This is a genomic window from Confluentibacter flavum (genome assembly GCF_002843175.1).
Taxonomy (GTDB): domain Bacteria; phylum Bacteroidota; class Bacteroidia; order Flavobacteriales; family Flavobacteriaceae; genus Confluentibacter; species Confluentibacter flavum.
In genome coordinates this window covers 1-57,671 of the sequence record NZ_PJEO01000003.1, presented here as the reverse complement: position 1 = coordinate 57,671, position 57,671 = coordinate 1, and the positions used below count along the sequence as shown (strand labels likewise).

Annotated in this window: 53 protein-coding genes; 36 read left to right on the top strand and 17 right to left on the bottom strand. The window is 34.4% G+C overall.

Annotation, left to right across the window (positions count from 1 at the left end):
- Window positions 1–117: 117 nt before the first annotated feature.
- Together CSW08_RS00385 and CSW08_RS00380 are read right to left on the bottom strand one after the other, a co-directional pair.
- Window positions 118–501 (bottom strand): PUR family DNA/RNA-binding protein, encoded by a 384-nt coding sequence (locus CSW08_RS00385; RefSeq protein ID WP_106657929.1) that lies wholly within the window; start codon window positions 499–501, stop codon window positions 118–120.
- Between the two features lie 237 nt (window positions 502–738).
- A complete protein-coding gene (locus tag CSW08_RS00380) occupies window positions 739–2,496 on the bottom strand; it encodes an ABC transporter ATP-binding protein (protein ID WP_106657928.1) in 1,758 nt (585 codons plus the stop codon).
- Window positions 2,497–2,700: 204 nt separating this feature from the next.
- Between CSW08_RS00380 and nusB the strand changes: the two genes are divergently transcribed.
- From nusB to CSW08_RS00340, 8 genes are all read left to right on the top strand, one after another.
- Window positions 2,701–3,645 carry a transcription antitermination factor NusB gene (gene nusB, locus CSW08_RS00375; protein WP_238987170.1) on the top strand — a complete coding sequence of 315 codons (945 nt, stop codon included), beginning with the start codon at window positions 2,701–2,703 and terminating at the stop codon, window positions 3,643–3,645.
- A gap of 86 nt (window positions 3,646–3,731) precedes the next feature.
- Complete coding sequence (locus CSW08_RS00370; protein WP_106657927.1) at window positions 3,732–4,295, top strand: DUF1573 domain-containing protein; 564 nt, start codon at window positions 3,732–3,734, stop codon at window positions 4,293–4,295.
- 14 nt (window positions 4,296–4,309) lie between these two features.
- The gene (gene yajC / locus CSW08_RS00365) at window positions 4,310–4,594 is read left to right on the top strand and encodes a preprotein translocase subunit YajC (protein ID WP_106657926.1); all 285 of its coding nucleotides are present in this window, start codon (window positions 4,310–4,312) and stop codon (window positions 4,592–4,594) included.
- Between the two features lie 385 nt (window positions 4,595–4,979).
- Window positions 4,980–5,417: a GNAT family N-acetyltransferase gene (locus CSW08_RS00360; protein WP_106657925.1), complete on the top strand. Its 438-nt coding sequence runs from the start codon at window positions 4,980–4,982 to the stop codon at window positions 5,415–5,417.
- Window positions 5,418–5,438: 21 nt separating this feature from the next.
- Entirely contained in the window at window positions 5,439–5,630 is a 192-nt protein-coding gene (locus CSW08_RS18470) for a hypothetical protein (protein ID WP_106657924.1), read from the top strand.
- A 34-nt stretch (window positions 5,631–5,664) separates the two neighbouring features.
- The gene (gene proC / locus CSW08_RS00350; protein ID WP_106657923.1) at window positions 5,665–6,471 is read left to right on the top strand and encodes a pyrroline-5-carboxylate reductase; all 807 of its coding nucleotides are present in this window, start codon (window positions 5,665–5,667) and stop codon (window positions 6,469–6,471) included.
- Window position 6,472: 1 nt separating this feature from the next.
- Entirely contained in the window at window positions 6,473–7,243 is a 771-nt protein-coding gene (gene proB, locus CSW08_RS00345; RefSeq protein WP_106657922.1) for a glutamate 5-kinase, read from the top strand.
- 179 nt (window positions 7,244–7,422) lie between these two features.
- Window positions 7,423–8,286, top strand: coding sequence for an alpha/beta fold hydrolase (locus tag CSW08_RS00340; RefSeq protein ID WP_106657921.1), 864 nt, complete (start codon window positions 7,423–7,425; stop codon window positions 8,284–8,286).
- On the opposite strand, the gene CSW08_RS00335 is transcribed toward CSW08_RS00340, so the two are convergent.
- Together CSW08_RS00335 and CSW08_RS00330 are read right to left on the bottom strand one after the other, a co-directional pair.
- The gene (locus CSW08_RS00335) at window positions 8,283–9,383 is read right to left on the bottom strand and encodes a glycoside hydrolase family 43 protein (protein ID WP_106657920.1); all 1,101 of its coding nucleotides are present in this window, start codon (window positions 9,381–9,383) and stop codon (window positions 8,283–8,285) included. The genes CSW08_RS00340 and CSW08_RS00335 overlap by 4 nt on opposite strands.
- A 210-nt stretch (window positions 9,384–9,593) precedes the next feature.
- Window positions 9,594–10,205 carry a YkgJ family cysteine cluster protein gene (locus CSW08_RS00330; protein ID WP_106657919.1) on the bottom strand — a complete coding sequence of 204 codons (612 nt, stop codon included), beginning with the start codon at window positions 10,203–10,205 and terminating at the stop codon, window positions 9,594–9,596.
- A 208-nt stretch (window positions 10,206–10,413) separates the two neighbouring features.
- Between CSW08_RS00330 and CSW08_RS18190 the strand changes: the two genes are divergently transcribed.
- Window positions 10,414–10,749, top strand: a complete 336-nt coding sequence (locus CSW08_RS18190; protein WP_203226823.1) for a hypothetical protein — start codon at window positions 10,414–10,416, stop codon at window positions 10,747–10,749.
- Between the two features lie 177 nt (window positions 10,750–10,926).
- On the opposite strand, the gene htpG is transcribed toward CSW08_RS18190, so the two are convergent.
- The gene (gene htpG, locus CSW08_RS00320) at window positions 10,927–12,837 is read right to left on the bottom strand and encodes a molecular chaperone HtpG (RefSeq protein ID WP_106657918.1); all 1,911 of its coding nucleotides are present in this window, start codon (window positions 12,835–12,837) and stop codon (window positions 10,927–10,929) included.
- A gap of 191 nt (window positions 12,838–13,028) precedes the next feature.
- On the opposite strand from htpG, the gene CSW08_RS00315 reads away from it, so the two are divergent.
- Together CSW08_RS00315 and CSW08_RS00310 are read left to right on the top strand one after the other, a co-directional pair.
- On the top strand, window positions 13,029–14,033 hold the full coding sequence (locus CSW08_RS00315; RefSeq protein ID WP_106657945.1) for a 3-oxoacyl-ACP synthase III family protein: 1,005 nt from the start codon (window positions 13,029–13,031) through the stop codon (window positions 14,031–14,033).
- Window positions 14,034–14,274: 241 nt separating this feature from the next.
- Window positions 14,275–14,637 (top strand): CoA-binding protein, encoded by a 363-nt coding sequence (locus CSW08_RS00310; protein WP_106657917.1) that lies wholly within the window; start codon window positions 14,275–14,277, stop codon window positions 14,635–14,637.
- Here the strand turns inward: CSW08_RS00310 and CSW08_RS00305 are convergent.
- Window positions 14,614–16,071 (bottom strand): sodium:solute symporter, encoded by a 1,458-nt coding sequence (locus CSW08_RS00305; RefSeq protein ID WP_106657916.1) that lies wholly within the window; start codon window positions 16,069–16,071, stop codon window positions 14,614–14,616. The genes CSW08_RS00310 and CSW08_RS00305 overlap by 24 nt on opposite strands.
- Before the next feature lie 110 nt (window positions 16,072–16,181).
- Between CSW08_RS00305 and recR the strand changes: the two genes are divergently transcribed.
- The 11 genes from recR (at window position 16,182) to ftsY (ending at window position 24,420) form a co-directional block, all read left to right on the top strand.
- Window positions 16,182–16,799, top strand: a complete 618-nt coding sequence (gene recR / locus CSW08_RS00300; RefSeq protein ID WP_106657944.1) for a recombination mediator RecR — start codon at window positions 16,182–16,184, stop codon at window positions 16,797–16,799.
- 7 nt (window positions 16,800–16,806) lie between these two features.
- Window positions 16,807–17,907: a glycosyltransferase family 2 protein gene (locus tag CSW08_RS00295; RefSeq protein WP_106657915.1), complete on the top strand. Its 1,101-nt coding sequence runs from the start codon at window positions 16,807–16,809 to the stop codon at window positions 17,905–17,907.
- Between the two features lie 83 nt (window positions 17,908–17,990).
- Window positions 17,991–19,394, top strand: coding sequence for a dihydrolipoamide acetyltransferase family protein (locus tag CSW08_RS00290; RefSeq protein WP_106657914.1), 1,404 nt, complete (start codon window positions 17,991–17,993; stop codon window positions 19,392–19,394).
- A 103-nt stretch (window positions 19,395–19,497) separates the two neighbouring features.
- Window positions 19,498–20,274: a 3'-5' exonuclease gene (locus tag CSW08_RS00285; protein WP_106657913.1), complete on the top strand. Its 777-nt coding sequence runs from the start codon at window positions 19,498–19,500 to the stop codon at window positions 20,272–20,274.
- Between the two features lie 83 nt (window positions 20,275–20,357).
- A complete protein-coding gene (locus CSW08_RS00280) occupies window positions 20,358–20,969 on the top strand; it encodes a fumarylacetoacetate hydrolase family protein (protein ID WP_106657912.1) in 612 nt (203 codons plus the stop codon).
- Window positions 20,970–21,311 (top strand): Hpt domain-containing protein, encoded by a 342-nt coding sequence (locus tag CSW08_RS00275; protein WP_106657911.1) that lies wholly within the window; start codon window positions 20,970–20,972, stop codon window positions 21,309–21,311. It abuts the gene before it with no gap.
- Window positions 21,311–22,561, top strand: a complete 1,251-nt coding sequence (locus CSW08_RS00270) for a CinA family nicotinamide mononucleotide deamidase-related protein (RefSeq protein WP_106657910.1) — start codon at window positions 21,311–21,313, stop codon at window positions 22,559–22,561. The genes CSW08_RS00275 and CSW08_RS00270 overlap by 1 nt, the downstream gene beginning before the upstream one ends.
- Window positions 22,562–22,642: 81 nt before the next feature.
- The gene (gene rpmB, locus CSW08_RS00265; RefSeq protein ID WP_106657909.1) at window positions 22,643–22,879 is read left to right on the top strand and encodes a 50S ribosomal protein L28; all 237 of its coding nucleotides are present in this window, start codon (window positions 22,643–22,645) and stop codon (window positions 22,877–22,879) included.
- Between the two features lie 27 nt (window positions 22,880–22,906).
- Window positions 22,907–23,089, top strand: a complete 183-nt coding sequence (gene rpmG, locus CSW08_RS00260; RefSeq protein ID WP_100612071.1) for a 50S ribosomal protein L33 — start codon at window positions 22,907–22,909, stop codon at window positions 23,087–23,089.
- Window positions 23,090–23,123: 34 nt separating this feature from the next.
- The gene (locus tag CSW08_RS00255; protein ID WP_106657908.1) at window positions 23,124–23,276 is read left to right on the top strand and encodes a DUF4295 domain-containing protein; all 153 of its coding nucleotides are present in this window, start codon (window positions 23,124–23,126) and stop codon (window positions 23,274–23,276) included.
- Between the two features lie 190 nt (window positions 23,277–23,466).
- Window positions 23,467–24,420: a signal recognition particle-docking protein FtsY gene (gene ftsY, locus CSW08_RS00250; protein ID WP_106657907.1), complete on the top strand. Its 954-nt coding sequence runs from the start codon at window positions 23,467–23,469 to the stop codon at window positions 24,418–24,420.
- Between the two features lie 95 nt (window positions 24,421–24,515).
- On the opposite strand, the gene CSW08_RS00245 is transcribed toward ftsY, so the two are convergent.
- A complete protein-coding gene (locus tag CSW08_RS00245) occupies window positions 24,516–25,589 on the bottom strand; it encodes a serine hydrolase domain-containing protein (RefSeq protein ID WP_106657906.1) in 1,074 nt (357 codons plus the stop codon).
- Between the two features lie 181 nt (window positions 25,590–25,770).
- On the opposite strand from CSW08_RS00245, the gene rimO reads away from it, so the two are divergent.
- Complete coding sequence (rimO, locus tag CSW08_RS00240) at window positions 25,771–27,078, top strand: 30S ribosomal protein S12 methylthiotransferase RimO (RefSeq protein WP_106657905.1); 1,308 nt, start codon at window positions 25,771–25,773, stop codon at window positions 27,076–27,078.
- 268 nt (window positions 27,079–27,346) lie between these two features.
- Here the strand turns inward: rimO and CSW08_RS00235 are convergent, their stop codons facing one another.
- From CSW08_RS00235 to CSW08_RS00225, 3 genes are all read right to left on the bottom strand, one after another.
- A complete protein-coding gene (locus CSW08_RS00235) occupies window positions 27,347–28,240 on the bottom strand; it encodes a T9SS type A sorting domain-containing protein (protein WP_157831402.1) in 894 nt (297 codons plus the stop codon).
- A 119-nt stretch (window positions 28,241–28,359) separates the two neighbouring features.
- Entirely contained in the window at window positions 28,360–31,179 is a 2,820-nt protein-coding gene (locus CSW08_RS00230) for an FAD-binding and (Fe-S)-binding domain-containing protein (protein WP_203226822.1), read from the bottom strand.
- Window positions 31,180–31,190: 11 nt separating this feature from the next.
- Window positions 31,191–32,855 (bottom strand): glycerol-3-phosphate dehydrogenase/oxidase, encoded by a 1,665-nt coding sequence (locus CSW08_RS00225; protein ID WP_106657902.1) that lies wholly within the window; start codon window positions 32,853–32,855, stop codon window positions 31,191–31,193.
- A 429-nt stretch (window positions 32,856–33,284) separates the two neighbouring features.
- Here CSW08_RS00225 and CSW08_RS00220 point away from each other — a divergent pair, with 429 nt between their 5' ends.
- The 5 genes from CSW08_RS00220 (at window position 33,285) to CSW08_RS00205 (ending at window position 39,002) form a co-directional block, all read left to right on the top strand.
- Entirely contained in the window at window positions 33,285–34,016 is a 732-nt protein-coding gene (locus CSW08_RS00220) for an FKBP-type peptidyl-prolyl cis-trans isomerase (protein ID WP_106657901.1), read from the top strand.
- Window positions 34,017–34,143: 127 nt separating this feature from the next.
- Window positions 34,144–35,025, top strand: a complete 882-nt coding sequence (era, locus tag CSW08_RS00215; protein ID WP_106657900.1) for a GTPase Era — start codon at window positions 34,144–34,146, stop codon at window positions 35,023–35,025.
- An 82-nt stretch (window positions 35,026–35,107) separates the two neighbouring features.
- A complete protein-coding gene (locus CSW08_RS18030; RefSeq protein ID WP_157831401.1) occupies window positions 35,108–35,245 on the top strand; it encodes a hypothetical protein in 138 nt (45 codons plus the stop codon).
- A gap of 136 nt (window positions 35,246–35,381) precedes the next feature.
- On the top strand, window positions 35,382–36,812 hold the full coding sequence (locus CSW08_RS00210) for a CehA/McbA family metallohydrolase domain-containing protein (protein WP_106657899.1): 1,431 nt from the start codon (window positions 35,382–35,384) through the stop codon (window positions 36,810–36,812).
- Between the two features lie 603 nt (window positions 36,813–37,415).
- Window positions 37,416–39,002, top strand: a complete 1,587-nt coding sequence (locus CSW08_RS00205; RefSeq protein WP_106657898.1) for a choice-of-anchor I family protein — start codon at window positions 37,416–37,418, stop codon at window positions 39,000–39,002.
- An 83-nt stretch (window positions 39,003–39,085) separates the two neighbouring features.
- On the opposite strand, the gene CSW08_RS00200 is transcribed toward CSW08_RS00205, so the two are convergent.
- Window positions 39,086–39,577, bottom strand: coding sequence for a GTP-binding protein (locus CSW08_RS00200; protein WP_106657897.1), 492 nt, complete (start codon window positions 39,575–39,577; stop codon window positions 39,086–39,088).
- Window positions 39,578–39,720: 143 nt separating this feature from the next.
- Between CSW08_RS00200 and der the strand changes: the two genes are divergently transcribed.
- The 3 genes from der to CSW08_RS00185 all read left to right on the top strand — a co-directional run bounded on the left by der (window position 39,721) and on the right by CSW08_RS00185 (window position 46,959).
- Window positions 39,721–41,025, top strand: coding sequence for a ribosome biogenesis GTPase Der (gene der / locus CSW08_RS00195; RefSeq protein WP_106657896.1), 1,305 nt, complete (start codon window positions 39,721–39,723; stop codon window positions 41,023–41,025).
- A gap of 138 nt (window positions 41,026–41,163) precedes the next feature.
- A complete protein-coding gene (locus CSW08_RS00190; RefSeq protein WP_106657895.1) occupies window positions 41,164–43,944 on the top strand; it encodes an outer membrane beta-barrel protein in 2,781 nt (926 codons plus the stop codon).
- Window positions 43,945–44,178: 234 nt separating this feature from the next.
- Entirely contained in the window at window positions 44,179–46,959 is a 2,781-nt protein-coding gene (locus CSW08_RS00185) for an outer membrane beta-barrel protein (protein WP_106657894.1), read from the top strand.
- Window positions 46,960–47,078: 119 nt separating this feature from the next.
- Here the strand turns inward: CSW08_RS00185 and CSW08_RS00180 are convergent, their stop codons facing one another.
- The 5 genes from CSW08_RS00180 to CSW08_RS00160 form a co-directional block, all read right to left on the bottom strand.
- Complete coding sequence (locus tag CSW08_RS00180) at window positions 47,079–47,861, bottom strand: TPM domain-containing protein (protein ID WP_238987171.1); 783 nt, start codon at window positions 47,859–47,861, stop codon at window positions 47,079–47,081.
- A gap of 82 nt (window positions 47,862–47,943) precedes the next feature.
- Entirely contained in the window at window positions 47,944–48,381 is a 438-nt protein-coding gene (locus CSW08_RS00175; RefSeq protein WP_106657892.1) for a TPM domain-containing protein, read from the bottom strand.
- Window positions 48,382–48,996, bottom strand: coding sequence for a LemA family protein (locus tag CSW08_RS00170; RefSeq protein WP_106657891.1), 615 nt, complete (start codon window positions 48,994–48,996; stop codon window positions 48,382–48,384).
- A 63-nt stretch (window positions 48,997–49,059) separates the two neighbouring features.
- Window positions 49,060–49,389 carry a MerR family transcriptional regulator gene (locus CSW08_RS00165; RefSeq protein WP_106657890.1) on the bottom strand — a complete coding sequence of 110 codons (330 nt, stop codon included), beginning with the start codon at window positions 49,387–49,389 and terminating at the stop codon, window positions 49,060–49,062.
- The gene (locus CSW08_RS00160) at window positions 49,389–50,360 is read right to left on the bottom strand and encodes a M23 family metallopeptidase (protein ID WP_106657889.1); all 972 of its coding nucleotides are present in this window, start codon (window positions 50,358–50,360) and stop codon (window positions 49,389–49,391) included. The genes CSW08_RS00165 and CSW08_RS00160 overlap by 1 nt, the downstream gene beginning before the upstream one ends.
- A 217-nt stretch (window positions 50,361–50,577) precedes the next feature.
- On the opposite strand from CSW08_RS00160, the gene alaS reads away from it, so the two are divergent.
- Window positions 50,578–53,202, top strand: a complete 2,625-nt coding sequence (alaS, locus tag CSW08_RS00155) for an alanine--tRNA ligase (protein ID WP_106657888.1) — start codon at window positions 50,578–50,580, stop codon at window positions 53,200–53,202.
- Between the two features lie 141 nt (window positions 53,203–53,343).
- Window positions 53,344–54,297, top strand: a complete 954-nt coding sequence (locus tag CSW08_RS00150) for a GSCFA domain-containing protein (RefSeq protein WP_106657887.1) — start codon at window positions 53,344–53,346, stop codon at window positions 54,295–54,297.
- A 5-nt stretch (window positions 54,298–54,302) separates the two neighbouring features.
- On the opposite strand, the gene CSW08_RS00145 is transcribed toward CSW08_RS00150, so the two are convergent.
- A complete protein-coding gene (locus tag CSW08_RS00145; RefSeq protein ID WP_106657886.1) occupies window positions 54,303–55,481 on the bottom strand; it encodes an AraC family transcriptional regulator in 1,179 nt (392 codons plus the stop codon).
- A gap of 259 nt (window positions 55,482–55,740) precedes the next feature.
- Here CSW08_RS00145 and CSW08_RS00140 point away from each other — a divergent pair, with 259 nt between their 5' ends.
- The 3 genes from CSW08_RS00140 to CSW08_RS00130 form a co-directional block, all read left to right on the top strand.
- Window positions 55,741–56,244: a T9SS type A sorting domain-containing protein gene (locus CSW08_RS00140; protein ID WP_106657885.1), complete on the top strand. Its 504-nt coding sequence runs from the start codon at window positions 55,741–55,743 to the stop codon at window positions 56,242–56,244.
- Window positions 56,245–56,283: 39 nt separating this feature from the next.
- Complete coding sequence (locus CSW08_RS00135; protein ID WP_106657884.1) at window positions 56,284–56,913, top strand: outer membrane beta-barrel protein; 630 nt, start codon at window positions 56,284–56,286, stop codon at window positions 56,911–56,913.
- 68 nt (window positions 56,914–56,981) lie between these two features.
- A partial coding sequence (locus CSW08_RS00130; protein ID WP_203226821.1) for a hypothetical protein occupies window positions 56,982–57,671 on the top strand: 690 nt, incomplete at its 3' end.

Here is a 57,671-nt window from a genome sequence, read left to right as displayed (position 1 = left end):
GTTAATAATTAGAGCGATAGAGAACAATTGGGTTGTAGCATAGGATTATTGTGGTTAAGGCATAAAAAAACCGCTATCTAGTAGCGGTTTTTTTGCATATGGCTTATTGTCTAAAGCCTATATATCATCAAATTCTATATCCGTAAAATTTTCTACAGACTTAGTAGATGTTTCAATACCATCCTCATCTGTTTCATTTTCTTTTTTAAAGTCCTTTTGGTGACGTTCGCTAATGACTTCATCGCCTTTTTCATCAATAATATAGCCGGTCATTTCAGATAATATATCTTTAAACTCGTTGAAGTCTTCTTTGTAAATATATATTTTATGTTTTTTATAATGGAAAGAACCATCATCATTAGTGAATTTTTTGCTTTCTGTAATAGTAAGATAATAGTCATCAGCTTTTGTTGCTCTTACATCAAAAAAGTATGTGCGTCTGCCTGCTCTTAATACTTTAGAAAAAATCTCCTCTTTCTCCATCATGTCATTTGAATTCATATGTAAATTATTATTTGTTTCCTAATGGTCATATGTTATCGCTTTATTTTGATTAGTGTTTATAAACAAACTTCTTGTTTATAGCGATTTCATAGTTATCGAATTATCATTATTTATATCAAAAATCTAAAAAAAATATATACTAACCAACAAATTGAGTGCTTTCTTTTTAATAACCACAATATTAATGACTTATAATACGGGAAAATTTAACACTTATCTGGAAAATGATTGGGATTAAACGTTTGTTTCGCTCAGTTGTTTTAAATAGAGATGTTTGTAGTAACCATCTACATTTATGAGTGTTTCGTGTGTGCCTTCCTGTACTATTTTACCATCATCCAACACAATTATTTTGTTGGCGTTTTTTGTAGAAGATACTCTATGGCTTACTAAAATAGTCGTTTTATCGGAAGTTATTTGATACAGGTTTTTTAATATTTTTTCTTCTGTTTCGGTATCTACAGCCGATAAACAATCATCGAACAATAAAATTTTTGGTGATTTTATAACCGCTCTGGCTATAGAAATCCGTTGCTTTTGTCCGCCAGAAAGTGTGATTCCCCGTTCACCTAATACGGTGTCGTAACCATGATTAAATTTAACAATGTTTTTGTGTACATGAGCTTTTTTTGCGGCTTCAATAACATCGTTATCAGTAGCATTTTCTTTTCCAAACTTGATGTTATTTTTTATGGTATCAGAAAATAGAAAAGCATCTTGCGGTACATAACCAATGCTATTTCTTAAATCTTGCAGATTGTGCTGATTTATTTCGATGCCATCTATCATTATAGAACCTTTATCAATATCATAAAGTCTTCCAATCAACTCTAGGATAGTAGATTTCCCTGAGCCCGTTTTACCTATAATGGCTAAGGTTTCTCCTGCTTTTATATTAAAGCTAACGCCTTTTAGGGCTTCAATATTAGTGTCATCATACGTAAAAAATACATTATTGAACGTAATGTTGCCAATCACGTTGGTGGGGCTATGAACCGTGTTTTTTATTTCGGGTTCAATAGTTAAAAATTCATTGATACGTTTCTGCGATGCTTCTGCTTGTTGCACAATAGAAGTCACCCAACCAACAGTAGCAACAGGCCATGTAAGCATGTTTACGTAAATAATAAACTCTGCAATAGTCCCTAAGCTTTCAATCTCACCACTGATATATTGCTTACCACCAATATAAATAACGAGTAAATTACTAACACCAATTAGTAAAATCATCATGGGGAAAAATAAGGCTTCAATACTAACTAGATGTATTTGTTTTTTTTTATTGGTTGTAGAAAGTTCATCAAAATCGGCAGATGTTTGCCCTTCTAGGCTATAGGCTTTTATTACTGATATACCGCTAAATGTTTCTTGCGCGAATGAGGACAGTTTCGATAAATATTCTTGAACAATGGTACTGCGTTTATGGATTTCCTTACTTAATTTATAAATGGCAAAGGATAAAATCGGTAAAGGCAGAATGGTATATAAGGTGAGTAAAGGTGCTTCATTAAACATATAGGCAATAGCAATTATAAAAAGAGTAACGGTATTAATACTGTACATAATAGCAGGGCCCGCATACATACGAACACGCCCCACATCTTCACTAATACGGTTCATTAAATCACCAGTTCTGTTCTTCTTATAGAAGTTTAAGGACAGCTTTTGATAATGGTCGTACACTTCATTTTTTAAATCGTATTCAATATAACGGGATACATTAATGATGGTTTGACGCATAAAAAAGGTAAGAATGCCGGCAATAATCGCTGCACCAATAATGTAGAGGATAATTTCAGTCAGTTCACCTTGAATCGTTCTATCGCCCGTATTTAAACCTGCATTATATTTTTCAACAACTTCAAAGATGCGCCTTACATACCTTGGGGTAAAAAGCAAAAAAATTCTAGCAACAATAGTAATAACAATACCTATTAAAAGATGTGTTTTATATTTTAAAAAGTATTTGTTAAGATGCTTTAGTTCCTTCATTTGTTGGCTTCACTAATAAGGGAACAAAGATACATGTTTATACCAATAAATTCATTTTACACAGAATAGCTAAATGTTAAATATAGCCTAAAGTATTACCAATAATAAACGCAAAATAGAAGTTGTTTTTTTTAAAATAGTATTATTTTTGCCGTTCAAAAGAAAAAATGATTCATCTTTTTTTAATTCAAGTTCTTTGTAAATATGCTGAATAGAAGACATATTCGAGTAAAAGTTATGCAAACCATTTACGCCTTTAAAGGTAGTGAAAGCGATGATTTTAGTCCAAACCAAAAATTTTTGCTTTTCAGCATAGATAATATGTATAATTTGTATTTGTTATTAATATCGCTGCTTATTGAAGTGCAAAAAAGGGCAGAAGAAGATTTACAAAAAAAGCAAAAGAAGCATTTAGCGACCCAAGAAGACAAAAATCCCAACAGGAAATTTGTCAACAATGAGCTATTGCTGCATCTCAAAGAAAATCTACAACTTAAAAACCAATTAGAAGCCCATAAAATCACGTATTGGAGTTTAGATGCCGAATATGTTGACGTTATTTTCAAAGCGATTACTGCTAGTGATTTATATAAAGCCTATTTACAAACCAGAACATCTGATTTTAAAGAGGACAAGGAATTTATTGTAGATATTTTTAAAGACGTTATTGCACCCAATGATAAGCTTTACGAATATATTGAAGACAAAAACCTAACGTGGTTAGACGATCTTCCAACAATAAATACCACCATTTTAAAATTATTGAGAAAGGCGAAATCAACTAATCCGGATAATCATTTTATACCTAAGTTGTATAAGGATTCAGAAGACAACCAATTTGCCATCGATTTATTTAAAAAGACGCTTCTAAATAAATCATCTTTAAATAAGGAAATTGAGCTGAAAACCCAAAATTGGGATTCAGACCGTATTGCCAACGTCGATTTTGTATTATTACAAATGGCCATTTGCGAACTTAAAAATTTTCCATCTATACCCGTTAAGGTTACCATAAATGAATATTTAGAAATAGCTAAGGAATATTCAACGCCTAAAAGCAGTGTCTTCATTAATGGTATTTTAGATAAGTTGGTTAAGGAATATGAAGAAACCGGCACTTTGAATAAAATAGGTAGAGGTTTAGTATAGATTTCTGTTAAGAAACCTATAAAAATTTCAAATACACTAAATAATTGTTACTTTTACAGACCTATAAATTGAAAAACTACCTAATTATGAAAAAAATAATTTTAGTATTAAGCGCTTTAAGTTTAGTGGCTTTTACATCATGCAAAGAAGATGCCTCAAAAAAAATAAATGAAGCGAATGTGGCTGTAGCAGCTGAAAGAGATGCCAATTCAGGCAAATTCCCTATAATTTCATTTGAAGAAACTACACACGATTTTGGTGAAATTGAAGCTAACCAACAAGTTCAAACTGTTTTTAAATACAAAAATACTGGTGATGCCCCTTTAGTCATAACAGATATTAAAAGCTCATGTGGTTGTACAGTGCCTCAAGATTGGTCTAGAGAACCATTAGCTAAAGGAGAAAGTGGCCAATTTACTGTTAACTTTAATGGCACTGGCTCCAATAAAATAACCAAGACCATCACGGTAACAGCAAATACAGAAAAAGGAATAGAGACGGTAAATATTACGGCTTTCGTAAAGCCTAACCCAAATGCAGCAGCAGTAACAACACCGACAACTAATGCGGCACCATTAATGACTAATGGACAGCAACAACAAGTTAAGTTTAGTACACAACCAGGTCACGAAGGCCATAATCACGATTAAATAAAATTAAATTTATGGAAGGAATAGGGCAATTTATGCCGTTTATATTAATGTTTGTTGTTGTATATTTCTTTATGATTGCACCACAAATGAAACGTGCAAAAAAAGAGAAAAAGTTTAATGCAGAGCTTAAAAAAGGTGATAGAGTAGTTACCAAGAGTGGTTTGCATGGTAAAATTTTAGAGTTTAACGACAAAGACAGTACATGTATTATTGAAACCATGTCTGGAAAAGTCAAGTTTGAACGCTCTTCAATCTCTATGGAAATGACTGATAAAGTTAATAAAGCATCTGTTTAAATATAACATCACTTACGAAAACAGGCTTCCAATTTTGGGAGCCTGTTTTGTTTTAATTCGTTTCTTATAAAGTATTAATCGCATCTTAACGGCGTTTCCTTGTAATTGGCTGTGCATTTTTGTACCTTTGCAGCATGCAAAAAGGAATTCGACAAAATAAAAATTACAGAATTTTGACCTTTAAGTTTCTGGTTTTTAGAACCCAATCCAATAAATTCATTCCTCCTGCTTTAAAGTCTTAACGGCAATTTAATAAAATTATCACATTAATTTTATTGCTATAGTTATTGTTGAGCATGTATTATTAGTGCTTAAACAACCTTTTTAAAATAAAAATTCCCAATCTTTTTCTAAGGTAATTAGAAAATAATATAATATTAAATTTATGACCATTAAAACCTATGATGCCTATTCAAAGCTATCTAATATGGATATTAATCGTGTAACTAATTTTTTATACGAACATTCCGGAACATTTAGAGATAGCAAAAGTGCCATTAAAAAATCTTTATTGTATGCCATAAAAGAAATACCGGGACTTGGTGGATATGTGTTTGTTTCAGAGCATCAAAACGAGATTTTAGGGGTTTTAGTAATAAATAAGACAGGGATGAACGAGTATATTCCCGAGAATATTTTGGTATATTTAGTTGTAAATTCAAACTATGATGAAGACGGGATTAAAGAAAATTTGATCAATTACACCACTAATTACTGTAAGGGGGATATAGCGCTTTATATTAATAAAGAAAGCCCAGAGTTAGGTTGGTTTGAAGACAAAGGGTTTAAATCAAGAAATATTGAAATGCGCTTAACGCGTTAATAATTATTAAAAACATTACAAATGAAAATTATTCAAGTAAGAAGAAAAACGATATACGAAAAACGATACAGTTTAAAAATGGGAGAATTAAATACGAAAGTTACTTATATAAAAAAATATATGTTTGGTCTGCCTGTTAAAACATTGCATAAATATAGGGAAACCTATTACGGTGAAGTTAAGGATTGTAACGATTGTTCATTATTTATCTAATTATATAAATCACATTTAAAATAAATATTTACATATGAAAATATTGGTAATAGGTGCCGGAAATATGGGTTTAACATACGCTGAAGGCATGTCTAAATCAAGATTGTTAAAGAAAAAAAACATCATGGTTTTAGATACTTCCGAAGAAAAATTGGAAGAGCTTCATCAAATGTCACACTTTGATGCTTTTAGCGAGTTAAAGGATTGTGTGCCACAAGCAGATATTATTTTTATAGCCGTAAAGCCATATCATGCCGAAAGCTTGTTTAAAGCCATAAAACCATTAGCAAACACCGAGCAAATAATCATTTCCATTATGGCAGGTGTTACTATAGCATCTATAAAAGAGTTTTCAGGTTTAACAAAGATAGTTAGGGCTATGCCAAATTTACCAGCGAAAATCGGTATGGGGTTAACCTCTTTTGTGACATCGCCACAAGTATCGAGAATAGAAATATTGACTATTGAAAGTTTGTTAAATACGACTGGTAAATCCATTCAGGTAAGCAGTGAAACTTTAATAGACGCCTCTACTGGAATTTCTGGGAGCGGACCTGCCTACGTGTTTTATTTTATGCAAAGTATGATGGAAGCCGCTTTACAAATGGGGTTTTCTAAAAATGATTCTACGGTTTTAGTAAGTCAAACCTTTATAGGCGCGGTCGAACTTTTTAATCAGTCCAACTTATCACCAAATTCGTGGATGGATATGGTAGCTTCAAAAGGAGGCACTACAAGGGCGGCATTAGACTCTATGGAAGATAACAACGTAAAAGAATTAATAAAGGAAGCAGCATTTGCGGCTTTTAATCGTGCCATAGAATTAGGTAAAGAAAATTAATATGTATAAAGAAAGAATAGTTATTAAAGTTGGCACCAACGTCATGACCAACAATGATAATAGGATAGTAAGACCAGTGTTAAGAAATTTAGTAAGGCAAATAGCCGAACTTTATGATAGAAACATCATGACTATTTTAGTATCTTCTGGTTCTGCTATTGCAGGAAAAGAAGTGCTGGGAAAGTCTAAAATAAAAGACAAAACCCAGCGGAGGCAAGTATATTCCGCTATTGGGCAACCCAGAATGATGCGCCTTTATTACGATATTTTTCACGATTATGGTTTAAAATGTGCCCAGGTACTCCCCACAAAACGGGATTTTAGTCCGGGTTTGCACCGTCAGAACATGATTAATTGTTGTGAAGGTTTGCTGGCAGAAGGTGTGGTTCCTATAGCTAATGAAGATGATGCCGTGTCAGTTACCATGTCCATGTTTTCTGATAATGACGAATTGGCAAGTTTAATTGCACAACTCATGAAAGTTGACAAACTGATTATTCTAACGGATATAGATGGTGTTTATGATGGGCATCCAGATGCCGAAAGTAGTAGGGTTATTTCCAATATAGGACCCGCTGAAAATTTAGACAAATATATTAAAGACAGTAACAAAACCGAAGAAGAAGGTCGAGGTGGGATGGGTTCAAAATTAGATTATGCCCAGCAAGCCGCTGCCAAAGGCATTCCTACCTATATTGCCAATGGTAAAAAAGAGAATACCATAATTGACATTATAGATGGTAAAGGTATAGGAACTAAGGTAGCTCTTTAGTTTAGGGTATGGGTTTTTTTGATGATATTGGTTTTGTTAAAACTACGATTCGGTATGTTTACCAAAGCGTGAACTATGTAATTTTTGTCTCTAATCATATAAAGCATCCAGAAAATCATTAGGTAAGTTTGTATATAAAGATTAGGATTCACAAAAACCTAATTGCATATATATTCATTATGGAAACAGAAACTAAAGGATACAATTTAACCATACCAATAAATGACTTTCAATTATCCTACGATGATGTTGGGGAAGGAAGTATCCCGATTATTTTTTTGCACGGTTTTCCTTTTGACAAAACCATGTGGCAAGTTCAGTTAGAATTTTTAAAATCTTCTTATCATTTAATTGCTTGCGATATTAGAGGGTTTGGAAAATCAACGGACGAAGAATCACCTCTAAGCATGGATTTGTTTGCTGATGATTTGATTCAGTTTATGGATAAGTTGAGTATTGAAAAAGCAATTGTTTGTGGATTATCTATGGGAGGATTTGTAGCCCTGAATGCCATGAAAAGATTTCCTGATCGCTTTGATGCACTCATTTTATGTGATACGCAATGTATTGCAGATACTGCTGAAGTAAAGGAAAAACGTTATAAGACTATTAATGACATAGAAGATGACGGCGTAACTAATTTTAACGAAGGCTTTATTAAAAAAGTTTTCCACAAAGATTCCATAGCAAATAAGAAGGAATTGGTTGAGGAATTAAGACATGTTGTGTTTTCCAATTCGGATCATATTATCATGCAGGGATTGGTAGCTTTGGCTGAACGTTCAGAAACTTGCACCATGTTGAAAGAGATAAACATCCCAACACTCATTCTTTGCGGTAGGGAAGATGAAGTAACACCAATGGTTCAGTCTGAATCGATGCATGCATCAATTGAAGGATCCATATTTCATGTTATTGATCATGCGGGCCATGTATCCAATCTTGAGCAACCGGATGCATTTAATAAATATTTTCTTGATTTCTTAACCGGTATTGAAGGCATCAATTTTGAAAAAATTAATGGAAATCAAAGAATGTCTTAATCATTATCCATTTTCCAATGTTCTGCAATGGCCTTTAGTTCTTGTTTGGTGAGGTAAGTAATAGCACCATGTTTTGGGCTTGTAAAATTGGTCGTTTTCATGATACCTTTGTTAAAATGACCAATATCCTGATAGGTAACAAAATCTTTGGTTTCGCTGAAACCCATGTTGCTGGTCCTTAATCCATACACATCATACATCAGTACATAAGTGTCCGTACCAATTCTTTTGAAAACGTTAGGTGCTTCTGTATTAACTTCTTCGGGATCAATTCTTTTGTCTTCTCCTGTAAAATCCTGATTGATTTTATCGGAAACGGCATGCTTAATTTTTGCACCGGCAACATAAAACATCTGGTATTTGTCGCCTACTTTAGTAATATCTGCATCAATGCCACCAATAGCAGTTACAAGTTTAGGTGTTGTTTCTAGTTTGGTAAACTCATCGTTTGTATAAGAATAATAAATGTTAGCATTTTTATTGTTGTAACGAATGGTAAAATATACCATCATTTTTTTCTCCCCAGGATCATAAATAGTTTGAGGTGCCCAAGAGCAATCGATATCTCCTAGTTCAGGAAACGCTGTATCTACACGAAAATCGGAATGTGTCCAATGTATCAAGTCGTATGACTTCATCAACACAAGCGCACGGTTGTTTCCCCAGCCATATTTTTCAAGAGGCCTTTGCCAATCAGTATCACGAAATCCAGCACGCTTACCAAAAATGTGCAAGTCGGTCATTGCTAAATAAAAAGCACCATCGGGACCACGGGTAATATGAGGGTCACGTACACCTTTTTGCTCGGCCAACTCAGAGCCAATAAATATAGGATTACCACTGTTAATATCGGTAAATGTATAACCATCACTACTTATAGCCATGTAAGCAGATTGGTTCTGGTCCTTGAAATATACTAGCAAGTACCCCGCCTTATCTTTTTCATCAAACTTTTGGTTATTTTTAGGCTTTTCCAGTTGTTCTACTATTTCGATGCCTGTCGGAGCTATGGCTGTTGGGTTGTCTTGGGAATATGCATTATTTACTAGGAGTAGTCCTAACACAACCAGCGTAATATGATAAAATTTATTGTTCATTTCTAATGGTTTTTTGATATTGTTGAATCAGTAAAGGCTTCACAAAATTAACCAAGCAGATTTTATGCTTAATCACATAGGGACATTTTTATGTATTGTAAATATATGTAAAAGGATATTTTGTGCTGAATTTTATTCATCATTTAACAGTTATTAATTATGATGAAAAATACACTGGCTGAATTGTTTTTTGATTCAAGTTTTTTAAAATCACGCTGTATGTTCCAAATCACCAGGAAATGGTCTGTACGCATAATATTGTAAAACCTCTTCTAAAGCCAATTTTAAAGCTCTATTAATTGGCACTACTTGATTACCCATATTAAAATCTATTTGATTGAGTTGCATGTAGTAATCTGTAAACATAGGCACATAAAGACCTTTGCTTATGGCTTCCGTAGTATCTTGGTAAAGGTTTGCTTGGTTTTCTTTAATGATTTTACAAGTTACCAAACGTTGTTGCCCGTATTTATCTCTGGTAGCAGCATAACCAAAAAGCCTGCAAATAAGCCCTCGATATTTGTAATTACTGCAATTTCCCATGGTGGTATCTATCAGGTTTAACGGACTGTAAATATGGCAAACAGACTGTTTTTCTTTAGTGTTTAGTTCCTTAAGGGTGTCTTCTGCTTTTCCCATTAAAAACAATTGGAATGCCCATGGTAAAAATTCAAGTGGAGAGGCCTCCATAGTTGGATTGGTGCAGCAGTTGCCACATCCTGTTAAGCAATGTAATTTGGTTTGGTCTTGAAATTGTGAAATCTCAAAATCAAGCTGTTCAAATAATCCTTCAACTAACTTTACTTTAACTTCTATAGACATAGAATTTTTTTGCGAATGTACGTCATAATTTGTCTGGTTGTTAAGGTGTTAATTTCTTTTTTTTAGGGTTTATTTTGTTGGATAAATTAAATTTCTAATTAATAAAATAGTAGACTAGGGACATGAAAACTTAACATTGGCATATATTTTTATACACTATCTTTGGAGATTAATTAAAATTAAGTAACAAAACTAAAAGTAACACACCATGGAAGAACATATTTCAAACTTTAACGAACCCAATGAAGACGTTGTTAGCGATGAAGTAAACAATACAATTGATGAACATGTGGAGGAGGTTAATAATGAAGTCTCTAAAGAAAAAGCTGAAGAGGTAATAACCAAAAAATCAAAAAAGGCCAAGAAAAAAGACAAGAAGAAAGAGGATAAAAAAGATAAAGAAAAGGAAAAAAAGAAAAAAGAAAAGGCTAAAGAAAAAGCCAAAGAGAAAGCTAAAAAAGAAAAAGCCAAAGCTAAGGAAAAAGCAAAAAAGGAAAAGGATAAAGCTAAAAAAGCAAAATCAAAAAAGAAGAAGAAAAAATAATGTCATAAAAAAACCACTTCAAACTGAAGTGGTTTTTTGTTAAGTGCTACTATCTATATCATTTAAAATTGCTTAATCTAAACTTCTAGCTTTTCATCTAACTAATCTAGCAATCTAAAGCAAAGCAATCTAAAAGCGAAGCCGTCTAACAATCTAAGAGCAAAGCGTTCTAACAATCTATTTAATCATCTCATAACTGCGTTTAATAAAGTTTGTCAGTTCTTCACCTTTTAACAAGCCTTGCGATAAACGTGCTAAATCCAAACTTTGATTAATTAAGCGTTCTTGCTTGTTTTTGGTTTTTGTTTCTAAAATCTCGGTGACTAATTTAGAGTTGGTATTAACAACTAAGTTGTACATTTCTGGAAAACCGCCCATACCAAACATACCGCCACCGCCAGTTTGTTGCATTTCTTTCATACGTCGCATAAACTCTGGTTGTGTTATAATAAAAGGCGATGCTTCGCTATCCATAGCTTCCAATTGTACCATGAATTTTTCAGAAGGAATTACTTCTTTCAAAAGGGTTTCTAAAGCAGTTTGTTGTTCTTCAGAAAGTTTAGAGATTTTGGTGTCCTCTTTCTTAATTAAATTATCAATATGGTCGCCATCAACACGTGCAAAAGAAATGTTTTCTTTGGTAGATTCCAGTTTCTGAATTAAATGCGATACGATTGGAGAATCCAATAACAACACCTCATAACCTTTGGCTTTAGCTGTTTCTATATAGCTATGTTGTGCATCTTTATCAGACGCATACAGAATAACCAACTTGCCGTCTTTATCCGTTTGATTGGCTTTTATTTTATTGAATAATTCATCATAGGTAAAATAAGTACCTTCAACTGTTGGGTATAATGCGAAATCGCCAGACTTTTCAAAGAATTTTTCTTCGGAGAGCATACCGTATTCAATCACGATTTTAATATCGTTCCATTTCTTTTCGAAATCCTCACGATTATTATTAAAAAGCGATTTTAATTTATCGGCTACTTTTCTAGTGATGTAAGACGAGATTTTCTTAACGGCCCCATCGGCTTGCAAGTAAGAACGCGATACGTTTAACGGAATGTCTGGAGAATCAATAACCCCGCGAAGCATGGTTAAAAATTCTGGAACGATGCCTTCTACATTGTCGGTTACATAGACTTGGTTTTGGTACAGTTGGATCTTATCTTTTTGAATGTTCATATCCTGACCCATTTTTGGGAAATATAAAATCCCGGTAAGGTTAAACGGATAATCTACATTTAAGTGAATGTTGAATAAAGGCTCTTCAAATTGCATCGGGTACAATTCGCGATAAAAGCTTTTATAGTCATCATCTTTCAAATCTGCTGGTTGTTTGGTCCAAGCTGGATTTGGGTTGTTGATAATATCATCAACCGTAATTTTTTTATGAGGCTCTTTGGTTTCTTTACCGTCTTTATCTGTGATGGTTTTCGGTTCGAAATCTGGATCGTTTATGTCCTTAGTTCCAAATTTAATTGGAATAGGCATAAACTTGTTATATTTTAAAAGAAGGGTCCTTATGCGTGATTCTTCCAAAAACTCAGTAGAATCCTCAGCAATATGAAGAATGATTTCTGTACCTCTTTCTGTTTTGTCTGATGGTTCTATGGTGAATTCAGGAGATCCATCACAAATCCAATGCGCCGCAGGTTCGTCTTTATAAGATTTGGTAATAATTTCTACTTTTTGGGCAACCATAAAAGCGGAATAAAAACCTAATCCGAAATGACCGATAATACCAGCATCTTTAGCCGCATCTTTGTATTTATCCAAAAATTCTTCAGCACCTGAAAAAGCAACTTGGTTAATATATTTTTCAACTTCTTCGGAAGTCATACCCAATCCTTGGTCTATAATATGAAGTTTTTTACCTTCTTTATCAATCTTAACTTCAATTTTCGGATTGCCATATTCGGTTTTGGCTTCACCTATACTAGTTAGGTGTTTCAATTTTAAAGTTGCATCTGTAGCGTTACTGATTAATTCACGTAAAAAGATTTCGTGATCGCTATACAGGAATTTTTTAATAAGTGGGAAGATGTTCTCTACCGAAACATTAATATTTCCTTTTGTCATATGAATTTGTTATTTTTTATTTTCCGTAAAGACGGAAAACCGTTAAACATTCGTTTTTAATTTGCTTATTAAGATTAGACAACAAAAATGCCAAGAGTCTAAAAGTGACAAACTGACATTACTTATTTTTGAATTACGATGTTGGATTTTGAAGATTTAATGTTGTACTTTGTCTATCTAATATAATGGTCATGTATAATTCAAGAATAATTGGTTTAGGTAAATATCTGCCAGATAATGTGGTTACGAATGATGATTTATCTAAAATGATTGATACCACAGATGAATGGATTCAGGAGCGCACAGGTATAAAAGAACGTCGATGGATTAAGGAAGGTACAGACGATACATCAGCCGTTATGGGTGCAAAAGCCGCGAGGATTGCCATAGAACGTGCTGGTTTAACAAAAGATGATATCGATTTTATTGTGTTTGCCACCTTAAGTCCCGATTATTATTTTCCAGGCTGTGGTGTGCAAATTCAGGATATGCTCGATATGAAAACCATTGGGGCGCTTGATATACGAAACCAATGTTCTGGGTTTGTGTATGCAATTTCGGTGGCCGACCAATTTATAAAAACGGGGATGTACAAAAATGTGCTTGTTATTGGGGCAGAATACCATAGTAACGGATTGGATAAAACAACCAGGGGTAGAGGCGTCACGGTTATTTTTGGAGATGGTGCAGGCGCAGCCGTTTTAACAAGGGAAGAAGATAATACAAAGGGTATTTTGTCTACACATTTGCATAGCGAAGGTAAGCATGCCGATAAACTGATTGTGACATCGCCAAGCATCGCGCATTGGGTGCCAGAAATCCTTGAATCTAAAGAAGAAGATTTGTCTTATTTCCCATTTATGGATGGTACATTTGTTTTTAAACATGCCGTAGTGCGTTTTAGTGAAGCTATTATGGAAGGTTTAAAAGCAAACAATCTTCAAAAAGAAGATATAGATATGCTTATTCCACATCAAGCCAATTTAAGGATTGCCCAATTTATTCAAGGGAAATTCGGATTGCGAGACGACCAAGTTTTCAATAATATCATGAAATATGGCAACACTACGGCAGCATCTGTCATTATTGCACTTACCGAGGCTTGGGAAGAAGGTAAAATTAAAGAAGGGGACAACGTGGTTTTGGCAGCTTTTGGTAGCGGTTTTACTTGGGGCAGTGTCATTATTAAGTGGTAAAATTAAAAAATCCGAAAACCTGGAGAGATTTCGGATTTTCCTAGCTATTAACCAATTGCAACTAACACTAACCTTTTCGAATTTTTAATTCTGGTGACTAACTCAAATAATTATTAATTCGGTGATTGGTTGATTTTAAAACGTAATTTTTTGTGTGCATATTGTATGAATTTTTAATTTTAAATAATATTTAACATTTGTAATCAGATAGTTAGGTAATATTTTAAAGACTAATTAAATTATGAATAAAAAAACCTTAGTGATAGGGGCTTCTTTAAATCCTAGTCGATATTCAAATTTTGTAGTACAAAAACTCATAGCCCTTGGACATGAAGTTGTGGCAATTGGTAAGAAATCAGGAGAGATTGCTAGCGTCAAGATTAATACTGAACAATTACCTTATAAGGATTTAGACACTGTAACACTTTATATTAATCCAGAAAATCAAAAAGGGTTTTACGATTATATTGTATCCTTAAAACCTAAACGGGTTATTTTTAATCCAGGTACAGAGAATCCAGAATTGTATCAGATTTTAAAAAACAACAATATTCCTTTTGAAATCGCATGTTCTTTGGTATTACTTTCTACGAATCAATATTAATCCTAAGAACGTAAAAATACCGTTTACAATCAATAATTCATACCCGAATTTATAACCGCCTAAATAATTTGATGGAATGTTAGCGATGATATAACATACTAAAACAGAACCTATGGCTACATAAGGAACCAAATGGTCCTTGATTTTAAATTTTGTGAGTATTCCAAAAGCAAATAAGCCTAGCAAAGGCCCATACGTATATCCTGCAACCGTTAATATGCCACTAATAACACTTTGGTTTAACACATAGTAAAAGCAAATAATAACCAAAACCATTAAAACACTCATACCAATATGGACTTTTTTCCGAGTCCGTTTTTGGGTGTGTTCCGGTCTTTTTTCAATATTCAGGAAGTCGATGCAAAAAGATGTTGTTAAGGCTGTTAGTGCGCTATCTGCACTTGAATAAGCCGCGGCAATAAGTCCCAATGTAAAAAATATGGCAACGGGTAATCCTAAATCGGAGTTGAGAGCAATTTCAGGATATAATAAATCTGTTTTTACAACACCATCAATTATAGGCACTTTAATGCCTTTGGTTTCGGCATACACAAATAATAAGGCTCCTAAAAGTAAAAATATAAAATTCACAAATATCAAAATGACACTAAACGACACCATATTTTTCTGGGCATCTTTTAGCGATTTACAGGTTAGGTTTTTCTGCATCATATCTTGATCCAATCCTGTCATACAAATAGCGATGAACATACCGCCCAAGAATTGTTTGAAGAAGTGGTTTTTCGCTAAAATGTCTTCAAAAAAGAAAATTTTATCATATTTTTTAATAGCATCACTCCCTATAAAATCGCCTAATCCCCATCCCATTTCAGAGTATATTAAAACAATGGTAACAACCAGAGCGACCAACATGAGTAATGTTTGTATCGTGTCTGTCCAAACCACGGTTTTAACACCTCCTTTAAATGTGTAAATCAAAATAAGAGCTACAGAAATAACAACGGTTAATGGAAAATGAAAATTCCAATGCTTAAAAACGTATTCGTGCAATACGCTTGTGACTAAAAATAACCTGAAAGCAGAACCTAAAACCCGTGATATAAAGAAAAAAGCCGCACCGGTTTTATGACTTACCATTCCGAATCTATCCCCTAAATACTCGTAAATAGAAGTCACGTTCAATCTGTAGTATATGGGCATTAAAACAAAGGCGATTACCATGTAGCCTAACAAGTAACCAAACACCACTTGCATATATCCAAACATGCCAGTGCCAACATCTCCAGGGACGGATATAAAAGTAACGCCACTTAACGAGGCACCTATCATACCAAATGCCACTAAAAACCAAGGCGACGATTTATTTGCTCTAAAAAAGGAATCGTTACTATCTTCTTTACCAGTTAAATAGGATACAAAAATGAGAATACCAAAATAAATAACTATTAAAATGAGTACGTGAAAAGGCTGCATAACTTAAATTAGGTAGCGAAATATACAAAATTACAAACCAAAATAATTGCTAATAATTTGAAATGGTTTTGGTATTCATTATTAAACCTAAAATTGTAAATTCGCAGCCTATGGAATTTTCTTCAAAACTACTTGAACGTGCCGTCAATGAAATGTCTCAGCTCCCAGGTATTGGCAAGCGCACTGCTTTACGTTTGGTTTTGCATATGCTACGGCAGCCCAAAGAGCAAACATTAGCACTTACTGAAGCTTTGCAAACCATGCGAAATGACATAAAATTATGTAAATCTTGTCATAATATTAGCGATGTGGATGTATGCGATATTTGTTCTAATCCGAATCGTAATGAAGCTATTATATGTGTTGTTGAAGATGTAAGGGATGTTATGGCTATTGAAAACACAAGCTCCTTTAAAGGATTGTACCATGTTTTGGGAGGTAAAATATCGCCTATGGATGGTGTTGGGCCGCATGATTTAAATATAGAATCGTTGGTTGAAAAAGTAAAACTAGGCAAAGTAAAAGAACTTATTTTTGCATTAAGTTCTACCATGGAAGGTGATACCACTAATTTTTATATTTACCGAAAAATTCAAGAATACAATGTTTTAACATCAACAATAGCAAGAGGCATATCTGTTGGGGATGAATTGGAATATGCCGATGAGATTACTTTAGGGCGCAGTATTATAAACAGAATTCCATTTGAAGCTACATTAAAATCATAAACCGCATTTGAAACTCTCCATTGTTATATTAAACTATAATGTTCGCTATTTTTTAGAACTCTGTTTAAAAAGTGTTCAGCAGGCTATTATAACTATTGATGCCGAAATTATTGTGGTTGATAATCATTCTGAGGACAAAAGCTGCGAGATGGTTAGGCAGTTATTCCCAGAAGTTATTCTTATTGAAAACCATGAAAATTATGGTTTTTCAAAAGGAAACAATATAGGAGTTGCTAAAGCTAAAGGCGAGTATATTTGTATTCTAAATCCCGATACCGTTGTTTCAGAAGATACGTTTATAAAACTTTTGGAATTTTCATCCAGCAAAGACAAATTGGGTATTGTTGGGTGTAAATTGATTAATGGTTCAGGAGAATTTCTGCCAGAAAGCAAACGAAACATTCCATACGTAAAAGCATCTTTATTAAAGCTTTTAGGAAATCCTAAGCTGTATTATGCCTCTCATTTAAATAAAGATGAATCAGCTAAAGTAGACATTTTGGTTGGTGCTTTCATGTTTTTAAAATGCGAACTTTATAATGTTGTTGGTGGATTTGATGAAGATTATTTTATGTATGGTGAAGATATTGATTTGTCATACAGAATTTTAAAATCAGGGTTCCAAAATTATTATTATGGTGAAACTACAGTGATTCATTTTAAAGGAGAAAGTACATTACGGGATAAACATTATGCCAAGCGTTTTTTTGGTGCCATGCAAATATTTTATATGAAGCATTTTAAAAAGAATATACTGTTCAATATGTTTGTTTGGTTGGGTATTAGACTGGCTTACCTAACCAGAAAAATTCCTGTAATTAAGAGAAAAAATATTTTCAGATATGTTTTTATTTCCAATAAAGTGAATAAAAGTTTAAAGCTAATACTAGCAAAAGAAGTTGTTTTAAGCTCAAACTTAGAAGATATCAAAAATAATGATGAAATTATTTTTGATGCCAATCTATTAAGTTATAAAAGTATAATTGGTTTTATAGAAGATAAAAGTGCTGTTAAATCGTTGACATATAAAATATTACCTAACAATTCTAACTTTATAATTGGTAGCGATAATGTTATTAGTAGGGGTGAAATCATTGTTTTTGAATAGTTTTAATTATTAATTGCCTTAAGAAATTATTGATTTTTCACTAATTTTGCAGCGTTAATAAAATAGCAGTTTACTTTATAAATATGGCAAAGTTTGAACTTAAATTACCAAAAATGGGCGAAAGTGTTGCAGAAGCAACCATCACATCATGGTTAAAAGAAGTTGGTGACACCATTGAACTTGATGAAGCTGTTTTAGAAATAGCAACAGATAAAGTAGATAGTGAAGTGCCTAGTGAGGTGGAAGGTGTTTTGATTGAAAAACGCTTTAATATAGACGACGTAGTACAAGTTGGTCAAGTCATTGCCATTATTGAAACTGAAGCAGATGTTGAACAAGAGCCTTCGTCCTCTTTTGAAGAACCGGAACTTATGGAAGCTGTTGAACATGTTTCACAAACTATCCAAGCTGCTAAAGAAACAGTGAGCCCTTTAGCTTCCAGCGATGGGCGATTTTATTCTCCATTAGTGAAGAATATTGCGAAGCAAGAAGGTATTTCCCAATTGGAATTAGACACGATTTCTGGATCAGGTAAAGAAGGACGTGTTACAAAAGATGATATTTTGGGGTATATAGAAAATAAATCTAATGGTCAGAATACCTTCGAAAGCAAAATTGACACGTCATTACATCAGGTTAAAGAGGATAATGTCATTACAGAAACAGCTCCTATTCAATCTAAAGTTGAGTCTCTTATAGAGGACACTCCAATCATACAAAATACAATACCAATACAAGAAACGCCTAAACTTACTCAAACACCAATAATGCCAGGTGGTGAGGATGAAATTATTGAGATGACCAGAATGGGGAAACTCATTTCACATCATATGATGGAGTCCATTCAAACCTCTGCCCATGTACAAAGTTTTATTGAGGCCGATGTGACCAAAATTTGGAACTGGAGACAAAAAGTTAAAGATGATTTCATGAAACGTACGGGTGAAAATTTAACGTTCACGCCCATATTTATGGAAGCCATTGCCAAAGCGCTTCGAGATTATCCCATGATGAATATTTCTGTTCAAGGTGATAAAATAATCAAAAAGAAAAACATCAATCTGGGTATGGCGGCCTCGCTACCAAATGGGAATTTAATAGTGCCCGTTATAAAAAATGCTGATCAACTTAATTTGTTTGGTATGACAAAACAGGTGAATGACTTAGCGAATCGCGCCAAAACAGGCAAATTAAAACCAGACGATACACATGGTGGTACGTATACCGTAACCAATGTTGGTTCGTTTGGAAGTATTATGGGAACGCCTATCATCAATCAACCACAAGTTGGTATTTTGGCTCTGGGCGCCATACGAAAAACACCTGCAGTAATTGAAACTGCTGAAGGCGATTTTATAGGCATTCGATATAAAATGTTCTTATCCCATTCTTACGATCACAGAGTGGTTAATGGTGCCCTTGGAGGTCAGTTTGTAAAAGCCGTAAAAGATTACTTAGAGGCTTGGGATAGTCATAGGGAAATCTAAATAATATTAAATTATATGCAAAATCTAACCCATAAAACGGTTGGATTTTTTGTTTTCTACACTTTTCAATTTAGTATCTTTACACTTTTGTAAAATATATCTTATGCAACTCAATTTAACAAAACCCATCTGTTTTTTCGATTTAGAAACGACGGGCGTCAATATAACCACCGACAGAATTGTTGAAATTTCTGTTCTCAAAGTATTCCCAAATGGGAAGGAAGAACGTAAAACATGGTTGGTTAATCCACTAGTGCCCATTCCTAAAGAAGTCACTGCCATTCATGGTATTACGGATGCCGATGTAGCCGATAAACCCTCATTTAAAGAAGTTGCCAAAGAGATTTATAATATGATTAAGGATTCAGATTTGGCGGGTTTTAATTCCGACCGATTTGATATTCCGTTGTTGGCAGAAGAAATGTTGCGGGCTGAAGTGGATTTCGATATGAAAAACAGATTGTCTATAGACGTACAAACTATTTTCCATAAAATGGAACAACGTACCTTAAGTGCTGCATATCAATTTTATTGCAATAAAGAACTGGAAGGCGCCCACGGAGCAGAAGCCGACACCAACGCCACTTACGAAGTTCTAAAGGCCCAAATCGATAAATACAAAGAGATTGAAAATGACACCAAGTTTTTGGCGGAGTTCAGCACACGAAAACAATTTGCGGATTTTGCGGGGTTTATAGGTTATACTAAAAAAGGTGAGGAATGTTTTGCTTTTGGTAAGCATAAAGGCAAATTGGTGACAGACGTCTTGGAAACAGAACCTGGTTATTTTGGATGGTTATTAAATGCCGATTTCCCCTTATACACCAAAAAAGTGTTGACAGCCATCAAACTAAGAAATTTTAATAATAAACTAGGTTAAAAAGTTAAAAAGTTAAAAGTTAAAAGTTAAAAGTTAAAAGTTACTTCAACTAAACGACTAAACACCTTAACAACTAAACAACAATGAAAATCATCTGCATCGGTAGAAACTACGCAGAACATATTAAAGAGTTGGAAAACGAAAAACCGACAGATCCTGTTATTTTTTTAAAACCAGACACGGCTATTTTGTTAAAAAAACAGCCTTTTTTTATACCGGATTTTTCGAATGATGTCCATTACGAGGTTGAGGTTTTGGTTAAGATTAATAGAATAGGAAAGCACATTGATAAAAAATTTGCGCATAAATATTATAATGAGATTGGACTTGGAATCGATTTTACCGCCCGCGATGTACAAACCAAATTAAAAGAAAAAGGCCTGCCTTGGGAAAAAGCAAAGTCGTTTGATGGTGCTGCGGTTATAGGCGATTGGATTCCTATTAAAGACATTAAGGACGTGAATGCCATTGAATTTTCTTTAAAAAAAAACGAAAATATTGTTCAAATCGGAAATACAAGCCTTATGTTATGGAAAATTGATGAATTGATAGAATATATTTCAAAATATTTCACATTAAAGATAGGAGATATTATATTTACAGGAACTCCCGCCGGCGTAGGCAAAGTTGAGGTAAATGATAAGCTTTCAGGATTCATAGAAGATAAAAAAATGTTTTCAATAATAGTTAAATAAATGGAACAGCATTACAAATTATTTAGAGTACGTGAATTAGCGGACAACGATGAAGAGTTTATCGCCACTTTAGCGGCCGCCTTTTTAGAGGAAGTTCCCGAAGATGCCGAACGCTTACAAAAAGCAGTAGCCGAAAAGGATTACTACAATGCGTATCAAGCGGCACATAAAATGAAACCGACTGTCGATTTATTCGAACTTGGCGTGCTTGATATTTTAATTGAAGTTCAGGATTGGGGCAAATTCCAGAAAACGGATTTAGATATTAAACCCCAACTGGATATTGTTATTGCTGCGGTAGAACGAGCTGTTGATGAAATAAGATCAGATTTTAATTTATAATGTTAGCCGAAATAATCACCATAGGCGATGAGCTTCTCATAGGTCAAGTTATTGACACAAATTCTGCTTTTATAGCAAAAGAACTCAACAAAATTGGTGTATCGGTTTATCAAATTACTTCTGTTCAAGACGACAAATCTCATATTTTAACAGCGTTTAAAGATGCTGAAAGTCATGTGGATATCATCATCATTACAGGTGGTTTAGGGCCAACAAAGGACGATATCACTAAAAAAACCATAGCGGAATATTTTAACGATGTATTAATCAGGGATGCTTCTGTTTTAGCAAATATTGAATCCATTTGGAAGCAATATGTTAGGCAGACGTTGTTGCAAGTAAACATAGATCAAGCATTGGTGCCTTCAAAAGCAACCGTTTTAATGAATACCTTGGGAACAGCTCCGGGTATGTGGCTCGAAAAGAATAATAAAGTATTTATTTCTTTACCGGGTGTACCTTTTGAAATGAAAGGTTTAATGACTAACGAGGTGCTTCCTAGATTAAAAATTAAGTTTAAATGTCCTTTTATTTTACATAAAACTTTATTGATTTATGGCTTGGGTGAAAGTACTTTAGCCGATAGAATAGCATCTTGGGAAGATGCACTTCCTAAGCACATCAAGTTAGCGTATCTGCCAGATTTAGGCAGGATGAGGTTGCGTTTGTCTGCCAAAGGATTGGATGAACAACAAATTATTGCGGATGTTCAAAATGAAATTAATAAGGTATTGCCTTTAGTAAAGGATGAATTTATTGGTTTTGATGATGACGATAATTCCATTGAGGTAGCTATAGGGCAAAAATTAACAGCCATTGGAAAGACAATTGCTACCGCCGAAAGTTGTACAGGGGGGAAAATAGCTGAACGATTTATTGCCAATTCGGGAGCATCCGCTTATTTTAAAGGAAGTATTGTCAGTTACGCCACCGAGTCGAAAATAGACATTCTAGGCATTTCCAAAGATGATATTGCAGAACATTCTGTTGTGAGTTCCCAAGTAGCAGAATCTATGGCTCTACATGTTTTGCGAATGTTTAAAACAGATTATGCCATTGCAACCACAGGAAATGCTGGACCAACCAAAGGCGATTCTAATGTGGAAGTGGGTACGGTTTATGTCGCTATCGCAACTAAAACTACGGTATATTCCCGAAAATTCATGCTTGGAAATATTCGTTCCAAAGTCATTAATCAGGCTGCTAATAAAGCCTTTGAAATGCTCTTAAAAGAAATTTTTAAAAATTGATAATAAATAGATTGTCATAAATTAAAGATTTTGTATATTTGCACCTCGTTTTTAAACAACAATATTTAAAGTTATATAATAATGTCAAGAGTTTGTGAACTTACCGGTAAGAAGGCAATGGTTGGAAACAACGTGTCTCATGCGATGAATAAAACTAAACGCAAATTTAATGCGAACTTAGTTAAAAAACGTTTTTACATTCCAGAAGAGGATAATTGGGTAACTTTAAAAGTATCTACTTCGGCTTTAAAAACTATTAATAAAATAGGGATTACAGCAGCGATTAAAGATGCAAAATCTAAAGGTTTTTTAAAATAATAGCCGCATTTAATAAGTTAAGAAAACATGGCAAAGAAAGGTAGCAGAATACAAGTTATATTAGAATGTACTGAGCATAAAGAATCTGGACAACCAGGAACTTCAAGATACATTACAACTAAAAACAAAAAGAATACACCAGATAGAATGGAGATTAAAAAATTTAATCCTATTCTTAAACGTATGACAGTTCACAAAGAAATTAAATAATTAGAAGTTCTTAAACTTCAAAATGTATTGAATCATGGCAAAGAAAGCAGTAGCATCGTTACAAACAGGATCAAAAAGATTATCAAAAGCTATAAAAATGGTAAAATCCCCAAAAACGGGAGCTTACACATTTGTTGAATCAATTATGGCGCCAGAATTAGTAGACAATTTCTTAAGCAAGAAATAATTTACTTTTTTATAGATATTTAAAAGCTGCTTTCTTTAAGAAAGCGGCTTTTGTTTTATATTTACATCCCGTTTTAATGACAATTTTTCAGTAGGTCATAATGGGCAAGAAAGTTGTTACATCGTTTCCATCAATATCGTGGATCAAACGCCTAAACAAATAAAAAACAAACGAATACACATTTAAAAGAATGAGTTTTTTTAAAAAAATATTTTCATCAGAAAAAAAGGAAACCCTAGATAAAGGGCTTGAAAAATCTAAATCTAGTTTTTTTGGTAAATTAAGTAAGGCCGTTGCAGGAAAATCTAAAGTAGATGATGAGGTTTTAGATAATTTGGAAGAGATATTGGTGTCTAGTGATGTAGGTGTAAACACAACCCTTAAAGTGATAGAACGCATTGAAGCCAGAGTAGCTAAAGATAAATATTTAGGGACCGACGAACTTAATTTAATCCTTCGCGAAGAAATAGCTGGGTTGTTATCTGAAACCAACTCTGGAGAAGATACCCAATTTACCATTCCATCCACTAAAAAGCCCTATGTGATTATGGTGGTAGGCGTTAATGGTGTTGGTAAAACAACCACCATTGGGAAATTAGCCTATCAATTTAAAAAGCAAGGATTGAATGTGGTGCTTGGTGCGGCTGATACGTTTAGAGCCGCTGCCATCGATCAATTACAGGTTTGGGCAGATAGAGTAGGCGTACCGTTGGTTAAGCAATCTATGGGTAGCGACCCAGCATCTGTAGCATTCGATACGCTTAAGAGTGCCGTGACCCAAAATGCGGATGTGGTTATTATTGACACCGCTGGTCGTTTGCATAATAAAGTGAATTTAATGAACGAGCTGACCAAAGTAAAACGCGTCATGCAAAAAGTGGTGGACGATGCACCTCACGATGTCTTGTTGGTTTTAGATGGTTCTACCGGGCAAAACGCTTTCGAGCAAGCCAAACAGTTTACTGCAGCTACAGAAGTCACTTCACTAGCGGTTACTAAATTAGATGGGACAGCTAAAGGCGGTGTGGTGATTGGTATTTCGGACCAATTTAAAATTCCCGTGAAATATATTGGCGTTGGAGAAGGTATTGAAGACCTTCAGGTATTCAATAAATTTGAGTTTGTGGATTCGTTTTTTAAATAGCATTCCTGCGTAGGCAGGAATCCACATATCATATAGAATAAAAATTTTTGTTCATATATTATGCTTTTTTTAATTACATTAAAGCAAAAAGCTATTTATTCAATCAAATCATTAATCTTTTCCCAAAGTGTGTTATCAAAAGTCGATAATGCAAAATTAGCCCCATCGGCAACGTCTCCCATTCTAACAATAACCAGTTTTTTACTAGGCACCACATAAATCTTTTGGTCATTTTTACCCAACGCGGCATACATATCGGCTGGTGCATTAGGAATTAATGTGCCATTAATTTCAATTTGGGTTTTGGGCAAATAATAACTCGATTTTCCATTTAACCACCATAAATAACCATAAGCTTGATTGATATTTTGGGACGTTGAGGTGGCTTCATTTAAAAAATTTTCAGGGACAATTTGAGTGTTTCCCCATGTGCCTTCGGCATAAATCATTAAGCCAAAACGTGCCATGCTTCGGGTATTGCTCCAGTACACATTTAAATTATCTAAATGGGTCCAAAGTCCCGTCATGCCAATTTTATCTTTCAATTTTGTGTTGAAATAATTATTCCAAGTTTGGTTACTGGCAGCAGCCACCACATCCTGCATTTTCACATATACGTTATGGTATGCCCAGCGTGTACCTGCATCGGCTTTATATTGCAAGTTAGCAGACGATACATCATCACCTAAACTATCATCTAGACCAGAATTCATGGAGAGTAGGTTTTTACAGGTAATCAGGTTCTCTTTATCTAAAGTTTCACTTGTCCAACCAGTCCCTAAATAATCCGATACCTTATTGTTGATATTTATCAAGCCCTCTTCTTGTGCAATTCCAGAAACGGTTGAGGTTAATGTTTTTCCGGCACTCGCCCAATACCAAGACGCTGTTGCGCTGTGTCCGTTAAAATAGCTTTCAACAACAATTTTTCCATTGTAAAGCATTATAAAACCTTTGGTGTTTTTTTCTTCCAAATAATCCAAAAGTGGCTGAAGCGCACTAGCATTCCAACCTAATTCGGAGACAGGCACTGTTACCCAAGTATCAGAATTCGATGTTGGGAAATAAAGTTCGGTAGGAGTTGGGTCTGGATCAATGGGATTATCATTACTTGAACATCCAAAAAACAATCCGAAAGTAAGTATTATAAGGATGGGCCACTTTTTCATAATAGTAGGTTTTGGGTTTTACACTATCAAATATATAAAAGGTTTATAAATAGTTAAAAGTTAAAAGTTAGTTTTGCTAACAGCTAACAGCTAACAGCTAACAGCTTCAACCAAAATTCGTAAATCATAAATCGTATATCGTAAATCATTATGTATCTTTGCACACTTATTTAAAGAAGGCATGCGTACAAAATCTCTAAAGAAAAACCGAATTAATGTTGTAACCCTTGGCTGTAGTAAAAATGTTTACGATAGTGAGGTACTGATGGGGCAATTAAAAGCCAGCGGAAAAGATGTGGTTCATGAAAAAGAAGGGAATATCGTGGTGATTAATACCTGCGGATTTATCAATAATGCCAAAGAAGAAAGCATCAATACCATTTTGGAATACGTTCAAAAAAAGGAAGATGGCGAAATTGATAAAGTATTTGTTACGGGTTGTTTGAGTGAACGTTACAAGCCAGATTTATTAAAGGAAATCCCGAATGTGGACGAGTATTTTGGAACCACCGAACTTCCCGGATTATTGAAAGCGTTGGGTGCCGACTATAAACACGAGCTGATTGGTGAGCGTTTAACAACCACACCAAAAAATTATGCCTATTTAAAAATTGCCGAAGGTTGCGATCGCCCCTGTAGTTTTTGTGCCATTCCGTTAATGCGTGGCAAACACAAAAGTACGCCGATTGAAGATTTGGTTACCGAGGCAGAAAAACTAGCCGCCAAAGGTGTTAAGGAACTTATTTTAATCGCCCAAGATATAACCTATTATGGGTTGGATTTATATAAAAAACGCAACCTAGCCGAACTTTTAGAGGCGTTGGTAAAAGTAGATGGTATTGAATGGATTCGTTTACATTATGCCTTTCCAACAGGGTTTCCGATGGATGTGCTGGATGTGATGAACCGAGAACCTAAAATATGTCATTATTTGGATATTCCGTTGCAACATATTTCTGATAGTATTCTTAAAAGTATGCGTCGTGGTACTACCAAAGAAAAAACCACGCAATTACTAAAAGATTTTAGAGCTGCTGTCCCCAATATGACCATTAGAACCACCTTAATTGTAGGTTACCCGGGTGAAACTGAAGAAGATTATCAAACCCTTAAACAATGGGTTAAGGAGATGCGTTTTGAGCGTTTGGGCTGTTTTACATACAGTCACGAAGAAAACACCCATGCCTATAATTTAGAAGATGATGTGCCAGAAGAGGTGAAGCAACAACGTGCCAACGAGATTATGGAACTACAATCACAAATTTCTTGGGAGTTGAACCAAGAAAAAATAGGCAACACCTTTAAAGTAGTTATTGATAGAAAAGAAGGCGGTTATTTTGTGGGTAGAACGGAATTTGATTCACCCGATGTAGATAACGAAGTGCTTATTGATGCCAGTAAAACCTATTTAAAAACGGGCGAATTTACGACCGTAAAAATTACGGATGCTGCTGATTTTGATTTGTATGGGGAGGTTGTAACAGAATAAATTAAGTTGATTTTTGATGTATTCATGTTGTGTTTGTGAATTGATGGTTGTGTGTAGTTTTTATTAAAAAAATCTTTTTTTCTAATCTATCCTCAAAACTAAAATTCTAGTTATTTAAACATAATCTTTTTTAAATGTTTGATTATATATTGATGATTTAATAATTGCTATAAATTTTAATTATTATGATTTGGGTTTAATATGAGTAAAATGAGACTATTTACTATTTTTTAAAATGGTAGCAGATAAGCCTAAATTATAATGAGCTTTAATACTTAATAATTTTTTTAGTTATACTTCCTTTATCAGAGTTTAAATTTAGTAGATATAAACCTGCTGAAAGATGAGATAAATCTAAAGTGTTTGTATTATTATGGACTTCTTTTGATAAAACCATCCTTCCATTTATATCAAAGATGGAAACTGTTCCATTATTTAAATCTTGTAAATAAATTTTAGTATTATTTTTAACAGGATTTGGATAAATCATTATTTGATTTGTAGGCTCAATACTTTCAGCTTCTAATGTTGTTGTTTGGAAAAGCTTAATGCTTCTTAATTCAATGTAGCCACTAGATCCATACCTGCCATCATTTCTTAAATGTAATTTTATATATCTAGTGCTTATTTGTGTTAAAGAAATATCTGTTGGTAATGTAACAGTATTATTGTTTAATTCACCATCTCCAATTACAGATTCTGCTCCTAGACTAAACCAGCCAGAATCTAAATGATCTGGAGCTGAACTTGTGATATTAACATGAGCATAAATTTGTGCATGAGTCGTTTTACCATCAGAGTACATTTGGTAAATTTGTGCTAAATCAATGTTCTTTGCTGTTCCTAAATCAATAACCAGAACTCCAATCCCTGTTCCTCCATTATTATTCCATGTTGCTCCAGAATTAATGTCTACTTTAGTGCTTTCTAGTTTACTATCGATATTACTGCTGTTACATAATGTACCTTGAGGTTTCCAAGCATTATTACAATCGGCAGCTAAATCTGAATCATAGACCGATACACCATTAAGAGCTTCTATTTGCACAACAGTTGCAGAACCCCCAGTGAAAGTTCCGTTTGCAAAATTTGTATCTAACTGAGCATAATTAGTGAATGTAAATAATAATGATGATAATAAAAAAAGTAAATTTTCTCTCACAAATAGGTTTTTTAATATTGAAAATTTGATAGATGTTACAACTTTACGATATACAATACTCAAAATAAAATTTGACACTTGACGAAGTTAGCAGAAATTTTTTATAAAATAAAAACAACTTATAAACATTCATCCACCAAATACAAAATAGATTCATAATTGGTATTCATTGCTTGGCTCATCGCCATTTCGCAGGTTTTGGTTGAGGCATAATAGCCATCACAAACCACATTGTTTAATTCTTGTGCTTCATCATTTGTGGCAGATTTGGTCAGCTCTGGAAATATAAAACCTCTATCGCCCGCCATGCCACAGCAACCATTATTTTTTGGTACGATTACCTCTTTGGCAAAATGTTTGGCAACCCCTATAAACTTATCTTCAATTTTCAGTTTTTCCAGAGCGCAAACCGAATGCAACACAATGCTATTTTTATAACGTTTCACTTGGCTTTTGGGAAGTACCATATCGTGTAAAAACGCGACCGTGTCTAAAATTTGTAGTTTCTTTAATTTGTCTTTGTTTTCAGCAGTTAAGGTAGAACCCATTTGTTTTAAGCTGTAGGCACAAGAACTCACATCAATCACCACAGGAATGGTACCAAATTGGGTGGCGTTCCAAAGCTTTTCAATAATGGTATTGGCTGTAACATGGTAAGCGTCTTGATGCCCTTTTGATGAAAATGGTTGGCCACAACAACTGCTATTCACATTCTTTAAAACGGAAACAGCTATATTTGTTTTTTTACAGATACTTAAAAACGTTTCCATATTGTTTTTCTCTTTGCCTTCATACGTGCCCAAAACCCTAGAAATACACGATGGGAAATAGATAATGTCTGGGTTGGTTATTGTATGGGATTCTATAGCCGATAAACTGGGTGGTGATGCTATTTGTGGTGTCCATAATGGAGAGTTTGGAATGATTTTTCTAATTTGGATGGTGAGGCTGGTCATGGTGTTTTTTCCAAAAAAACTATTGATAAGCGTGCCACTTTTTATAGCCATTCTAACAAGCCATTGTACCATGGCAAAATTTTTAGCAACGGTTAAAGCCACCGTATTAGCGAATGTTGAATGGTTTTCACTTCGAAGTCGTTTTACTAAATCGCCTGTATTGATATCGACAGGGCAGGCGGTAGCACATAAGCCATCAAGGGCACACGTATCCAAGCCATCATATTGAAATTGTTCTTTTAGCAGGTTGTAATTCGCGGTATCACCATTATTTTCCAGCGTTTTCAAGGCGCGCCGAACCACTATACGTCGTCTAGGTGTGGTTGTTAAATCTTTGCTCGGGCATTTGTGTTCGCAATAACCACATTCAATACAGGTGTCCACTTCATGTTCAACCGTGGGCAGTTCTTTTAAATTTTTTAGATGTGTGTGTTTATCATCATTAATAATCACACCCGGATTTAAAAGTAGATGTGGGTCAACCGAATGTTTCAAACGTTTCATAATCTCATAACCCAAACCGCCCCATTCTGTTTCCACAAAAGGTGCCATGTTTCTACCCGTACCGTGTTCTGCTTTTAAAGTGCCATCGTATTTAGTAACCACAAGTTCCACCACCTCTTTAATGAACACATCGTATCGATTAATCTCATGGTCCGTATTAAAAGATTGGGTCACCACAAAGTGGATATTACCATCTTTGGCATGTCCGAAAATAATAGCGTTATCGTAATGATGCTTTTTAAAAAGCAGATGTAAATCTACAATCGCATCGCCCAATTTTTCAACAGGAAATGCCACATCTTCCAAAATAACGGTTGTTCCAGAGGCTCTGACGGCGCCGACAGCAGGGAATAAGCCTTTACGGACTTTCCACAAAGCAGCCATTTCATGAGGATGACTCGTAAAAATTGGTGTTTGAATTAAGTTTAAATTTCCAGTCGTACTTAAAAAATAGTTGACTTTTTTATCCATTGCTTCAAAATCGTTTTCTTGGTATTCAATAAGTAAAGCCGCGGCATATTCTGGTAATGTTTTTACGAAATGGGGAATGGATTCCATATTTTCAACAGCCTTTAGCGACGCTCTGTCCATGAGTTCCACCATCATAGCGCCAGAATTTTTAAGAGGCACGATGGCTTTACAAGCATCAAAAATGGAATGGAAATACAGTAGGGCAGTCGATTTGTATTTATAATCAGGAACGGTGTTTAAAACCACTTCAGAAATAAAAGCCAAAGTCCCTTCCGCACCGATAAGTAAATGTGCCAAGATATCCAAAGGATGTTTGAAATCGATAAACGCATTTAACGAATAACCGACCGTATTTTTGGTCAAATATTTTTTACGGATTTTATCATGCAGTTCCGCATTTGATACAATGGTATGTTGAAGATTAGCTAAGTTGATAAACAATTCATTTTCAGTATTTTGAAATCTGGAATAATCGTCTTTGTTTTCTGTGGAATAGGTGTTTCCGTTAGGCAAGATAAATCGCAAATATTTAACCGTATGGTACGAGTTTAAAGCCACACCACAGCACATCCCGCTGGAGTTATTGGATACAATACCGCCCATCATAGCGGCATTGATACTAGCTGGATCGGGACCTATTTTTTTACCGTATTTTTTTAAATGGGCGTTCACCATAGCCCCCGTCATGCCAGGTTGTACACGAACGGTATCACCATCGTTTTCAACAGCAATCTGTTTCCACGAATGACTTAAATCCACTAAAATACCATCGGTGATGGATTGCCCCGATAAACTGGTGCCACCCGTACGAAATACCAAAGGGATGCTGTATGTTTGTGAAAATTGAAATAGCGCAATAATCTCAACCTCGTTGATGGGTTGCACTACTGCTTTTGGAACCAAATGATAAAAACCAGCATCAGACGCGTAAGACACCAAATCGATGTAACGCGTTTTGACCCTGCTTGGGGGAAGTATGTTTTTAAGTTCTAAGGCAATATCCATCATAACTTTATTAATTAGAACTCGGTTTCGTAATAGTGGGTTGCATCATATAAAAGTTGTTGCATTTGGGTTTTTTCAGCGTTTATTCTATCCGCATCCCAATTAAAATAGTGTTTCATATCCTTTACAACTACATCTAAATTTTTGCTGATGCTTTTAATGTTGAAATATAAGCTACTGGTGCGTCTTACAAAAAAATCGGCTACCGTATTGGTCATTTCATAATGGACACAGTACCATAACTCGGCCTTCACTAAACGGTCATTAGGTTTGCCTGATAGTGTTGTTGCTTTTTCTAATATGATATCAGCGTTTTTTCCAAAGGTTGAACATAGGTATGACGCATAAAAATGGTCGGTAATGCCGAAATCCAATAACTGTCTTTCTAGTGCTTTTATATAGGAAGCAACGTATTCAGAAGATTTTAAAGCAGGTGTTACTAATGGAATGGTGTCTGTAAAGGATTCTTTAATATGTCCTTTGTCCTTTGTGGACATTGTTTTTAAAACGATTTCAATTACACGATGCGCCATTTTTCTGTAGCCTGTTAACTTCCCGCCAGCAATGGATATGAGTCCGCTATCTGAAACGAAAATCTCATCTTTTCTGGATAATTCAGAGGGATCTTTACCGTCTTCATGAATCAATGGTCGTAATCCAGCCCAATTCGATTCCACATCCTCAACAGTCAGATTCACACTTGGGAACATACCATTAATAGCATGTAGTAAATAATCGACATCCGCCGTTGTCGTCACCACATGGTTTAAATTTCCAGAATAATTGGTGTCGGTTGTGCCTACATACGTGGTTTTTCCTCTGGGAATGCCAAAAACCATTCTGCCATCATCCACATCAAAATAAATGGATTGCTTGATGGGCAGTTTTTCATAAGGAAACACAATATGAACACCTTTGGTTAAATGCAAGCGTTTGTTGTCAAGGGAGACATCTTTTTTTCGAATAACATCCACCCAAGGGCCTGTCGCCGACACATAATTTTTGGCTTTTATGATGATTTTTTGTTTAGAATTGTGGTCAACACATTCAATATTTTCAATTAAAGAATCGGTGTAATTGAATGATGTCATTTCACAATAGTTAATGATAGTAGCACCAAATCCAGCTGCTTGTTTTAAAATTTCGATGGTCAAACGGGCATCATCGGTTCTGTATTCGGTATAAAAACCACCACCTAAAACAAATCGGTCGTCTAACAGCGGTTCTTTTTTTAGTGTTTTCTTTTTGTCGAGCATTTTACGTTTGTCATCATCATTCACATCGGCTAAAAAATCATAAACCATGAGCCCGAGAGACGTCAGCGTTTTTCCATAACTACCACCTTCTATCAAGGGTAAAAGCATTTTTTCTGGAATCACTAAATGCGGGGCTAAGTTATTAAGAATGGCACGCTCCGTTCCAGATTCATGGACCAAACCTATTTCAAATTGCTTTAAATACCGCAAGCCGCCATGAATGAGTTTCGTGGATTTATTACTGGTTCCAGAGGCAAAATCATTTTTTTCAATAAGACAGACTTTTAAACCCCGAGATGAAGCTTCCAAAGCTATACCTGCACCTGTAATGCCGCCACCAATAATAACCAAATCGAAAATACTGTTCTGTATTTTCTCTAATTGTTCAGTTCTATGTAAAACAGAAAAGGGAATGGTGTTCATTTGGAATAGTTGGTGTTATAAATCTAATGATTGGAATATCCGTTTTTTTATTTTAACGATTATTAATTTGTGACAGTTGCTACAGGTGACAGTCGTTATATGATTGATTCTGACAATCAAATCTAAATTACTTACGTAAAGTAAAATTGCAAAATACGTGTTTATCAATTACTAAAATATACCATAAATATATGTAAATAATAAACAATTATATATCTATAATTAGTTGCTTAAGCATGTTTAGAGTTTATAAGCTTAAATTATTTATTAAAACACGAAGCATATTTTTATTGTGGATTTAATTTTGCTACTTTTGGCATCGGTTTAAAATAAACCAAAACAAACATTCAGAAAATAGACTTCTTATTATAAAGTGATACATTTTAAGTAGTTGAAAATAGATTAACAATAAACATTAAATAAAAGAAAATGAAATTATTTAAATTTTTAGGAACCATTGTATTAGCATCATTGGTTTTTTCTTGCAATAGCAAAAAGACAGTTACAAAAGAATCATTAAAAACAGAAGTAGATTCTGTTAGTTATGCATTAGGTTTAGATGTGGCAAGTAGTATTGGTTCAAATTTTGAAGAAGTTAACAGTGAATTGTTTTTAGCAGGATATATGAATGCTATGGATTCTACGAATACCATTTTGGATAAAGCTGCAGCCCAAACCATCATCCAAATGTATGTTCAAAAGAATCAAGCTAAAATGATGCAAAAGCAACAAGAAGCTGCGGCTAAAGAATTAGAATCACAATTTGGCGAGGTTAAAGTTGCTGGAGAAACGTTTTTGACAGAAAATAAATCAAAAGAGGGTGTAAAGACTACTGCTAGCGGATTACAATACATCGTTGAAAAAGAAGGTACTGGCGAAAAACCAACCGCAACTTCTACCGTTAAAGTTCATTATACTGGAACCTTAATTGACGGAACTGTTTTCGATAGTTCGGTTGAAAGAGGCGAACCTGCTCAATTTGGTATAGGTCAAGTTATTAAAGGTTGGACAGAAGGATTACAATTAATGTCTGTAGGTTCTAAATACAAATTTTTCATTCCTCAAGATTTAGCTTATGGTGCTAGTCCACGTCAAGGTGGCCCAATACAACCATTTGCAGCTTTGGTTTTTGAAGTTGAATTGTTGGAAATAGTTCAATAATTTTAGATACAAAATAAAAGTATCATTAAAACAGGAAGCAAACGCTTCCTGTTTTTTTTGTTTAAAACAATATCATAGTGTAATAATTGCCTCAAGGTTGTAACTTTGCAGTATTAAAATAAAGTGTATGAATCATAAAGCGGGCTATGTAAATATTATTGGGAATCCAAACGTTGGGAAATCTACATTAATGAACGCGTTTGTTGGGGAAAAGCTATCTATCATTACCTCAAAAGCACAAACCACACGTCATAGAATTCTAGGGATTGTAAACGGTGATGATTTTCAGGTGTTGTTTAGCGATACGCCCGGTATTATAAAACCAGCGTATGAGTTGCAGGAATCTATGATGGGTTTTGTGAAATCTGCTTTTGAGGATGCCGATATTTTACTATATATGGTTGAAATTGGTGAACAAGCTTTAAAAGACGATATGTTTTTTGAAAAGATTACCTCTTCTAAAATCCCTGTATTATTGCTCTTAAATAAAATTGATACCTCCAACCAAGAACAATTGGAAACCCAAGTACAATTTTGGGCAGAAAAAGTGCCTAATGCAGAGATTATTCCCATTTCTGCTTTAGAAGGATTTCAAGTAAAGGAAGTATTTAATAGGATTATTGAGTTGCTTCCAGAATCGCCACCATTTTATCCTAAAGACCAGTTAACGGATAAGCCCGAACGTTTTTTCATCAATGAAACCATTCGTGAAAAAATCTTAATTCATTACAAAAAAGAAATCCCTTATGCCGTTGAGGTAGATACCGAAGAGTTTTTTGAAGAAGAAACCATTATAAGGATCCGTTCTGTTATTATGGTTGAGAGAGAGACCCAAAAAGGCATTATTATTGGTCATAAAGGAGCTGCCTTAAAACGCGTAGGGGTAGAGGCTAGGAAAGATTTGGAGCAATTTTTTGGCAAGCAAATCCACTTAGAGCTCTACGTGAAAGTGAATAAGAATTGGCGTTCCAATCAAAAGCAGCTGAAACGTTTTGGTTATAATCAGTAGTAAAAGCTAATCGTTACTTTTTCTTAAGTTAACACAAACTTTACAGTCGACAGTTACATTTAATAAAACCAAAACTTATTTAATGAAAACAAGCTTCAGACTTTCTATTTTAGCCCTATTAATTACTTTTTCTTCGTGTAGCAAAGCTGATTATATTATTGAAGCAGATGCTAGTTTACAAGCAAAATCTTTTAAATCCCCAAAATCCTCAAAACTTTAAGGTCAATTTTTAATACAAAACAACCATTAAAGTTGGTGGGGGAAACAGCATTAGAGATCACGGCAATTGAACCTCAAAGCAAGAAATTGAATATTATGATTATTTAAAATATTCCAGAAATTTTTAAAAAAAGAACATGTTAAAAAAAACATCAAATTTAAGTTGCACAGCATTGCTTGTTTTTACTGTACTTGTAATCACAAAGATGACGGGGCAAAACGACAGCATAAGAAGTTGGCGTGCAGGCGATCACCATATCCATAGTAAATACAGTGCCGGATATGATACTTCGACCACCCCGCCCATCTATAATTTTGAAGAACAGCCGTATTCGATCCTAACGAATGCCGAAAAAGCAAAACAATACGGACTGGACTGGATGGTAGCAACAGATCATGGAGGACCGAACCATGCTAAAATAAACCTGGAAAATGCGTATCCAGAATTGCTAAAATCCCGTGAAAAAACGCCGGAAGTCATTCAATTTCACGGGATGGAATTTGATGCGCCCTCGGCAGACCACAACAGTTTGATCATTCCCCATTCCGATCATGAGCACACTTTGCTTTACGAAATTGAAAGCCAATTTGCCACAAAAGATGTTTTTCCTAGGCAACCGGAGCGCGAAACCGAAGAACATATGTTGAAGGCCATAACCTATATGAAAAATGCCAAAACCCCGCCGGTCTTGATTTCCAACCATCCTTCCCGTGGTGCCGATTCTTTGTTTGAGTATGCGCATAAAGAACCAAGGGAGTTTCGCAATTGGAATAATCTTGCCCCAAATGTAGCCGTGGGAATGGAAGGTGCACCGGGCCACCAAGCCGGAAATTTGAAGCCTGACGGCAGTTTGGATACAACAGATTCCAGACCCTATGGCAATCAAACCATGGGGGGGTATGACCAAATGACCGCTTATTTGGGGGGATTTTGGGATTCTATGCTGGGCGAAGGTCGTCGTTGGTGGATTACGGCCACCTCGGACTCCCACACCAACTGGCGGGATGGCGGCAGTGATTTTTGGCCTGGTGAGTATTCCAAAACCTATGTGTATGCCAAAAAGAGCTACGATGATATTCTGGAAGGGATAAGGAACGGACGTATTTTTATTACCACCGGTGATTTGATATCTGAACTTGAATTTAAAGCTGCCTACAAAAATAAGGTCGCCCAAATTGGAGGCACCTTGCCCATCCAAGAAGACGCTGATGTACAAATTACAATAAAGCTTCTTGATCCGGATACAGTAAATCATCACGGAGATAATCCACAAGTGAATCGGGTAGACCTTATCGTTGGTGAAGTAACGGGCAAATCTTCCGACTTAACCCTAGATCACAATTTCACCACAAGGGTTGAAAAACGGTATTATGCAGAGGAAATGAAAAGGGAAGGAGATTATCTGGTAATGACTTATTTGATTAAAAATGCGCATCATAGCATGTATTTGCGTCTCCGTGGGACTAACAATACGTATGAACTTGAGCCGGTAAAAGACCATACCGGCGAAAATCCATGGGATGATCTTTGGTTTTATTCGAATCCAATATTTTTAGAGGTTAAATAATCCTTTTATTGAACTTTAAATGTTCTATTTAATAACTATTTCCTCAACTATATCTTTATGTCAAGCCATATGGTCCGAATAAATTTGCAGTGCCATTCATGAGTATGTTCTTAATTTTTAGTTATCTAGATTGAGCCGGTATTCAACATCGGCTTTTTTTATGCCTCTGCACAGTTGAAGGAAGAATCCTTTTTTTGGATTCACAGTTAAAAATGAATTCATTAGTGTCATAAGCACTACTTATTAGGGCAGAATCATAATTTTGTAGAAAATATTTTAAACTAACTTTAAGAAATGTTTATCAAGCAGTCTTAACGGCCTATCATCTTCAAGATGGGTTTAAGCTGTTGCAATTCGTTTTTTCCATTCATTTGAATGACTCTTTCCGTTCTATGTAAGTTTAATAACGGGCATAGTATATCCCTCGCAACGGATTAAAGTGAGCATAGTGCGGATGAAAGTGAATAAGAATTGGCGTTCCAATCAAAAGCAGTTGAAACGTTTTGGTTACAATCAATAGCAAAAGCTAATCTTTAGTTTTTCTTTAGTTAACACAAATTTTACAGTCGACAGTTACATTTGATAAACCAAAAAACTTATTAAATGAAAACAAACTTCAGACTTTCTATTTTAGCCCTATTAATCACTTTTTCATCGTGCAACAAAGTTGATGATATTGTTGAAACAGATGCTAGCTTACAAGCAAAATCTGCAAAATCGTCCAATTTCAATGTCAATTTTAAATACAAAACAACTATTAAAGTTGGGGGAGAAACAGCGTCAGAGATAACGGCATTTGACCCTCAAAGCAAGAAATTGTTTGTTGTTAACCTTGAATTAAATCAAATATCAGTTTTTGATATTTCTGACATTGACAATCCCAAAGAGGAAGCGCCTTTAGTTTTAGGCTCGGGAACACCAAATAGTGTGGCTGTGAGTAAGGGATTAGTTGCCGTAGCTGTTGAAGCAGCTATTAAGCAGGATTTAGGTTCTATTATGTTATTTGAAGCTTCTTCAGGAACACTTTTAAATTCTTATCAAGTAGGGGCGTTACCAGATATGGTCACATTTTCACCGAACGGAAAATATATTGTTTCAGCCAATGAGGGTGAGCCAAATAGTCTATATACTGTTGACCCAAAGGGATCTATTAGTATCATTGAAATAATTGCTGGAACAACTACTACATTATATTTTGATGATTTTAATAGCCAACAGTCCATGTTGGAAGCAGGAGGTTTTAGGGTTTTTGGTCCTAATGCGACTTTGGCAATGGATGTTGAGCCAGAATATGTTGCTATTTCAGATAACTCAAGGTATGCTTGGGTAACACTTCAAGAAAATAATGGTGTTGCAAAAATCAATCTTGAAACGAAACAAATAGAAACTATTTATCCACTAGGATTTAAAGACTACAACTTAATTGGTAACGAGATAGACGCTAGTGATGATGATGGTATTAAAGCCTTGAACAATTGGCCAGTTTATGGTATATATATGCCAGATGCCATTAAATATATAAAGGTAAATGGCATGGATTATTTAATTACTGCTAATGAAGGTGATGCTAGAGAGTATATAGATAATAAAGGAACGGATGATGAAGATGATGATGAAGAGGTTTTTGTTGAAGAAGCGCGTGTGAAGAACCTTGATTTAGATCCGATTGCATTTCCAAACGCCGCATTTTTACAGGAAGACGAAAATTTGGGAAGATTGAAAATAACCAAAACACTTGGTGATACCGATGGTGATGGCGACTACGATGAGCTTTATAGTTTCGGCGCAAGATCTTTTACGGTTTGGACTGGAAATGGACAAATGGTTTATGACAGTGGTAATGATATTGCTTTGCAAACCTTAAACTTAACACCAGACAGATTTAATGACGGTGATGGAAGAAGTGATGATAAAGGTGCTGAACCAGAAAGTGTTGAGGTTTTAACGATTCAAGGCAATAAACACGTTCTATTTGTAGGTCTAGAAAGAAATGATCAGATTATGGTTTATGATATTTCAAATCCTGCAAGTCCTATATTTTTGGACATCTTATCGCATGATGGAGATGAAGGACCTGAAGGCTTAATATCTATTCCATCGAAAGATAGTCCTAATGGAAAAGATTTATTAATAGTATCAAATGAAGATAGTGGTACCGTTACAATTTATGAGAACAATCAAAAAGATTAAGATATTAATGTTTTTTTTGAGTTAGTTAATTTAGTTTAGTTTTAAGTGAGCTCTAAATTGGTTTCAATTTGGGGCTTATTTTTTTAACCTATAGTCTTTTGCATAAAAACATATAAGTCGTTTATTTCTTCGTCACTTGAATCTTTTCCAATTCTTCCAACAAAATAAAGCAAAAACCAAATAATTACCATCAATAGCATAAAGCTAATTTGGATGATATAACTCGTATTTAAAGAAATATTGGTGTAGGCCCATATTCCAAAAGCAATAAATAAACCTGCAACCATAAAGTGTAAGAACATAAACAGCGTCCATACGGTTGGATTGGGACCAACCAAACCACTTACACTGCTGGAATGTTCTTCAATTTTGTTGACTTCAATTTGTAATTGTGGAGACCAAAATGTGCTGTGTACATTAGATTTTCTAATAAACACATGATCATCAATGCGTGTAATGATAAAGAGTGATTGGGCAGATTTAGCTTCAACAAAAGCATTTAAGACAGTGTCTTTGTCTTTATTGATTTCGAATTTAAATCTAGGTCGTAAAGCGATGTCATTTTTGGAGAGCATGGATTCTTCTTAGTTTATGCTAAATTTAATGATTTTTGTGTATAATTTAAGCATTTTAATCTTTTCCCAAAATGAAGAATGCTTAAAGTATATTTGTTACTTTTGCAAAAGTTTTCAGAAAAAAAAGAGCTTAAGCAAAAATTATGAGCAATATAGTAGCCATTGTTGGACGTCCAAATGTTGGGAAATCAACCTTTTTTAATCGGTTGATTCAAAGGAGAGAAGCTATTGTTGATGCCGTTAGCGGTGTTACCAGGGACCGTCATTACGGTAAAAGTGAATGGAACGGTAAGGAGTTTTCTATTATAGATACTGGAGGTTATGTGTTGGGAAGTGATGATGTTTTTGAAGCCGAGATAGATAAACAAGTAGAATTAGCGATTGATGAGGCCGATGCCATTATATTTATGGTAGATGTTGAAACAGGTGTTACTGGCATGGATGAGGATGTTGCCGAACTTTTAAGAAAAGTAAATAAACCTGTGTTTTTGGTCATTAATAAAGTTGATAATGCCAAGCGTAATGAAGATGCGGTAGAGTTCTATGCATTAGGTTTGGGAGAATATTATACCATAGCCAGTATTAATGGTAGTGGAACGGGAGAATTATTGGATGCGCTTGTAAAAGCCTTACCAGAAAAAGAAAATGTGGAAGAAGCAGAGTTGCCACGTTTTGCTGTGGTTGGTCGCCCAAATGCAGGTAAGTCATCATTTATTAATGCATTAATAGGCGAAGACAGATACATCGTAACCGATATAGCTGGCACCACACGTGATGCCATTGATACAAGATATAATCGTTTCGGATTTGAATTTAATTTAGTTGATACGGCGGGAATACGCAGAAAATCCAAAGTAAAAGAAGATTTAGAATTTTACTCGGTGATGAGAAGCGTTAGAGCCATTGAACATTGCGATGTGTGTTTAATCGTTATGGATGCCACACGAGGTTTTGATGGTCAGGTTCAAAATATATTTTGGTTGGCTGAACGTAACAGAAAAGGGATTGTCATTCTTGTAAACAAATGGGATTTGGTTGAAAAAGACCATAAATCTACCAACGAATTCGAAAAGATGATCAGGGAACAACTGGAACCTTTTACCGATGTGCCTATTGTGTTTATTTCTTCATTAACCAAGCAACGTATTTTTAAAGCGATAGAAACGGCCGTTGAGGTTTATAATAACCGAGTAAAAAAAATAAAAACCAGCAAGCTAAACGAGATTTTACTGCCCATTATAGAAAATTATCCACCGCCTGCATACAAGGCGAAATATGTAAAGATTAAATACATTATGCAATTGCCAACGGCGCAACCACAATTTGCCTTTTTTTGCAACTTACCTCAATACGTAAAAGATCCTTACAAACGTTTTCTAGAGAACAAAATACGTGAACATTTCGATTTTAATGGGGTTCCCATCAGCATATATATGCGTAAGAAGTGATTTTAATAGAAACATAAATTTTTGTTAAAAAGTAGATGTGTCTTTAATTCCATTAAACCTTATTCTTTTAGATAAGTCTAAAAAGTAATGTTTAAAATTAAATTCATCTATCACTAATTACCAAACGAAACCATTCCAATGAAATATTTTTTCACTCTAGCCTTTATACTTTATACGTTAGTTTCATTTTCACAAGTAAAATCTTTTAAAGTTCAAGGCAAATTAATTTCAGAAGACGAAAAAACACCCCTTGAATCTGCTACCGTTTATTTAGAGCGTGCTAAAGACAGCACCATGGTAACTTATACAATTACGGATAGAGCAGGTAATTTTTCTTTGGAAAACAGAACAGATGAAGCTGAGTTGGGTATGTTTATTTCTTTTGTAGGATATCAAACACACTTTCAAAAAGTTAAAATCGATAATAAGGAAATTAATTTAGGTACCATTAACCTAAAGACGGATATTGATGCCTTAGATGAAATTATTGTAAGATCTACACCCCCTATTACGGTTAAGCAAGATACTTTGGAATTTAATGTTCGCTCATTTAAAACTAAAAAGGATGCTAATGTTGAGGATTTGTTAAGAGAACTTCCTGGGGTAGAGATTGATGAAGAAGGTACCATAACCGTAAATGGTAAGGAAGTTAATAGAATTTTTGTTAATGGTAAGCCCTTTTTTGGAGATGACCCGACAATTACAACCAGAAATTTAACTAAAGATATTGTTGAAAAAATCCAAATTCTAGACACTAAAAGCAAAGACCAAGCTTTTACTGGCGAAACAGTTACTGGAGACAATAAAACAATAAACTTGGTAATAAAAGAGGAAAACAATAAGGGCGTGTTTGGTAGGGTTGCAGCTGGTTTAGGTACCGATGAGCACTATGAATATGCAGGTATGTACAATTATTTTGATAACGATCAACGCATCAGTGTGTTAGCTGGAGGTAACGATATTAATTCCCCTGGTTTCAGTTTTGGTGAAATACGTCAGATGTTTGGTGGTGGTAATACTGGATTTGGCGGTGGTAGATCTTTTGGAGGCGGCCAAGGTATTACGGAATCCCAGAATTTTGGAGGTAACTATGCTGATAAATTTGGTGAATCTACTGACCTCTCTGCTAATTATTTCTATTCAGGAAGTAATTCTGAAAACAAAACATTAAGCAATAGAGAAAATATTTTACCCGATTCTAGATATTTTACAACTTCTGAATCTGCCTCGTTTACTGATAGTGATAGCCATAGTGCTAATGTTGAATTTGATATTGAAGTTGATCCAACACTTTTAATCAATATACAGCCTTCGTTTCGCTATTCAAAAAGCACAACGGTTTATACCGAAGACGAATCATCTTCTGATGACAATAATACATTATTAAATGAATCAACATCAGCATCAAATGTTGAGAATATAGGTAAAAACTTTAGTAATGACCTAGACATCACTAAAAGGTTTGGCACCAATGGATCTTTTTTGAGATTTAGCATCGATAACCAAATTAATACTACAGAATCAGATGATTTCTTAAATTCTGAAACTACTTTTTTTCAAGATAGTTCTAGAGATGTTTTAAGGGAACAATACACGGACGGTGATTCTAAAAGCAATCAATTTAGTTCATCTTTGACCTATAGAGTGCCACTTATAGGTAAAGAGTTTTTTGCAGAGTTTCAATATAATTATTCCAATAATAAACAAGAAAACATAAAAAGCACGTTTGATAGAGATTCAGGTACAGGTGAGTATTCAGATTTTAATACAGATCAAAGTACTGATTTTGAATATACCAATAAAGCACAAACACCTTCTTTGGAGTTAGAGTATAGAAAAGAAAATTGGTCCGCAAGCATAGAGACATCTTATATTTTTAGAACATTAGAGAATAATGATGGCTTACGACCTAATTTAAGTTTGACACGTGATTTTGAGGCTGTTGAGTTAAATTCTAGATTTCGTTACAGTTTTAGCCCGCAAGCATCATTAACTGTAGGTTACAATTTAAATAATAATGTGCCTCAATTATCACAATTACAACCTTTTGTAAACGTATCTAATCCATTAAATACGATTGTTGGTAATCCTGAATTAGAACCTGAAAATGCACATCGTGTTTATGTAAATTACAACACATTCGATTTTCAAAAAGGGACTGGATTCTACGGTTATTTTAATGCCAACTTCCAAAACAACCAAGTCGTTTCAAAAACAACCATTGATGAAAATTTACAAAGAGAAACCACGTATGCCAATGTTAATGGAGCGTATAACATTAATGGATATGCCTCATTAAACAAAAAGGTAACTATTGATAGTTTAAGAACCTTGAATTTTGGTGTTGGAATAAACCCTAATATAAGACGTTCCATAAACTTTAACAATGGTATTCAATACTCGAGTCTTAATACCACCTTGTCGCCAAGTATTGATCTACGTTTGGTTTGGCGTGACGTTCTTGAAATCGCTCCAACCTACAGTCTGTCATACACAAAAAACACATTTGATATTGATAATTTCAATACACAAGAGTTTATTAGTCATAATATGATATTGAATACTGCTACGTTTTTGCCTAAAGGATTTGAATGGCGAAATGATATACGATTTAATTATAATCCCAACATAGCAGATGGTTTTCAAAAAAGTGCTTGGTTTTGGAATTCTTCTTTAGCATATTCAGTTTTAAAAGACCAAGGTACGGTAACGCTTAAAGTATACGATTTATTAAACCAGAACACCAATGCGCGTAGGGTAGCTACACAAAACTATATTGAAGATACGCAAAGTACCGTTTTAACACAGTATTTTATGCTAAGCTTTAGTTGGAAGTTTAATACCTTGGGAGATCAAGCTAACCCAAATAGCGGAAGAGGATGGCAAGGTGGAGGCGGAAACTTTAGAGGACGTCGCTAAAAAAACATTATCAAAGCATTTTCAAACAACACCCTAATTAGGTGTTTTTTTTTTTGAATATAATAGTGTTGCCATAGTAATTTCCAAATCAAATAAGTAGGAATGGAATCACTTTTTTACCTATCTGGTTAATTTTGTATGTAAAATTTAAGTTTTTTTTAAGAATTATCACACGATTATGTAGTTATATTCGTTTTTATAAAAATTACAATCATCAATCAATCAACCAATCACATGAAAAAAATCTTAATTATTGTAGTAATTATGCTTACTACGCATGCCTATTCACAATCACAATCATTTAAAATTTCTGGAAAATTACTCTCTGAAGAAGGCAACACCCCTTTAGAATCCGCTACTGTTTATTTAGAGCGAGTTAAAGATAGTTCCATGGTAACTTACACCATTACAGATAGAAATGGAGGCTTTGAGTTAGTGGATAAAATAGCAGACAAAGAAATTAATTTATTTATATCCTTTGTAGGCTATGAAACGTATTTTAAAACCATACAGCTTGATAGCCCAGAAATAAAATTAGGAGCTATTACTTTGAGGACAGATAGTAATGCTCTTGATGAGGTTATTGTTAAATCTGCAGCACCGGTAGTTATAAAACAGGACACATTAGAGTTCAACACAGCATCATTTAAAACAAAAAAAGACGCCAATATTGAGGATTTGCTGAGGGAATTGCCAGGTGTAGAAGTAGACGAAAATGGATCTATTAAAATTAACGGGAAATCTGTAGACAAAATTTTGGTAGACGGAAAACCATTTTTCGGCAGCGACCCAACGATTACTACCAGAAATCTTAATAAGGATATTATTAGTAAAATTCAGGTGAGTGATACCAAATCAGATGCAGAGGCATTTGCAGGAGAAACCGGTAACCAAACGAGTAAAACCATTAATTTGGTCATGAAAGAAGACAAAAATAAAGGTATTTTTGGTCGTGTGGCTGGGGGTGTTGGTACAGACGACAGGTACGAATATGCAGGTATGTTTAACCTGTTTAAGGGCGATCAACGCCTGAGCATTTTAGCTGGGGGAAACAATATAAATCAATCTGGATTTAGTTATGGTGAAATAAGTAAAATGTTAGGGGGTGCTAATTCTATGGTTTCATATGGGAATGGTACTGTAATTATAGACGGTAGGAGCTTTGGTGGGGGCCAGGGCATTACAACTTCCAGAAGTTCAGGCGCAAATTATGCAGACGATTTAGGGAAGAAATTAGATATTTCGGCTAATTATTTCAATTCTAAATCCGATTCAGAAAATGAGAGTATAACCGAGCGAGAAAATATTTTTACAGATAGAACCTTTTTTAATGATTCGCAATCAAAGACAATAAATGAAACAGATACCCACGATTTGGGTATGGAAGTACGTATTAAGCCAGACTCTATGCTTTTTATATCTGTTAAACCTAAACTAACGTATATAAATTCTGAAAGTATTGGTGATGCCAATGAGCAAAGTTATAATGCTTCCCGTGTGCTTACCAACGAGTCTACAACAGGTACATACGTAGATAACGAAACCAAAAATTTTAGTAATGATATTAGTTTCACAAAACGTTTTGGAAGTAAAGGGTCTTTCTTAAGAGGTAATTTTTACGTTGATGATAAAACAAGTTTAATTGATAATTACTTTAATTCTGAAGTTGTTTATTATGGTGACAACCCTAGAACAGTAGAGAGAAATCAGTATAGGAAAACAGATGATAACTCCAATACTACATATTGGAGTTTAACTTACAGGTTGCCATTGATAGGAAAAGAATTTTATTTAGATTTTAACTATGAATACCGAAACACGATTGCTAAAAGGCGCTTTAGTTCTTTTGATTATGATGCGGTTGCCGAAGAGTTTGAAACAGATATTAATGAAGACTTTAGTACAGATTTCAAAAACACAAATCTCTTAAATAGCCCGTCTGCAAAATTGGGTTACCAAGATAAAAAGCTGAATACTTATGTCATGGCTAAATATCTTTTTAGGGATTTGGAAAATATAGATTATTTAAGGCCAAACTTTAATCTTAAGAGAAGTTTTGAAGCTCTTACGGGTACAACGTATTTAAGTTACAGGCCCACGCCCCAGAAAATGGTTTATTTGTATTACAATGTAAACAACAGTGTGCCAGATATTTCAAGATTTCAAGCATTTAGTGATATAACAGACCCATTGAATACTGTTACGGGCAATCCATTGTTAAAACCCTCAACTACTCATAATTTTTATACGTATTACAATATTTATAATCCTAATGGTAATGGATTTAGCTTGTATATGAGTTCTTTTATGGAAGACAATGCCGTGGTAGCTAAGCAAACCATAAATGATGATTTAAGCAGGGAAACAACGTATGTGAATGCTAAAGGTATTTATAGGGTAAATGGAGATGTAAGCCTTTCAAGAAAAATTAAAATAGATTCCCTTAGAACAGTACAAATTTATGGTGGCATTGGGGGAGGGATCAATCGATCCGTAAATTTTAATAACGATGTGCAATTCGCAAATTTAGCAAAGACAACTAGTGTAAATATTGGCGCTCGTTTCGTTTGGAAAGATGTTATGGAGTTAAGACCTTACTATACGCTTAGTTATACAAAAAACACATTTAATTTTGAAGGGTTAGAGGGACGTGATTTTACAAACCACAGAATTAGAATTTTTAATTTAGTCAACTTTACTAAAAAATTGGAATGGCAGAATGATATAAATTTTAACTATAACCCTAATGTCGCCGATGGCTTCCAGAAAAGTTCGTGGTTTTGGAACTCTACTTTATCGTACTCTGTGTTAAAAGATCAAGGAACCATTACTCTAAAAGCATTTGATTTACTAAAACAAAACACCAACGCCACAAGGGTGGTTAACCAAAACTTTGTTCAAGACCAACAAAATACTGTGCTTAGGCAGTATTTTATGATTGGGTTTAGTTGGAAATTCAATTCTTTAGGAGCCAACGCTGGTCAAGGAGGCATGGCACCACCGCCACCAATGTAGATTTACTAAATGGTTAATATATTCAAAAAAAGTTTGAAATAGAGTTAATTATTGTCTTGTTCATCAATGATGGTAATTAACTCTTTGGGTTTTTATAGATTTTGATGATTTTTATAAAATCACCAACCGCCTGAAGCGCCGCCGCCGCCAAATCCGCCGCCGCCGAAACCACCACCAAAACCACCGCCTCCAGAGCTTCCGCCACCAAAACCTCCAGAGCCACCACCAAAGCTGCCTCTACCCATATTGCTTAAAATAATGGCATCCCAAATATCAAAACCACCAGATTTATTGCCTCTGTTGCCCCCGCCACCGCTACGTTTATTGTTTGAAACGGAAATTAGAATGATGATGAAAATAATCACAAAGATCAATCCCACTGGAAATCCATTGTCATTATTGGATTTTCTAGTGCCTTTATATTCGCCAGTTAACACTCCAAAAATGGCATCAGCACCTCTATTAAGTCCGCCATAATAATCCCCTTGCTTAAAATAAGGGATGATGTCGCCTTCAATAATACGCTTAGACATGGCGTCGGTTAATAAATGCTCTACCCCATAACCTGTATTAATGGCTATTTTTCTATCATCCTTTGCTAATAAAATTAAAATTCCATTATCTTCCTTGGCTTGTCCAATGCCCCATTCTTGTCCCCATTGTGCTCCTAAAAAATTAATATCCTCACCTTCTGTAGAGTTAATGACAGCAATAACAATTTGGGTTGATGTGGTATCTGAGTATTTGATTAACTTCTCTTCTAAACTCCTTTTTTGCTCGGCAGAGAGCAGATTGCTATAATCATATACACTGGTTTGAAAATCTGGTTTTTTAGGAATTTCAAATTGCGCATGTACTATTTGAATACATAATAATGCTATTAAAGACAGTAGAATGTTAATATGCTTATTGCGTGTTTTCAATTAGATGTGATATTTAAATTAAAAGGTTTCTTTTATGGGGCAATTTGTAAAACACAGAAAATTAACCTTTCGAAATGGTATTTGATAACTCGTTGGTGTCTAAGTCTGAATAAGGGAAATGCTGTTGTAATTGCTCGCCACACTTTAAAATGCCTTCAATTAAACCTTGTTTAAAATTACCGGATTTAAAATGAGATTGTATGATATCCTTAGTGCTATTCCAAAAATTTATTCCAACAATGTCATTAATGCCTTTATCACCATAAATAACAAAGGTTTTTTCTTCAACGGCTACATATATTAAAACCCCATTTTGCAACTTGGTATTGTCCATTTTCAAAGCATGAAAAACGTCTAATGCACGATTATAGGCATCGCCTTTAGACGTTTTTTCTATATGGACACGTATTTCTCCAGACGTTTTAAGTTCAGCTAATCTAATGGCTTCAACAATCTCTTGTTCTTCGCTTACAGATAGGAAATCTTCAACTTTAGACATTTAAAATTCTACATTAGGGGCGTTTTCACTTCCGGCAGCACTTGTAAATCTTGCCATTTCTTTGAAACCAAATAAACCGGCTAATAATTTGCCAGGGAATTTACTTGTATAAATATCATAGGTATTAACAGCTTCGTTATAACGATCTCTGGTAACATTAATTCTGTTTTCAGTACCTTCTAGTTGCGATTGCAGTTCTAAAAAGCTTTTATCCGCTTTTAAATCCGGATAACGTTCAACAGTTACCAGTAGCCTAGATAAAGCACCACTTATACCTTGTTGGGCTTGTTGAAATTCAGCCATTTTTTCGGGAGTTAGATTAGTGGGGTCGATGGTGGTTTTAGTCGCTTCAGCACGTGCATTAACAACAGCTTCTAAGGTTTCTCGTTCATGCGAGGCATACCCTTTTACGGTAGACACTAAGTTAGGTATAAGGTCTGCGCGACGTTGGTAAGCGCTTTCAACATTAGACCATGCCGTTTTTGCATTGGCTTCATATTCTACAGCAGTATTGTTAAAATTGTAAGCAAAAATTCCGCCAACAACAACTAAAATGGCTAAACCTATTAAAGCTATAGCTCCACATCCTAATCCAGCAATCCATCCTTTTTTCATTTTATATAAATTTTATGATTTTTAATCGGTTATGTATGATTAGTAATTCATTTCCAAGAAATGTTACAGATGCTCTTTAATTTTTATGAGCTGATTTCTGATATCTTCTAATTTACTTATTATTTCAAAGTTGTTGAGCGTTTCTTGCTTGTCTTCTTTCAAATGGATTTTTGCACCTTCTAGCGTAAACCCGCGCTCCTTAACCAAATGGTAAATAAGCTTAAGGTTTTTAATGTCTTCTGGTGTAAACTTCCTGTTGCCTTTGGCATTTTTTTTAGGTTTAAGGGCATCAAATTCTTTTTCCCAAAAGCGTATTAAAGAGGTGTTCACAGCAAATGCCTTGGCAACTTCGCCAATAGCATAATATCGTTTTTCAGGTAATTCTATATACATTAATCGAGAGATTGGTTTTCCAATGACGCATGTTCTAGCATTTCATTAAATTCTTCGGCCGTTAAACTTCCATAGTAAAAATTAATAGGATTGATACGCTCATCATCTTTAAATATTTCATAATGAAGATGCGGAGCTTCAGAACGTCCTGTACTACCAACAAAACCGATAAGATCGCCACGCTTCACTTTTTGGTTTTTTCTAACATTGTATTTGAATAAATGGGCATATAAACTTACATAACCATAACCATGATCGATTCTAATATGGTTGCCATAGCCCGAGGCTGTATTGTCGGCACGTTCTACTACACCATCGCCAGTGGCATAAATAGGTGAGCCTTTTGGAGCTGAAAAATCCATGCCCCAATGCATTTTTCTAACCTTAGTAAAGGGATCTGAACGAAAACCATAACCCGACGCCATTCTAGAGAGGTCTTGATTACTTACAGGTTGTATAGCAGGAATAGCGGCCAAAAGTTTTTCCTTATCTTCTGCTAGTTTGGCAATTTCATCAAGGGATTTTGATTGTACCACAAGTTGTTTTTGAATGATATCCAAACGCTTATTACTTTCTACTATTAATTTAGAATTATCAAAACCCTCTAAACTTTTATATCTGTTTACTCCTCCAAAACCAGCTGTACGTTGTTCTTCAGGAATTGGGTTTGCTTCAAAGTAAACGCGATATATATTGTTATCCCTATCTGCTATATTCGCCAAAACCATCTCCGTTTTCTCCATTTTTTTGTTAAGCAATTCAAACTGAAGTTGGGCATTTTGCAATTCGCGTTTTAAGGCTCTTTCTTTGGGTGATTCAACAAACTGACTTGCTAAAAAAACAAAAATAAATCCAAACAAAGCAGCAGCTAAAGTAAATACAAAAGCATAAGTAAAGGTTGTTCCTTTTTTGCGTTCTATTTTTTTATAGGACAGCGACTCAGAATCGTAATAATATTTTACTTTACTCATTATTTAATTTATACTATTTTTACACCAAATTAAATTGCCAAACGTTTGGTTTTTGGTATGTAAACGAACAAACCTACAAAATATTTTTCAAAGTAAATTTAGTAAAACTAACTGATAAAAACTTAAAGTAAGTTCTATCCGTTAAAAATTTAAGATAGATTTGCAGGGAAAACAAAAAAAGTGGTTTCCAAGAGAAACACTGTTTTAATAAAATTACATGAAGTCACAAGATATTCGAGCTCAGTTTTTAAGTTTTTTTGAAGATAAAAAACACCTTATTGTACCATCTGCACCTATGGTTTTAAAAGACGACCCAACCTTGATGTTTGTAAACTCTGGTATGGCTCCTTTTAAAGAGTATTTTTTAGGAAATGCACAGCCCAAAAGCAACCGTATTGTAGATTCACAAAAGTGTTTGCGCGTTTCGGGAAAACATAACGATTTAGAAGAAGTTGGTTATGATACCTACCACCATACCTTGTTTGAAATGCTTGGAAACTGGAGTTTTGGTGATTATTTCAAAAAAGAAGCCATTGCTTGGGCTTGGGAACTACTTACCGAAGTTTACGGAATTGATAAAGACATCTTATATGTTACCGTTTTTGAAGGAAGCGAAGAAGATAAGCTTCCCATGGATACGGAGGCATACGATTTATGGAAACAATTTGTTTCAGAAGAACGCATTTTAAAAGGAAATAAAAAAGACAATTTTTGGGAAATGGGAGATCAAGGGCCCTGTGGACCTTGTAGTGAAATACATGTTGATATTCGCTCCGCGGAAGAAAAAACAAAAATTTCGGGTAAGGATTTGGTAAACCAAGACCATCCACAAGTAGTGGAAATCTGGAATTTAGTATTCATGCAATATAACCGAAAAGCTAATGGTAGCTTAGAAAGTTTACCAGATAAGCATATTGATACAGGTATGGGTTTTGAGCGTTTGTGCATGGTGTTGCAAGGTGTGCAATCTAATTATGATACTGATGTTTTCACCCCTATTATTAGAGAGGTTGAAACCATTACTAATAAAAAGTATGGCGAAGATGTTAAAGTAGATGTGGCGATTCGTGTTATTTGCGACCATGTGCGTGCCGTTGCTTTTTCAATAGCCGATGGACAATTGCCAAGTAATACGGGTGCTGGATACGTCATTCGTAGAATTTTGCGTCGTGCGATTCGTTACGGATTTACATTTCTAGACAAAAAAGAACCATTTATTTATAGGCTGATTGATGTGTTAAGCGCAAAAATGGGAACTGCCTTCCCAGAAATTAAAACGCAGCAACAATTGGTTACCAACGTCATTCGTGAAGAAGAAGCGTCGTTTTTAAGAACTTTGGACAAAGGTTTAGATTTGCTTGAAGAAGTTATTACATCTACTACAAAATCAACAGAAATTTCAGGAGCTAAAGTATTTGAATTGTACGATACCTTTGGTTTCCCAAAAGATTTAACGGCCTTGATTTTAAAAGAAAAAGGATATGCTTTCAACGAAAAAGATTTTGAAATCGAACTTCAAAAGCAAAAAAAGCGTTCGCGTGCAGCTTCTGAAGTTACAACTGAAGATTGGACCGTTTTAATTCCAGAAAATGTGGAAACATTTGTAGGTTATGACCAAACTGAAAATGATGTAAAAATAACTCGTATCCGTAAAGTTAATTCGAAAAAAGATGGCATTTTATACCAAATCGTTTTAGACAATACCCCTTTTTATCCAGAAGGTGGGGGACAAGTTGGTGATAAAGGAAGCCTCACCCCAACCCTATCCAAAGGAAAGGGAGCTATTGAAATAATAGACACTAAAAAAGAAAATAACTTGATTATTCATTTTGCGAAAAGTTTACCAAATGATTTGAACCAAACTTTTACTGCAAAAGTCAACACCGAATTAAGAACGTCAACTTCCAAAAATCATTCCGCTACGCATTTGATGCATTTGGCTTTGAGAACTATTTTGGGAACCCATGTGGAGCAGAAAGGGTCGTTGGTAAATCCGAATTATTTACGTTTTGACTTTTCGCATTTTTCAAAAGTTACTGATGAAGAGTTACGTCAAGTTGAAGCAAGTGTAAATACTCAGATTGAGGCACAATTACAATTGGTAGAACACAGAAATCTTCCTCTTCAGCAAGCGATGGAACAAGGTGCTATGGCATTGTTTGGTGAAAAATACGGTGATACTGTCCGTATGATTGAATTTGGTGAAAGTAAAGAACTTTGTGGTGGCATTCACGTGAAAAACACAGCTGATATTTGGCATTTTAAAATCATTTCTGAAGGTGCCGTTGCAGCAGGAATTCGACGTATTGAAGCGATTACAGGTGATGCTGTGAAAAGTTTTTACCAAAGTCAAGAAAATACGTTGGCTGAAATCAAAGAAACGTTGAAAAATCCACAAGATATTTTAAAATCCGTTATTTCATTTCAAGAAGATAATGCTAAGTTGAAAAAACAAATTGAGCAATTAGTAAAAGAAAAAGTTGAAGGCTTAAAAAACAACTTAGTTGCAGAATTTCAAGAAATAAACGGTGTTAACTTTTTAGCAAAACAAGTTGATTTATCAATGAGTTCAACCAAAGATTTGGCTCAAGCGATTGGAAGTTCAAAATCAAATTCATTTGTGTTTTTGGCTTCAGTTGAAGATAATGCGCCAAATATTCATTGTTATATTTCAAAAGAATTAGTTGCTGAAAAAGGTTTAAATGCTGGAAATGTCATTAGAGAATTATGTAGATACATCGACGGAAATGGTGGCGGCCAACCCTTCTTTGCATCAGGAAAAGGGAAAAATGTTGGGGGAATTAATGAGGCTTTAACGGCGGTTAAAAGATATGTCAGTTAGTATTAAAGTTGCAGAGTACCAAAGCTCCAAAGCTTCAAAGTCGCAAAGTGTCAAAGCTTCTAAGCTGATAAAATTTAAACTTGAAGTCCTTTATAAATTTAACTTTGTAACTCTGTAACTTTGTAGCTTTGCAACTCTATCATGAAACTCCAAACCCAAATACCATTAACGAAGCAGTCTAAAAACCTAATAGACTATCATTCTAATATTCTTTTGTTAGGGTCTTGTTTTGTTGAAAATATAGGGGATAAGTTATCATATTTCAAGTTTCAAAATCTTCAAAATCCGTTTGGAATTATTTTTAATCCGGTTTCGTTGGCTAAGATTGTTGAAAGAAGTTTAAAGCAAAATTATTATTCAGAGAAAGATATTTTCTTTCATAACGAACAGTGGAATTGCTTTGAGGTGCATTCCGAATTATCAAATCCAAATAAAGAAACCTTTTTAAATTCTTTAAACGAATTAATCGATTCAACAAATAAACAATTAATCGATTCAACCCACATCATCATCACTTTAGGAACCGCTTGGGTGTATCGTTTTGTTGAAACCAATACCACGGTAGCCAATTGCCATAAAGTACCTCAAAAACAGTTTGTAAAAGAATTATTGTCGGTTGATGATATTATTAATTCGCTGGAAACAATGGTAAGTTTAATACATTCTGTAAACTCCAAAGCATCCATTATTTTTACGGTATCGCCCGTGCGCCATATAAAAGACGGTTTTGTTGAAAACACTATAAGTAAATCGCATCTTATTTCTGCTATCCATAAAGTAATTCCCCCTTTGGGGGATAGGGGGCTTTACTTCCCGTCTTACGAAATTATGATGGACGAACTCCGCGATTATCGTTTTTATGCAGAAGATATGTTACATCCAAACCAAACCGCCATCAATTATATTTGGGAAAAATTTCAGTTAGTTTGGATTTCAACAGAAGTATTTAAAACAATGAATTGTATTGATACCATTCAAAAAGGATTACGACATAAACCATTCCATCAGAATTCAGAGGCACATCAAGAATTTCTTAAAAAACTAGAAGCTCATAAATTAGAGGTTCAAAAAAAATATGCTCATATTACCTTTTAAGACCATTACTGTTTTTTAAACTTTAGATAGTCTTGAGGTGAATAAGTGGTTACTTTTTTAAATGCACTAAAAAACGGGTTGTAAGAGGCAAATCCAGTTTTGTAAGCTAAGGACTCTAGCGTATTGGTTTTTAAGTAACCCTGTTCTATCAAATTGATACTATCTTTTATTCTAGAATGCGTACGGAATTCGGAAAAAGATATACTTGAGTGGTATTTAAACAAATATACAATATGACTTGTTGGTACGCCTAATTTGTTGGCAATATCGGTAAAAGATGCTTTGGGATTTCTAAAAATAAATTCTTCATGACTCAATTTTTCAATTTCATCAATATATCCAAAAATGTTAGACCTAATTTTTTCTTGTAATTTTAAATCTTGATGGTTCTTTTGGGAACCAGGCTCAAATATCCAATTTTTATTTGCTGATGCTAAAGTTTGCTCATCACTTAATTGGGGAGGTGTAAACTTGAGAAGCTTTTTATTAAGAATAGGCAATCCGTATAATATTTCAGGAGAAATTAAAATTTTAAAGTAGATGAATAACCAAAAAATCAATATAAGAGGAGCCATCGTTTTTCCTGAAATCAGGGATTCAGAATTAACTTCTTTGTAAATCGACGCCATGAGTGCGATAGACCCCAATACATTTAAAGTAAATAAGTAAATGGACCATTTTTTAATCAAATTAAAATGGATATTACTAATGGGAATATCTTTTTTAAACCATATGTTTTTACTCAATAACTTGAAAATCAATATCAAATAGAAGAGTATAAATCCTGCTATTAAAATGAAATTGGTTATACGTCCAAAATGGAATATAAAGCTATCCTTTAAAATGCTATTGGTATTAATGGCATACAGGCATACAATGAAAATAAAATGCTTAAAATCTTTAAGACTATAGGTCTTTTTTTGATGGACTAGATACTTGTAATATAAATAGAAACAAGGTATAAGCGACAAATAAACTAAGGAAGAAGGGCCTTGTTTAGGAGCTAAAAGGGTTTGTATGCCCAATTCATAACTACCATGGATTAAAAAACGAATGGAGACTATTAAAATGATAAATAGTAAAAAAGCATTGTAAAATGGATTGGATTTATAAGAAGTAATCATTAAGGCAATTGTAACAATGCCTACAATTCCTGTAAATAAAAATAAAAATGATTCTATCAATTTTTAATGGGATGGATTTTGGTTAGTATGTAAAAATAGCAAATTAATAAAGAGTTTGAATGAATAATTAATTGACAAATTAAAACCCTTTGCACTTAAACGATTTTTATCTTACTAATTACTTTAAATACTTACTGATTCATTCAAAAAATCGACAATAAGTTTATTTTTATCGTTTAAACGTATTTTTATTGGTATGTTTACAACCTGATTGAAACTTACGTATTTAATCATATTAACCCCAAACTTATCAAAACCTATGATGAAACTATTACTATTAGTAAGTTTTTGTTGTGTCTTTCAACAACCCATTTTTTCACAATCAAATTTAGTAAGATCTACAACCGGGGCTTCAGGAGCCTCTGAAGAAATAACAAACGGAGGTAATACCTATGTCATTCAACAAAGTATAGGACAACCAAGTGTTATTGGTACAACGGTAAATGGGGATTACATTTTTCGACAAGGGTTTATTCAACCTAATGTGTTATCTAAAATTATAGAAAAAAATATACCCTTAAATCTGCAATTAACTGTATACCCAAACCCTTTTGTAGAACAAATTTCATTAGTGTTTAAGGAAGATATAGAAGGTGACATTCATATAACCGTATTTAATATGTTGGGAGCCCAGATGTTTTCAAAAAGTTACCGAACTAACCAACAAATAGATATAACATTAGGTTGGTTGTCTACAGGAGAGTACATTCTTAAAACTGTTGCTAATAGCAAACAGTTCATCTCCAAAATCATAAAAAAATAGAGCAACTATAAATACTATACTTTTAATTAACCCAATAACATGAATACGAAACAAACCCTACAATTATTGCTATTTTTTGTTGGAACAACGATAGCATCAGCGCAACAATTATACCTTGAAGCAGGTAAAACATCATCATCATTTGATTATAAAAATTCACAAGGCGAAAGACTTGACAATTTACAGGCAAGTAATCATACATTTATGAGCTTAGGTTATAGAGATAACCTTGCTTCTTCTGAGAAATTAAATGGCTCTTTGGGGATTGGTTATGCGGGTTATGGCGCCATAGGAAGTGATAATACTTTGGAAGGTATCTTGGAGTGGAATGTTAATTATTTAGAACTAAATGCAGGTTTGGATTTTAATTTATTTGCTATTCATGATTCAGCATTCTATTTAAAGGGACTATTTTCCACTGGAGTTTTACTTCAAGGAACCCAGAGCTTTAATAATGAGGTTATTAATCTTAAAAATGCAGATGACTTTGATAAAACGATGTTCAGTTTTAAGGCAGGCGCGGGTTTTTTGCATCCGGTTTCAGATGAATTGTCTTTTTATGTGCAGTATCTTTTTGGAAAGAGTTTAAACCAATCAGGGAATGACGATTATGAATCCTTAAGAATTGAAAGCCATAACATCAGTTTAGGAGCATTAATAGAACTTTAGTTAACCCTACGTTTATTGAAAAAAATTTAGATTTTAAAAAATATAACAAGTATCTAACCCCTTATCTTATGAAAAAAATATTACTATTACTTTTATTGATTGTTGCTGGTTTTCAGGGTTTTTCGCAAACACCTGGAATTAGTTACCAAGCCGTCATTTTAAATCCGAATACCAAAGAACTTCCAGGCGTAAACGCTCAAACCAGTATTTTGGCAAATAGCAATGTTGCTGTAAGGTTTACGGTTATGAATGAATCTTATGAACAAGAATATCAAGAGTACCATCAAACAAAAACGGATGCGTATGGCATGATAAACTTACTTATAGGGCACGGAACAAGAATAAGTGGGTCCTATTTTGAAGACATTCTATGGATCGGTTTATCAAAAAAATTAAAAATAGATATTGATTTTTCAGGTACGGGTAATAACTTTGTCCTGCTTAGTGAGCAGAATTTAACATATATGCCTCAACCAGCAAGCACTGAAACTTTACAGTTAATTTCTGATAATACAATAAAGATATTGGAAGAAGAGGTAAGAGCTATGGAAGAAGAGGCAATTCTTCAAACAGAGTTAAACACAACTCAAACTGGCGCAGGCTTAAATGCCGATGGTACGTATGCAGCGAACACAAGTGCAAATTACATTTCAGGATCTACGTCATTGCAAGATGCTGCCAATGATTTGGATGCCCAAGCAAAAGTTAATGCAGATGCTATAGCAACAAATAATACAAATGTCAAAGCAGAATTAGAT

Excerpts from the sequence above, each read along its gene's own strand:
- CSW08_RS00385 (WP_106657929.1), bottom strand. The coding sequence starts at position 501 with ATGAATTCAAATGACATGATGGAGAAAGAGGAGATTTTTTCTAAAGTA.
- CSW08_RS00380 (WP_106657928.1), bottom strand. The coding sequence starts at position 2,496 with ATGAAGGAACTAAAGCATCTTAACAAATACTTTTTAAAATATAAAACA.
- nusB (WP_238987170.1), top strand. The coding sequence starts at position 2,701 with ATGCTGAATAGAAGACATATTCGAGTAAAAGTTATGCAAACCATTTAC.
- CSW08_RS00370 (WP_106657927.1), top strand. The coding sequence starts at position 3,732 with ATGAAAAAAATAATTTTAGTATTAAGCGCTTTAAGTTTAGTGGCTTTT.
- yajC (WP_106657926.1), top strand. The coding sequence starts at position 4,310 with ATGGAAGGAATAGGGCAATTTATGCCGTTTATATTAATGTTTGTTGTT.
- CSW08_RS00360 (WP_106657925.1), top strand. The coding sequence starts at position 4,980 with ATGACCATTAAAACCTATGATGCCTATTCAAAGCTATCTAATATGGAT.
- CSW08_RS18470 (WP_106657924.1), top strand. The coding sequence starts at position 5,439 with ATGAAAATTATTCAAGTAAGAAGAAAAACGATATACGAAAAACGATAC.
- proC (WP_106657923.1), top strand. The coding sequence starts at position 5,665 with ATGAAAATATTGGTAATAGGTGCCGGAAATATGGGTTTAACATACGCT.
- proB (WP_106657922.1), top strand. The coding sequence starts at position 6,473 with ATGTATAAAGAAAGAATAGTTATTAAAGTTGGCACCAACGTCATGACC.
- CSW08_RS00340 (WP_106657921.1), top strand. The coding sequence starts at position 7,423 with ATGGAAACAGAAACTAAAGGATACAATTTAACCATACCAATAAATGAC.
- CSW08_RS00335 (WP_106657920.1), bottom strand. The coding sequence starts at position 9,383 with ATGAACAATAAATTTTATCATATTACGCTGGTTGTGTTAGGACTACTC.
- CSW08_RS00330 (WP_106657919.1), bottom strand. The coding sequence starts at position 10,205 with ATGTCTATAGAAGTTAAAGTAAAGTTAGTTGAAGGATTATTTGAACAG.
- CSW08_RS18190 (WP_203226823.1), top strand. The coding sequence starts at position 10,414 with ATGGAAGAACATATTTCAAACTTTAACGAACCCAATGAAGACGTTGTT.
- htpG (WP_106657918.1), bottom strand. The coding sequence starts at position 12,837 with ATGACAAAAGGAAATATTAATGTTTCGGTAGAGAACATCTTCCCACTT.
- CSW08_RS00315 (WP_106657945.1), top strand. The coding sequence starts at position 13,029 with ATGTATAATTCAAGAATAATTGGTTTAGGTAAATATCTGCCAGATAAT.
- CSW08_RS00310 (WP_106657917.1), top strand. The coding sequence starts at position 14,275 with ATGAATAAAAAAACCTTAGTGATAGGGGCTTCTTTAAATCCTAGTCGA.
- CSW08_RS00305 (WP_106657916.1), bottom strand. The coding sequence starts at position 16,071 with ATGCAGCCTTTTCACGTACTCATTTTAATAGTTATTTATTTTGGTATT.
- recR (WP_106657944.1), top strand. The coding sequence starts at position 16,182 with ATGGAATTTTCTTCAAAACTACTTGAACGTGCCGTCAATGAAATGTCT.
- CSW08_RS00290 (WP_106657914.1), top strand. The coding sequence starts at position 17,991 with ATGGCAAAGTTTGAACTTAAATTACCAAAAATGGGCGAAAGTGTTGCA.
- CSW08_RS00285 (WP_106657913.1), top strand. The coding sequence starts at position 19,498 with ATGCAACTCAATTTAACAAAACCCATCTGTTTTTTCGATTTAGAAACG.
- CSW08_RS00280 (WP_106657912.1), top strand. The coding sequence starts at position 20,358 with ATGAAAATCATCTGCATCGGTAGAAACTACGCAGAACATATTAAAGAG.
- CSW08_RS00275 (WP_106657911.1), top strand. The coding sequence starts at position 20,970 with ATGGAACAGCATTACAAATTATTTAGAGTACGTGAATTAGCGGACAAC.
- CSW08_RS00270 (WP_106657910.1), top strand. The coding sequence starts at position 21,311 with ATGTTAGCCGAAATAATCACCATAGGCGATGAGCTTCTCATAGGTCAA.
- rpmB (WP_106657909.1), top strand. The coding sequence starts at position 22,643 with ATGTCAAGAGTTTGTGAACTTACCGGTAAGAAGGCAATGGTTGGAAAC.
- rpmG (WP_100612071.1), top strand. The coding sequence starts at position 22,907 with ATGGCAAAGAAAGGTAGCAGAATACAAGTTATATTAGAATGTACTGAG.
- CSW08_RS00255 (WP_106657908.1), top strand. The coding sequence starts at position 23,124 with ATGGCAAAGAAAGCAGTAGCATCGTTACAAACAGGATCAAAAAGATTA.
- ftsY (WP_106657907.1), top strand. The coding sequence starts at position 23,467 with ATGAGTTTTTTTAAAAAAATATTTTCATCAGAAAAAAAGGAAACCCTA.
- CSW08_RS00245 (WP_106657906.1), bottom strand. The coding sequence starts at position 25,589 with ATGAAAAAGTGGCCCATCCTTATAATACTTACTTTCGGATTGTTTTTT.
- rimO (WP_106657905.1), top strand. The coding sequence starts at position 25,771 with ATGCGTACAAAATCTCTAAAGAAAAACCGAATTAATGTTGTAACCCTT.
- CSW08_RS00230 (WP_203226822.1), bottom strand. The coding sequence starts at position 31,179 with ATGATGGATATTGCCTTAGAACTTAAAAACATACTTCCCCCAAGCAGG.
- CSW08_RS00225 (WP_106657902.1), bottom strand. The coding sequence starts at position 32,855 with ATGAACACCATTCCCTTTTCTGTTTTACATAGAACTGAACAATTAGAG.
- CSW08_RS00220 (WP_106657901.1), top strand. The coding sequence starts at position 33,285 with ATGAAATTATTTAAATTTTTAGGAACCATTGTATTAGCATCATTGGTT.
- era (WP_106657900.1), top strand. The coding sequence starts at position 34,144 with ATGAATCATAAAGCGGGCTATGTAAATATTATTGGGAATCCAAACGTT.
- CSW08_RS18030 (WP_157831401.1), top strand. The coding sequence starts at position 35,108 with ATGAAAACAAGCTTCAGACTTTCTATTTTAGCCCTATTAATTACTTTT.
- CSW08_RS00210 (WP_106657899.1), top strand. The coding sequence starts at position 35,382 with ATGTTAAAAAAAACATCAAATTTAAGTTGCACAGCATTGCTTGTTTTT.
- CSW08_RS00205 (WP_106657898.1), top strand. The coding sequence starts at position 37,416 with ATGAAAACAAACTTCAGACTTTCTATTTTAGCCCTATTAATCACTTTT.
- CSW08_RS00200 (WP_106657897.1), bottom strand. The coding sequence starts at position 39,577 with ATGCTCTCCAAAAATGACATCGCTTTACGACCTAGATTTAAATTCGAA.
- der (WP_106657896.1), top strand. The coding sequence starts at position 39,721 with ATGAGCAATATAGTAGCCATTGTTGGACGTCCAAATGTTGGGAAATCA.
- CSW08_RS00190 (WP_106657895.1), top strand. The coding sequence starts at position 41,164 with ATGAAATATTTTTTCACTCTAGCCTTTATACTTTATACGTTAGTTTCA.
- CSW08_RS00185 (WP_106657894.1), top strand. The coding sequence starts at position 44,179 with ATGAAAAAAATCTTAATTATTGTAGTAATTATGCTTACTACGCATGCC.
- CSW08_RS00175 (WP_106657892.1), bottom strand. The coding sequence starts at position 48,381 with ATGTCTAAAGTTGAAGATTTCCTATCTGTAAGCGAAGAACAAGAGATT.
- CSW08_RS00170 (WP_106657891.1), bottom strand. The coding sequence starts at position 48,996 with ATGAAAAAAGGATGGATTGCTGGATTAGGATGTGGAGCTATAGCTTTA.
- CSW08_RS00165 (WP_106657890.1), bottom strand. The coding sequence starts at position 49,389 with ATGTATATAGAATTACCTGAAAAACGATATTATGCTATTGGCGAAGTT.
- CSW08_RS00160 (WP_106657889.1), bottom strand. The coding sequence starts at position 50,360 with ATGAGTAAAGTAAAATATTATTACGATTCTGAGTCGCTGTCCTATAAA.
- alaS (WP_106657888.1), top strand. The coding sequence starts at position 50,578 with ATGAAGTCACAAGATATTCGAGCTCAGTTTTTAAGTTTTTTTGAAGAT.
- CSW08_RS00150 (WP_106657887.1), top strand. The coding sequence starts at position 53,344 with ATGAAACTCCAAACCCAAATACCATTAACGAAGCAGTCTAAAAACCTA.
- CSW08_RS00140 (WP_106657885.1), top strand. The coding sequence starts at position 55,741 with ATGATGAAACTATTACTATTAGTAAGTTTTTGTTGTGTCTTTCAACAA.
- CSW08_RS00135 (WP_106657884.1), top strand. The coding sequence starts at position 56,284 with ATGAATACGAAACAAACCCTACAATTATTGCTATTTTTTGTTGGAACA.